Source organism: Pseudonocardia sp. (assembly GCF_025965585.1).
Classification (GTDB): Bacteria; Actinomycetota; Actinomycetes; order Mycobacteriales; family Pseudonocardiaceae; genus Pseudonocardia.
In genome coordinates this window covers 1-41,386 of sequence record NZ_JAOPWR010000166.1, presented here as the reverse complement: position 1 = coordinate 41,386, position 41,386 = coordinate 1, and the positions used below count along the sequence as shown (strand labels likewise).

Here is a 41,386-nt window from a genome sequence, read left to right as displayed (position 1 = left end):
CGGGATGCAGACGTCGAAGACGATCATCGCGGTGAACAAGGACGCCGAGGCGCCGATCTTCGAGATCGCCGACTTCGGTGTGGTGGGTGACCTGTTCAAGGTGGCCCCGCAGCTCAAGGACGAGATCGCCAAGCGCAAGAGCTGATCCCGTTCCACCACGGCGCCCCCGGACCCTTCGGTCCGGGGGCGCCGTCGTGCCCGGGGAGGAGTTCACCGGGGTTCCATCGACACGTCGGCGTGAGAGGGGACGGGTGTTGCCGGCGGCCCGTACACAGACGCGCGTGACCTCATCGCAGCTGCTGGTCCAGACTCCGGAGACGGCGACGTCGCGCTACTCGCTGCTCCTCACCACCGACCCCGACGAGGTGCTCGCCGCCCAGCGGCTGCGCCACCGCGTGTTCGCGGGCGAGCTCGGCGCCACACTGCACGGTGATGTCCCGGACGCCGACATCGACCGGTTCGACGCCTTCTGCGACCACCTCGTGGTCCGCGAGGACGCCACCGGCGAGATCGTCGGCACCTACCGGGTGCTCCCGCCCGAGCGGGCCCGCGCCGCCGGGTCGCTGTACTGCGAGGGCGAGTTCGCGATCGGCGCACTCGCGCCGCTGCGCTCCTCGCTGGTGGAGACCGGCCGCTCGTGCGTGCACCCTGACCACCGCGACGGAGCCGTCGTGAGCCTCGTCTGGGCCGGGCTGGCCCGGTACATGCTGCTCACCGGCAACCGCTGGCTCGTCGGTTGCGCGAGCGTCCCGCTGGCCGACGGTGGGCACGTCGCGGCCGGTGTCCGCGACCGGGTGCTGGCGCGGGACCTCTCGCCCGAGGCCTACCGCGTGCGCCCGCACCTGCTCTGGGACGCCACCGGCGTCGCGCGACCAGGCAGGGCCGTCCTGCCGCCGCTGCTGCGCGGCTACCTGCGCCTGGGGGCCTGGGTGTGCGGCGAGCCCGCGTTCGACCCCGACTTCGACTGCGCCGACTTCCTCGTCCTGCTGGGCCTGGACCACATGGACGCCCGCTACGCGCGCTTCTTCCTGGGGGAGCAGTGACGATCTCCGTCCCGCACGCCGCCCTGCACTCCGTCACACATCCCGTCCTGGACGCGCCGGGCCGGGCGCCGTCCTCGGCGTGCACGGCCGGCTGCCTCCTGTCCGACGACGTGCCGCGCTGCGGCTGGGCGCGCGTCGCGCTGCGGATGACCGGACTGGTGGCGGTGCTGCTCGCCACCGTCGCGGGTGCACCGCTGCTGCGGACGGCCCGGCGCGACCGGTGGCTGCGGGTCTGCAGCCGCGCGGCGCTGCGGGCCGCGGGCGTGCGCATGCGCGTCACGGGCGACACGCGCTACGGCGGCGCAGGTGCCCTCGTGGTGGCCAACCACCTCTCGTGGATCGACGTTCTCGCCCTCGACTCGGTGCAGCCGGTGCGCATGCTGGCCAAGCAGGAGGTGCGCGACTGGCCCGTGATCGGCGGGCTGGCCATTCGTACGGGTGTGCTGTTCGTCGACCGGGCCGGGTTGCACGACCTGCCCGCCACCGTGGCCGCCGCCGCCGAGGCGCTGCGCTCCGGTGCTGCGGTGGGGGTCTTCCCGGAAGGGACCACGTGGTGCGGGGCGGCGGCCGGGACGTTCCGGCGCGCCGCCTTCCAGGCCGCGATCGACGCCGGTGTCCCGGTGCGCCCGGTGGCCATCGCGTTCCGGCTGCCCGACGGCGCACCGGCGCGCTGCGCGGCGTTCGTGGGGGAGCAGACGCTGCTCGACTCGCTGCTACGGGTCCTGCGTCTGCCCGGGCTCGTGTGCGAGATGGCCGTGCTGCCGGCCATCCCGACGGCCGGGACGGACCGGCGTGCTCTCGCACTGCGTGCCGGCGAGGCCGTCGGTGCGGTCACCGGCGTGGCGCACCCGGCCGTGCGGCGGCCGGTGCAGCCGGAGGTGCTGACGACGGCCGGCGAGAGCCTGGTCGCCGCGGCCTGACGGTCCACCGGGGCCGGACGGCGCTGTTGCGGTGCTCCCGGAATGGCGCGACCGACGCGTTCTCTGCTCTCGCACGGACACGGTTCGCGGGATCGTCCGGACAGGAATCCGGGAATCGTGCGCAGGGGGGCTCCGGCGGACGGTCGCCCGCCGGGCCGCCGCGGCGGGTCTCGCGCTGACGGTGGCGCTCCATCTCGGCGGTGTTCGTCGACCGGTAGCGACCCACGCCTGCGTCATGACACGGCGCGCCCGGCGTGGAACCACACGGTGCGCGGCGACTACCCTCTTCCGGAGGAACACCGACCGGACGGGTACTCGATGTGATGGGCAGCGATGTGAGCTCCACCAGCGGCAGCGCCTCACCGGAAGGGACGCCGCCGGCCATCTATCTCGACCACGCCGCCACCACCCCGATGCTCCCTGAGGCCGTGGCTCGCATGGCCGAGGCCCTCTCGCGCACGGGCAACGCGTCGTCGCTGCACACCGCGGGGCGCCGGTCGCGGCGCGACGTGGAGGAGTCCCGCGAGCGGATCGCCGCCGCGGTGGGCGCGCGGCCGTCGGAGGTCGTGCTCACCACCGGCGGCACCGAGAGCGACAACCTCGCCGTCAAGGGCCTGTACTGGGCCCGCCGGGCCGCCGACGCCCGCCGCGTGCGCGTGCTGGTCTCCGCGATCGAGCACCACGCCGTCCTCGACTCCGCCGAGTGGCTCGCCGCGCACGAGGGCGCCGAGGTGGAGCTCCTCCCGGTCGACGCCGACGGCCGCGTGCAGCCCGACGTGCTGCGCGCCGTGATCGCCCGCGCGCCCGAGACCGTCGCGCTGGTCTCGGTCATGTGGGCCAACAACGAGGTCGGCACCGTCAACCCGATCCGGGAGCTCGCCGCCGCGGCCCACGAGTTCGACGTGCCACTGCACACCGACGCCGTGCAGGCGGTCGGGATCCTGCCCGTCGAGTTCGCCGCGTCCGGCGCCGACGCGCTGACCCTCACCGGCCACAAGCTCGGCGGCCCCTACGGCGCGGGTGCGCTGCTGCTGGGCCGTTCGGTCGAGCTCACGCCGCTGCTGCACGGCGGCGGCCAGGAGCGCGACGTCCGCTCCGGCACGCTCGACACCCCCGCGGTCGTCGGGCTGGCCACCGCCGTCGAGCTCGCGGTGGCCGACGCCCCGCGCCGCGCGGAGATGCTCGCCGGGCTGCGTGACGACCTCATCGGCAAGGTGCTCGCCACCGTCGGCGACGCCGCCCTCAACGGCGACCCGGGCACCGGCCTGATCGACGGCGGCCCGTCGCGGCTCCCCGGCAACGCCCACCTGTCGTTCCCCGGCTGCGAGGGCGACAGCCTGCTGATGCTGCTCGACGCGCAGGGCATCGAGTGCTCCACCGGCTCCGCGTGCACCGCGGGCGTCGCGCAGCCCAGCCACGTCCTGCTCGCGATGGGCGCCGACGAGGCCACCGCCCGCGGCTCGCTGCGCTTCTCGCTCGGCCACACCTCCACCCCGGCCGACGTCGACGCCGTCGCCGCCGTGATCGGGCAGGTGGTGGACCGCGCCCGCCGGGCGGGCCAGCAGTCGGTGGCGACCGGCCGATGAGGGTTCTCGCCGCGATGAGCGGGGGCGTCGACTCCGCCGTCGCCGCCGCCCGGGCCGTCGACGCAGGGCACGACGTCGTCGGGGTGCACCTGGCTCTGTCGGAGACCCCGGCCGCGCTGCGGGGCGGGTCGCGCGGCTGCTGCTCCAAGGAGGACGCGGGCGACGCCCGCCGCGCCGCCGACGTGCTCGACATCCCGTTCTACGTCTGGGACTTCGCCGCCCGCTTCACCGAGGACGTCGTCGACGACTTCGTCTCCTCCTACGCCGCCGGGCAGACCCCCAACCCGTGCCTGCGCTGCAACGAGAAGATCAAGTTCGCGGCCCTGCTGGACCGCGCGCTCGGGCTCGGCTTCGACGCGGTCTGCACGGGGCACTACGCGCAGCTCACCAGGAACGACGACGGGGCCGGGGAGCTGCGTCGCGCCGTCGACGGGGACAAGGACCAGTCCTACGTCCTCGCCGTGCTCACCCCGCACCAGCTCGCGCACGCGATGTTCCCGCTCGGCGACACCCCGAAGTCGCAGGTCCGGGCCGAGGCCGCGCGCCGCGGGCTGCGGGTGGCCGACAAGCCCGACAGCCACGACATCTGCTTCATCCCCTCCGGCGACACCCGCGCGTTCCTGACGTCGAAGCTCGGCACGCGACCGGGCGCGGTCGTCGACGACAGCACGGGGGAGGAGCTGGCCCGACACGACGGCGTGCACGGCTTCACGGTGGGGCAGCGCAAGGGCCTCGGCGTCGCCGCCCCCGCCGCCGACGGCCGCCCGCGCTACGTGCTGGGCATCGAGCCGGTCAGCGGCACGGTGCGGGTCGGGCCCGCCGCGGCGCTGGACGTCCGCACCATCGAGGCCGCCCGCCCCGTGTGGGGCGGCGGGCGCGCGCCGGGTGGGCGGTTCCGCTGCGTCGCGCAGGTGCGCGCGCACGGCGGCCTGGCCGACGCCACCGCCGAGCCCTCCGCCGAGGGTCTGCGCGTGGAGCTCCACGAACCGCTGCGCGGCGTGGCCCCGGGCCAGGCGGTGGCGCTGTACCGCCCCGACGCCCGCGGCGACGTGGTCCTCGGCAGCGCGACGATCACCGCGGCCCGCTGACCCCTGTGCGCGGAAACGTGGCCGGAGCCGCGTTGTCCGCGCCCGACCTCGAGCAGCACTGCGTTCCGCCGACAGTGCCGTTGGCCGGGTGCGCGGACCCGGCTGGTAGACAGGCCCCGTGAGCACCGACGATCCGCTGGCCGCCGCCCTCGCCGCCGCCGGGTTGGCCGGGGTCCGGCCGGGCGTGTCCGCCCCGCCGCCACCCGCGATCGAGGTCGTCACCCCCGAGGAGGCCGGCCCCGCCGAGCCCGCCCCGCGCTGGCCCGCAGGCGCGGCCACGGGGGTCGGCTCGATGCCCGGGGAGGACGTCCGCGAGGCCGCGGCCACCATCGTCGGCGAGCTGCCGCTGCTGCCCCACCTGCCCGAGCTGCCCGAGCGCGGCGTCGGAGCGGACATGATCGGCCGCACCGCCGCGCTGCTCGTGGACATCGCGGTGGAGGTGCGCCCGTCGGGCTACCGGGTCGCGGCCCGGCCCGGCCGCGACCACCGTCGCGCCGTCGACCTGCTGCGCGGCGACATCGACGCGTTCGACGAGGCCTGCGACCCCGTCCATCCGGGATGGGTCAAGGTGCAGGCGGCCGGGCCGTGGACGCTCGCCGCGTCCGTCGAGCTGAGCAACGGTCACAAGGTCCTCACCGACCGCGGCGCCGTGCGGGAGTTCGCGGCCAGCCTCACCGAGGGGTTGAAGGCGCACGTCGCGGAGGTCGCGGCGCGCACCGGCGCCAGCGTGCTGCTGCAGGTCGACGAGCCCTCGTTGAGCGCCGTCATCGGCGGGCAGGTGCCCACCCCGTCGGGCTACGGGACGGTGCGGGCGGTGTCGGAGGCCGCGGTGAAGGACGTGCTGCGCGAGCTGATCAGCGCGGTCGGGGTGCCCGTCGCACTGCACTGCTGCGCGTCGCGGCCGCCGATGGCGGTGCTGGCCGACGTCGGCGCCGCCGCGCTCGGGGTCGACGCCACGCGTCCCGAGATCGCCGGCAGCACCGCCGACCCTGCCGCGCTGGACCGCATCGGCGAGATCTGGGACGTCGGCACGCCACTGCTGCTGGGGCTGGTGCCCTCGACCGCCCCGCGTGGCCGCGTCACCAGCCGCGAGCTGGCGAGGCCCGCGTTCGACCTGGCCGACCGTCTCGGCTTCGACAGGGTGCGCCTGGGCGCCCTCGCGGTCCCGACCCCGACGTGCGGCCTCGCGGGAGCCGACCCGGCCTGGGCCCGCCGGGCCCTGGAGCTCGCCCGCGAGCTGGGCGAGGCCTTCGTCGACCCGCCCGACACGGACCCCCGCGACCCCGAGGACCGCGAGAACGCCTGACCCACCGCGAGCCGACACGTTCCGGTGCGCGAGTCGACACCATGCGTCCCGCGAGTCGACACCACACGGCCCCGCGTCGGTGTCGCGCCGTTCGCGGGGCGTTCCGGTACGGCTCGTCGCGATCACGGCGTCCATCGCGACGATGTCGCGGCCGTCCGCTCGGCCGGCACAGCCGGGCGCCGGGTGTCGCCGGTGAGGTTCCGCTGCGGCAGCACCCGCAGGACGGGGGCTCGGGCCCGCTCGATCCACGGTCGCGCGACGGTCGACCGGCCGTCACCGAGCACGTCGCGAACGAGGAGCGAGTGCTCACGGCATTGACCGACGACGAGCGCTCAACCCTCGACGACCTGCTGCGCAGGCTGCTGGCCGCCGTCGAGAACGAAGTGGCGGACCGGGCGTAGCCTCGGCCGCATGCACGGTGATCGCCTGCTCCTCGGACCCGGCCCGTCGATCCCCTACCCGGAGGCGATGGAGGCGCTGAGCCGCCCCGTCCTGGGGCACCTCGATCCCGAGTACCTCGGCGTCATCGCCGAGATCGGCGACCGGCTGCGCGCCGTGTTCCGCACCGCGAACGCGCTGACGCTGCCCGTGAGCGGCACCGGGTCGGCGGGCATGGAGGCGTGCCTCGCCTCGCTGCTGGAGCCGGGCGAGACCGTGATCGTCGGCATCAACGGCTACTTCGGCGAGCGGATCTGCCAGGTCGCCCAGCGCGGTGGCGCGCAGGTGGTGCGCGTCGAGGCGCCGTGGGGCACCGCGCTCGACCCCGCCGACCTGCTCGCCGCGCAGCGCGCGAACCCGCAGGCCGCGCTCGTGGCCGTGGTCGCCGCGGAGACGTCCACGGGCGTGCGCAACGACGTCGCCCCGCTCGGCCCGGAGCTGGCGAAGACCGACACGCTGCTGCTCGTCGACGCCGTCACGGCGCTGGGCGGCACCCGCCTCGAGGTCGACGCCTGGCAGATCGACGCGTGCTACTCGGCGTCGCAGAAGTGTCTCGGCGCTCCTCCCGGCCTCGCCCCGGTGACGCTCGGCCCGCGCGCCGTGGCCAAGGTGCGCGGCCGCTCCACGCCGATCCATTCGTTCTACCTGGACCTGGGCCTGCTGCAGGACTTCTTCCTCTCCAGCCCGCCCACCTACCACCACACGGCGTCCTCGACGCTGGCGTACTCGCTGCACGCCGGCCTGGGGCGGCTGCTGGAGGAGGGCGTCGAGGAGGTCTGGGACCGGCACGCTCGCATCGGTGCGCTGCTGCAGTCCGAGCTGCCGGAGCTGGGCTTCTCGATGGTGGCCGACGGCGCCGCCCGGCTCCCGCAGCTCACGGCCACCCTGCTGCCCGAGGGGATGGAGGAGGGGCCGGCGCGCAAGCGGTTGCTGACCGAGTACGGCATCGAGGTGGGCGGCGGGCTCGGTGAGTTCGCCGGGCGCGCGTGGCGCATCGGGATGATGGGCCACGCGGCCACCGAGCTGTCCGTGGTGACCCTGCTGGGCGCGGTCCGGGAGCTGCTCAAGGCGTGACCGGCAGCCCCGGCGTCGCGGGGTCCGGCAGCGCGAGCGGCGAGGGGTCCCGGACTAACAGCGGCGCCTGCTGCACCGGCGCCGCGACGGTGACGGTCGCGCCCCCGTTCGTGGGGGTCGGGCACCTCCGGATGTGGGTGCGGTGTCACCCGTCCGGAAATGTCGGTGTTCCTCGGTAACCTCGCCCTCGTGAGTCCAGACGCATCGGTTCGCGAGCGGTACGCCCGGCTGTCGGAGGAGGTCGCAGGCCACCAGTTCCGCTACTACGTGCTCGACGCCCCCGTCCTGTCCGACGGGCAGTTCGACGAGCTGTGGCGCGAGCTGCTGGCGCTGGAGGAGGCCCATCCGGAGCTGGTCACGCCCGAGTCGCCCACGCAGAAGGTCGGCAGCCGGTTCAACACCGACTTCGTGGCGTACGACCATCTGGAGCGCATGCTCAGCCTCGACAACGCCTTCAGCGACGACGAGCTGCGCGCCTGGGCGGAGCGGGCGGCGAAGGACGTCGGCACGGAGCAGCTCCACTACCTGTGCGAGCTCAAGATCGACGGGCTGGCGGTCAACCTGCTCTACGAGAACGGCAGGCTCACCCGGGCGCTCACCCGCGGCGACGGACGCACGGGCGAGGACATCACGCTCAACATGCGCACGTTGGAGGAGGTGCCCGAGCAGCTCACCGGCACCGACGAGTTCCCGGTGCCGGCGCTGGTCGAGGTGCGCGGCGAGGTCTACTTCCGGCTGGAGGACTTCCAGGCGCTCAACGCGCTGATGGTCGAGGCGGGCAAGCCCGTCTACGCCAACCCCCGCAACACCGCGGCCGGCTCGCTGCGCCAGAAGGATCCGCGCATCACGGCGTCGCGCCACCTGCGGCTGATCTGCCACGGCTTCGGCAAGCGCGAGGGGTTCGTGCTTGAGCGCCAGTCCCAGGGCTACGACGCGCTGCGCGCCTGGGGGCTGCCGGTCTCCGAGCGCACCACCATCCTCACCGGCGTCGACGAGGTGCTCGACCACATCCGGTACTGGGGCGAGCACCGCCACGACATCGAGCACGAGATCGACGGCATCGTCGTCAAGGTCGACGAGGTGGCGCTGCAGCGGCGGCTGGGGTCCACGTCGCGCGCGCCGCGCTGGGCCATCGCGTTCAAGTACCCCCCCGAGGAGGTAACCACCAAGCTCCTCGACATCCGCGTCAACGTCGGCCGCACCGGCCGCGTCACCCCGTTCGCGTTCATGGAGCCGGTGGTGGTGGCGCAGTCCACCGTCTCGCTGGCCACGCTGCACAACGCCAGCGAGGTCAAGCGCAAGGGCGTGCTGATCGGCGACCACGTCGTCATCCGCAAGGCGGGTGACGTCATCCCCGAGGTGCTCGGCCCGGTGGTCGACCTGCGCGACGGCACCGAGCGCGAGTTCGTCATGCCCACCCACTGCCCCGAGTGCGGCACCGAGCTCGCGCAGCAGAAGGCGGGCGACGTCGACCTGCGCTGCCCCAACTCCCGCTCCTGCCCCGCGCAGCTGCGTGAGCGGCTGTTCCACGTCGCGGGGCGGGGCGCGTTCGACATCGAGGGGCTGGGCTACGAGGCTGCCACAGCGCTGCTGACGTCGGGCGTCGTGCAGGACGAGGGCGACGTCTTCGCGCTCGACGAGGCCGATCTGCTGCAGGTGGAGCTGTTCCGCAAGAAGGACGGCGCGCTCTCGGCCAACGGCCGCAAGCTGCTCGACAACCTGGAGGCGGCCAAGGACCGCCCGCTGTGGCGGGTGCTGGTCGGGCTGTCGATCCGGCACGTCGGGCCCACCGCGGCGCAGGCGCTCGCCCGTGAGTTCGCCTCCATGGACGCGATCGAACAGGCGGCGGAGAACGCCGTCCGCGACACCGCGGCGGCGGGTATCGCCATCACCTCCGAAGGCGAGGCCGACGATCCGGCCGACGACAGCGGTGACGCCGTCGAGGCGCCGACCGCCGAACCCGCCGCCACGGGCGAGGACGCGGTGGCCGCTGTGGAGACGGCGGACGCCGTGCCCGGGGACGCACCGGACGAGCTCTCGGTGGAGGAGCGCGCGCTCGCCGCCGAGAAGGCCGCCCGCGCCGCCACGCGCGCGCAGGCCAAGGCCCTGGCCGCGGCGCTCGCCCCCATCGCGGGGGTCGAGGGCGTCGGGCCCACCATCGCGGCGGCGGTGCGCGACTGGTTCTCGGTCGACTGGCACCGCGAGGTCGTGCAGAAGTGGCGGGCGGCAGGGGTCCGCATGGTCGACGAGGTCGACGAGTCGATGCCCCGCACGCTCGACGGGCTGTCCGTCGTCGTCACCGGCTCCATGGACGGCTTCTCCCGCGACGAGGCCAAGGAGGCCATCACGGCACGGGGCGGCCGCGCCGCCGGCTCGGTGTCGAAGAAGACGGCGTTCGTGGTGGCCGGGGAGGCACCGGGGTCCAAGTACGACAAGGCCCTGGAGATCGGCGTCCCTGTGCTGGACGAGGCCGGGTTCCGGGTCCTGCTGGAGCGCGGTCCCGAGGCGGCGCGGGAGGTCGCCCAGGAGCCGTCCGCGGCGAAGACGTGATGCCGCCCACCCCGATCGTGGCCAGGCGCGACGCCCGTATGATCACGCGCGTCGGGTCTCCATCCGGAGGAGGCGCGGATCATGGTCCGCGCACGACTGTTCTTCCAGTGTTGGGGGTGTCGCAGTGCTGCAGGCGGTTCTGAACGGATCGCGGCCCGAGGACGCTCACCCGGCGCTGCCGGTCCTCGCCCGGCACCTCGCCCGTGACGCCCGTGCCGTCGCACGGCTGGGCATCCTGGCGGTGCACGTCCACCCCCGCGGGCCGGACGGGCAGGAGACGCTCGACCCGATGCACGTCGGCGACGCCGTGGCGGCCATCCGCCAGGAGGTGCCCGGCATGGAGATCGGGGTCACCACCGGCCGGTGGATCCAGCCCGATCCGATGAAGCGCATCGAGGCCGTCCAGGCCTGGGGCCACCTCGGGGTGGGCAAGCCCGACGTGTGCTCGGTCAACGTTCACGAGAAGGGCTGGATCGACGTGTGCCGCGCGGCGGCGTCGGTCGGCATCGGCGTAGAGCTCGGGGTCTGGACCAGCGGCGACGCCGTCACCCTGCGCCAGCAGGGCATGCCGCCGGGCATCACGCGCGTCCTCGTCGAGTCCACCGTGTCCGACCCCGAGACGGCCGTGGCCGAGGGCGCGCGCATCATGCGGGCGCTGGGCTCGGAGCTCGGCGCGCCGGTGCTGCTGCACGGCGAGGAGGACGGCGCCTGGCCGGTGCTGGAGTACGCCCTGCGCATGGGCGTCGACACCCGCATCGGCTTCGAGGACGTGCTCGTGCGCCCCGACGGATGGCTCGCCACCGGCAACGACGACCTCGCCAAGGCGGCGCTGGCCATCCGGGGCTGAGCACGCCCTCCACCACCTGCCCGCCGTGTCCGCGGAGGACCGCGCGGTCGCCGAGGTGCCACTCGCCGTGCTCGCTTTAGCCGCCTGTTTCCTCGCGCGTACCGGCCGTTAACCGGGCAACGGCCGTCCAACCATCAACTTTGGCTTCTGCAACAGTTATTGATCGTCGGACGTGGGCAGGCCCGTGGCCGGTTGTGCGAACCGCGCAATACCGTCGAGTTCATGGGAGCTCTCAGCTCGATCGGACGACTCGCGCGCGGCGCGGCGGGGTATCTGACCCAGCCGTTGCTGCCCGACGACCTGCTCGGCACGCTGAACCCGCTGTGGTCCGCGCGCGAGCCGCACGCCCGCGTCGTCGGGCTGCGTCGCGAGACCGTCGACACCACCACCCTGCTGCTGCGCCCGGGCGTCGGTGTCGTGAAGCACCGGCCGGGGCAGTTCGTCGGTGTCGGGCTGCGGGTCGACGGGGTGTGGCAGTGGCGCACGTACTCCGTCACCTCCCGCCCGTCCGACGACCTGCTCGCCGTCACTGTCACGGCGGTGCCGGGCGGGCTGCTCTCGGGCCGGCTCGCGCACCGCACGCCCGTGGGCACCCTGGTGCGCATCGGCCCACCCGCGGGCGAGTTCGTGCTGCCCGACCCGGTGCCGGAGAAGCTGCTGTTCCTGGCCGCGGGCAGCGGCGTCACCCCGATCATGGGGATGCTGCGCGAGCTCGTGGCAACCCGCCCCGAGGCGCTCGACGGCGCGATCGTCGTGCACTGCGACCGGACACCCGCCGACATGGTCTTCGGCCTCGAGCTGCGGGCCATGGCGGCGGCCACCGGGATGCGGTTCGTCGAGCGGCACACCGCGCTCGAGGGCCGGCTGACCGGCGACACGCTCACCGACGTCGTCCCCGACTGGGCGGCGCGGCAGGCGTGGGCGTGCGGCCCGGCCGGGCTGCTGGACTCCCTGACCGAGCACTGGGGGCGGGCGGGCGACGCCGACGCCCTGCACGTCGAGCGCTTCACCCCGCCCACCCTGGGCGGCGACGGCGCGACGGGTGGCCGCGTCACGTTCACCACCAGCGGCATCGACGCCGAGGCGGGGCCGGGCACGCCGCTCATGGCGGCCGGCGAGGCCGCCGGCGCCCTGCTGCCCAGCGGCTGCCGCATGGGCATCTGCCACACCTGCGTGGGGACGCTGCGCTCCGGCGCCGTCCGCGACCTGCGCACCGGTGACCTGTACGACACCCCCGGCGAATCCGTGCGCACCTGTGTCTCCGGTGCCGCGGGCGACGTCGAGATCGAGCTCTAGGAGAACCGCCATGACCGTGAGCACGATGCCCACCAAGCAGACCACCCGAGTTCCGAAGGCCCCGGTGAGGCGCACCGTCCCGTCCACGGTGCAGGTCTTCTCGCCGGACGTGCCCACCCCGCCCTCCGCGGCCGCGCACCTCACCGACGAGCAGGTCGACGCCCTGGGCGAGGAGCTCGACGCCATCCGCGCCGAGGTCGTCGCGAGCCTCGGTGAGAAGGACGCGCAGTACATCCACACGGTGATCGCCGTGCAGCGGGCGCTGGAGGTGGCGGGCCGCGGCTCGCTGCTGTTCTCGCTGTTCCCGCCCGCGTGGATCGCCGGCACCGCCGCGCTGACCGTGGCCAAGATCCTCGACAACATGGAGCTCGGCCACAACATCCTGCACGGCCAGTGGGACTGGATGCGCGACTCGAAGATCCACTCCACCACGTGGGAGTGGGACCACGCCTCGCCCAGCGCATCCTGGCAGAAGTCGCACAACTACGAGCACCACACGTTCACGAACGTCCGGGGCAAGGACCGCGACCTCGGCTACGCGGTCATGCGCATCACCCCCGAGCAGGAGTGGAAGCCCGCCGACCTGATCCAGCCGCTCACCAACGTGGTGCTGTCGCTGATCTTCGAGTGGGGCATCGCGATCTACGACGTGGAGCTGGAGAAGGTCCAGGCCGGCACCAAGCCGTGGTCGGAGGCCAAGGCCGAGCTCAAGACGTTGTGGCGCAAGACCCGCAAGCAGCTCGCGAAGGACTACGTGCTGTTCCCGCTGCTGTCGGGCCCCGGCTTCGTCCCGACGGCGCTGGCGAACCTGACGGCCAACACCCTGCGCAACGTCTGGTCCCACGCCGTGATCTTCTGCGGGCACTTCCCGGACGGCACGGAGACCTTCGAGGAGGAGCGGCTCGACGGTGAGACGCAGGGCCAGTGGTACGTCCGGCAGATGCTCGGCTCGGCGAACCTGACCGGCTCGAAGGTCTTCCACATCATGACGGGCAACCTGAGCCACCAGATCGAGCACCACCTGTTCCCGGACGTACCGAGCAACCGGTACGCCGAGATCGCCCCGAAGGTGCGGGAGATCTGCGAGCGCTACGGCCTGCCCTACACCGCGGGCTCGCTGCCCAAGCAGTACTCGAAGGTGGTCCGCAAGATCGTCCGCCTGGCGTTCCCCGGCGGTTCCTGACCCACCGACGCACGCGACCCCCGCCCGACGTCCGGGCGGGGGTCGCGTGCGTTACGGGCCGGGGTCAGATCCCGTATTGCCTCACCCAGTCGACCTGCATCTGCGTGGACTTCGGGTTCCCGCCGAAGTTGTCGAGCTGGATCGTCATGTGCATCGGGCCGGGCGGCAGGATGGAGGTGGTGGTGGTCTTCCACCACACCTTGCCGTCGAGGTAGGTGGTGACGCCCTGCGGGCTCCACTCGACCGCCCAGTTGTGCCACTGCGTGGCGTCGACGTCCACGCTGCCCTGCACCTGGTTGTTGTTCGCGCCGTAGTGCAGGAACGTGTCGGCGGTCCGGCGGAGGGGGTCGGAGATCTCCATCCAGTCGATCTCGCCGCCGATCGGCCAGTTCTCGGCGGTGGGCCAGAGCAGCATCACCGGGTGGTACGACCCGGCGGTCGACCGGACGCGGGCCTCCCAGCGCCCGTACTTCTGGCCGTCGCCCCAGGACATCCCGCCGCTGTTGCCGTTCTCGTCGCCGGTGATGGTGAGGATGCCGTCCGCGGCGGACACCGCGTCGGGGGTGCGGCGGCCGTTGCCACCGTGGCCGGCGCCGTCGTAGACGCCCCACTGGTCCAGCCCGGCGGAGAAGTCGTCACTCCTGGTGGGCGTGCCCCAGCCGAGCTGCTGCGCCGCGGTGGTGCCGGTGCCCGTGCCCGCCGCCGTGGGTGCCGGTGCCGCCTTCTTCGTCGGCGGGGCGGCGGTGGTGGTGGGGGCCTTCGTCGGGGCCGGGGTGGGCTTCGCCTTCGGCGCGGTGGTCGGCGCCGTCGTTCGCGGGGAGGGGTGCGGTACAGGCGGCTGCTGGACGACGGGCGCGGCGTCGTCCGGCCCGGCGCACTCGGCGGGCAGTTCCTTGCCGACTCCCGCCTGGGTCAGCGCCCGGCGCAGCTGCTCGGAGCGCTCGTCGGCCTGCCCGTCGAGGCTGACCAGCAGCTCGTGCGCGGCCACCTGCCAGTGGCACTGGTTCACGGCGGCCGATCCGGCGGTGGGCAGCGCGACGAGCGCGACCGCGGCCGTGAGCAGGATCGCTGCGGTGCGGCGGCTCCCGCCGAGGCCGGCGAGCACGCGTCCACGGCGCCGGCCACCGGGGCGGGACGTGTCTGCGGTGCGGCCGTGGCGGGTGCTCCCATGGCGGCGTCGCGACCCCTGCGGGGCGCGTCGGCGGGTGGCGCGGGTGGTGTCGTCCCCCGGGAGCGCGATGGTCTCCGGCGACCCGGACGTGCGCGGGCCGGGGATCGCGAGGCCGGCCACGAGAACAGTGCCGTCGAAAGCAGTGCCGTCGACAGCAGTGGCGGCGGTCGCGGTGTCGTCGGTGTTCACGGCCTCGCCGGGAGCGGCGTGGACGGCCGGGATCTCCGCGGTGGGCGGTCCGGCCTCGAGATCGAGCGCGCGGCGCGGCGCGGGGACGACGGGAGTGGCGGCGGTCTCGGACCGCACGATCGGCAGGCCGGCGGTCACGGGCTCGGCGACGGCGTCGGCCTCGGACGCGGCGTGGCGGCTCCTGCGACCCACGGCCGCGCCGTCGGAGAACGCGCCGTCGGAGAATGCGCTGCCGGAGAACGCGCCGTCGGACCGCTCGACCTGCTCGGCAGCGTGCCTGCTCGTGGGCTCGATCGCGTGCCGGCCGACCAGCTCCGCGGCGGTCGCGGCGGTGTGGCGTGCCGGGCCCTCGTCGAGGGCGCCGTGGCGGGCCCAACCGTCGCTGACCAGGGCGGATGCGCCGTCGTGCTGCTTCGCGTGCGGCGTGCGGGGACGGGGGATCGCGCCGCGGCCCCGGTCGTCCCCGGCGTCGGGGGTTTCGGGCAGGCCGTGCCGGGGCGCGCTGGATCGCGACGTGCTGTGTCTGGACATGGGGAGCGGTCCTCGTACCCGGGGCCCGCGCGTGACCGCGAACTCCTGCCCGGTGTGCCGTCGGGCGCCCGCGGGGAGCGTCGGCGGGCAGGATCCCGGAACCGACCAGGCGCACCGGGCGACACTGTCGAGGTCGCCCGGCGGGACCGAACGTAACCAAGCCGTGATCGTCGCGGCAGCGATCGGTCACGGATCTGCGGTGACCGGACTGTCCGGTTCCACGAACGGGTGGCGGTTGGTCAGGTTGCGCGATGAATGTGACTTTCAGTCGAGCGGTGCGCAACTGCCGACGAGCGGTCGGCGATGCTGATCACGTGCCCCCGTCCGCCGTGCCGCGGCCGGGTTCCGCACGGCCGGCCGTCCGCAGCGCGACGGCCAGCTCGAGCCGAGCAGCGGGGTCGTCGAGCGCGGAGCCGAACGTCTCGCGCAGCCCGGCGAGGCGGTAGCGGACGGTCTGTGGGTGCACGTGCAGGGTCGCGGCCGTGGCGGTGACGTCGCCGTGCGCGTCGAGCCAGGCCCGCAGCGTCTCCTCTGCGCGGGCGGCCGCGCCCTCCGGGAGCGTGCCGAGGGGACGCAGCGCGCGCTCGCACAGGTCGGCGGCCACCTCGGGCTCGGCGGCGAGCAGCAGGGCCAGCAGGTGCTCGTCGGCGCGGACGAGCGGGTCGTCGCCGCAGTCCCGTCCCAGCAGGCCCCCGACGTGCAGCGGCCACGCGGCCTGGGCGCGGGCGATCGACCGCGGGGCCTGGGCCGGCTCGACCACCGGCCCGAGGACGCCGGGTCGCCCGCGCAGCCCGGTGCGGACCTGGTCGAGCCAGCCGTCCCGCTCGGGCACCGCGAGGAGGACGATGCCGACCGGGTCGAGGTCCGCGCCGATCGCCGCGGGCAGGCGCGCGGCCACCTCCACGGCGTCCTCGGCGACGAGCGCGGCCAGCCGGGTGGGCGGCCGCCAGCCCGCCGCGGCGGCCACCCGTTCGACCTCGGCGGGCGTCGCGGGGGTGGAACGGGAGAGCAGCTCGACCAGCGCGTGGCGGCGGGTCTGCAGGGACCCGGCGCGGCTCGACTCCTCGGCCGCCCACCCCGCGACCGACGCCGCCGACAGCTCCTCGATGTAGGTGAACAGCGCCTCGGCCAGCCGGAAGATGACGTCGGGCGGCAGCTGACGGGCCGTCGTGCTCTCGCCGAGCCGGCGCCACAGCGTGCGGCTGCCCACCTGGTATGCCGACTGCAGGGCGGCGAGCGTTCGGCCCTCGCGGTGTTCCAGCTGACCGAGCGCGCGGTAGACGCGGACGTCCTCAAGCGGCTCGTCGCGCCCGAGCAGGTCGAGGAACTGACCCAGTGCCACCGAGACGCCCTCGGTGATCCGCGAGCCGAACCGCCCGGTCAACGGGCGGGCGTAGTCGGTGACGTCGGCGCGCACGGCGGCGATGATCTCGTCGGTGGACGACGCGAGCTCGGGTTTGAGCGCGGCGCCGACCCACGCCGGGACCCGCGCCCACGGCCGGTCCAGCCCGCCGGTCACCGCCGCTTCGCGGGCCGCGCGCGGACGACGCGGCCTGGGCCACGCCTTCCGCGCACGAGGGGAGAGGTGGTCATGACGCCAGCACTGTCGTGACGATGCCGGCGAGGTGCGCGAGCCGGGCCAGCTCCGACGGCCGGAAGACCGGCCCGCCGGGACGTCCCACCACCAGCGCCTGCGCGGCCGCCCCGAACGGCGCGGCCGCCAGCTCGGTGTCGAGGCTGCTCCACGGCTCGGGCACCCAGTTCACCTCGGGATCGACCACGATCGCCTTCGACAGCGGCAGCCACGGCAGGTCGCCCGCGATCGTGTCCGGTGCGGCCGGGCTCTCGGCGAGCCGGTAGGACCGTGCGCCCTCGCGCACGACGACCAGCGCCCAGCCGGCCCGGAAGATCCGCGGGACGCCCGCGGCGAGCAGCTCGAGGGCGTGCCCCGGGTCGCCGGTGATCTCCTCGATCAGCTCCAGCTCCCGGTGGGTCTCCAGCAGCCCGGAGTGCGGGCGCACCGACTCGACCTGGACGCCGGGCACCGACTCGGCCGCCGTGATGAGCACGTCCGGCGGCCTGCCCTGCGGGAGCTCGACGGCGAGGTCGTCCACCGCGTGGCCGGGTGATCTCTCGACGACCGTGACGCCGAGGATGTCGGCCCCCGCGTTGCCCAGCGCCGTGGCGACGGCACCCAGACTCCCGGGCTTGTCCGGTAGCACCACCCGGATCAGGAACGACACTCCACACGCCCTCTCGCCGACCGATCCCTCATCACCCATTGCGGACAGCACCGCGTGCCGGTGCCGCTCGGGCGGGCCGACGCGGCGCTCGACGCTGGATTGTGTCAGGCCGGGAGCCGAGAGGCACGCGATCACCACGCACCGTGGTCCTGGTGCGCCGCTCGGTGCCCGCGTGGGACCCCGGTCGTGGGCGCGGCCTAAACTTGACATGCCGGTCGATGACCGCGCCCGGGACCCGTCCGTCGTCCCGCGGAGCGCGGGTCGACACCCAAGCGAGTTCATGCCGACGCAGCCGATCAGCTCGTAGACCGCCCTGGAGGACGTGTTGAGTTCCACACCGGGGACGCCCGACACCGGGAGTCCCACCCACGGTCTGAGCCGTGACGAGGTCGCGCACCTCGCGCGCCTGTCCCGGCTCGCCGTCACCGACGCGGAGCTGGACCTGTTCGCCGGCCAGCTCGAAGTGATCCTCGGCGCCGTGGCGCGCGTCGGTGAGGTCGCCGCCGACGACATCCCGCCCACCTCGCACGCGGTGCCGCTGCAGAACGTGTTCCGGCCGGACGTCCGTCGTCCCGGCCTCACGCAGGAGCAGGCCCTGTCGGGTGCACCCGCCTCCGAGGAGGGCCGCTTCCGCGTCCCGCAGATCCTGGGGGAGGAGGCCTGATGTCGGATCTCACCCGCCTCACCGCGGCCGACCTGGCCGAGAAGATCCACTCCCGCGAGGTGTCGGCCGTCGAGGTCGCGCAGGCCCATCTGGACCGCATCGCCGCCGTCGACGGGGATGTGCACGCGTTCCTGCACGTCGCGTCCGAGGCAGCGCTGGAGTCCGCGTCGCTCGTCGACGCCTCGATCGCGGCGGGCACGGCGCCCGCATCGCCGCTGGCCGGCGTGCCGCTGGCGCTCAAGGACGTGTTCACCACGTCCGACATGCCCACCACGGCGGGCTCGAAGATCCTCCAGGGCTGGCGCCCGCCCTACGACGCCACGCTCACCGCCCGGCTGCGTGCCGCGGGCATCACGATCCTCGGCAAGACGAACATGGACGAGTTCGCGATGGGTTCGTCCACCGAGTACTCGGCCTACGGCGTCACCCACAACCCGTGGGACCTCGAGCGGGTCCCCGGCGGCTCGGGCGGCGGCTCGGCCGCCGCGCTCGCCGCGTTCGAGGCGCCGCTGTCGATCGGCACCGACACCGGTGGCTCGATCCGCCAGCCCGCCGCGTTCACCGGCACGGTCGGCGTCAAGCCCACCTACGGTGGCGTCTCCCGCTACGGCCTCATCGCCTGCGCGTCGTCCCTGGACCAGGGCGGGCCGTGCGCGCGCACCGTGCTCGACACCGCGCTGCTGCACGAGATCATCGCCGGGCACGATCCGCTGGACTCGACGTCCATCGACGCGCCGGTGCCGGCCGTCGTCGAGGCGGCGCGGCGGGGCGCGAACGGCGACCTGTCCGGCCTGCGCGTCGGCGTCGTCCGCGAGCTGGGCGGCGAGGGCTACCAGCCCGGCGTCCGGGCCTCGTTCGAGGCCGCGCTGCGCCAGCTGGAGAAGCTGGGCGCCGAGATCGTCGAGGTGAGCGCCCCGCACTTCGAGTACGGGCTCGCGGCCTACTACCTGATCCTGCCGAGCGAGGTCTCGTCCAACCTCGCCCGGTTCGACGCCATGCGCTACGGGCTGCGCGTCGACCAGGGCGCGTCGGCGGAGGAGGTCATGGCCGCCACCCGCGAGGCCGGGTTCGGCCCCGAGGTCAAGCGCCGCATCATCCTCGGCACCTACGCGCTGTCCTCGGGCTACTACGACGCCTACTACGGGCAGGCGCAGAAGGTGCGCACGCTCATCGCGCGCGACTTCGCCGCGGCGTTCACCCAGGCCGACGTGCTCGTCTCGCCGACCACGCCCACCACGGCGTTCCCGATCGGCGACAAGGTCGACGACCCGCTGGCCATGTACCTCAACGACCTGGCCACGATCCCGACCAACCTGGCCGGCACCGCCGCGATGTCCGTGCCGTCCGGGCTGTCGGACGACGGGCTCCCCGTCGGCCTGCAGATCATGGCGCCTGCGCTCGGCGAGGCCGTGATGTACCGGGTGGGTGCTGCCTACGAGTCCACGCGCGAACCCCTCGTCGCCCCGGAGGTTGCCCGATGACTGCTCCCACGCTGGTCGGCTTCGACGACGTCGTCGAGCGCTACGACCCGATGCTCGGGCTCGAGGTGCACGTCGAGCTCAACACCAACACCAAGATGTTCTGCGGCTGCCCCACCGAGTTCGGCGCGGAGCCCAACACCCAGGTCTGCCCGACCTGCCTGGGCATGCCGGGCGCGCTGCCGGTGGTGAACCGCACCGCGGTGGAGTCGGCGATCCGCATCGGGCTGGCCCTGAACTGCGACATCGCCCCGTGGGGCCGGTTCGCGCGGAAGAACTACTTCTACCCGGACATGCCGAAGAACTTCCAGACGTCCCAGTACGACGAGCCGATCGCCGTAAACGGGTACCTCGACGTCACCCTCGACGACGGGACGGTCTTCCGGGTGGAGATCGAGCGCGCGCACATGGAGGAGGACACCGGCAAGTCGCTGCACGTCGGCGGGGCCACCGGCCGTATCCACGGCGCCGAGTACTCGCTGCTCGACTACAACCGTGCCGGCGTCCCGCTGATCGAGATCGTCACGAAGATGATCCCGGGCACCCGCGAGCGGGCGCCGGAGGTGGCGCGCGCGTACGTCACGGCGCTGCGCGACCTGATCAAGTCCCTCGGCGTCTCCGACGTCCGGATGGACCAGGGCTCGATGCGCTGCGACGTCAACCTGTCGCTCTCGCCGCGCGGCTCCGGGATCCTCGGCACGCGCAGCGAGACCAAGAACGTCAACTCGCTGCGCTCGGTGGAGCGCGCCGTCCGCTACGAGATGTCGCGGCACGCGGGCATCCTCGACGCGGGCGGGAAGGTCGTCCAGGAGACACGGCACTTCCAGGAGGACACGGCCAGTACCCGGTCCGGGCGGATCAAGGAGACCTCGGAGGACTACCGGTACTTCCCGGAGCCCGACCTCGTCCCGATCGCGCCGCCCGCCGAGTGGGTCGAGGAGCTGCGCGGCACGCTGCCGGAGCTGCCCTGGGCCCGCCGCGCGCGGCTGCAGGCGGAGTGGTCGCTGTCGGACGAGGAGCTGCGTGACCTGGTCAACGCCGGCGCGCTCGACCTCATCGAGGCCACCGTCGCCGCCGGCGCGCCCGCAGGCGACGCCCGGTCCTGGTGGGTCGCGTACCTGGCGCAGCAGGCCAACACCCGCGGGGTCGCCCTCGACGCGCTGCCGATCACCCCGGAGGCCGTCGCCCGCGTCATCGAGCTCGTCGCGTCGGGAGAGCTGAACAACAAGCTCGCCCGCCAGGTCGTCGACGGCGTCCTCGACGGCGAGGGCACGCCCGACGAGGTGGTCGAGAAGCGCGGCCTCGAGGTCGTCTCCGACGACGGCGCCCTCGTCGCCGCGGTCGACGAGGCCCTCGCCGCCCAGCCCGACGTGGTGGAGAAGATCAGGGGCGGCAAGGTCCAGGCCGCCGGCGCGATCGTGGGCGCGGTGATGAAGGCGACGAAGGGGCAGGCCGACGCCAAGCGCGTCCGCGAGCTGATCATCGAACGCTGCGGCTGAGAGCGCTGCGGCTGAGAGCGCTGCGGCTGAGAGCGCTGCGGCTGAGCTCGGCTCTCAGTCCTCCGTGCCCACGTTCTTCTTCTGGTCGACGATGGTCTGGCGGTGCGGCGTGACCCAGATGATCACGCGCTCGGACTTGATGTTCTCATCCGGGTAGTCCTCACCGGTGTACTTGCGGGAGAGCTCGTTGATGTGCTCGCGAGCCTCCGGCCCGGTGGTGGTGCGGTCCACCTCGCCTCGGACCTCCGCGTACCGGTAGGGGTTGTCCTCGTCGCGGATCAGCACCGTGATGCGCGGGTCCTTCTGCACGTTGCGGTACTTGGCCCGGTGCACCTCGGTGTTGAGCACCACCTGACCGTCGCGCACGCCCACCCAGATCATGTGGGCCTGCAGGCGTCCGCTGGGGAACACGGTGGTGATGGTGGCGAAGTTCCTGCCGTTCGCCAGCTCCTCGGTGACGGGGTGCAGCTCGGGTCCGTTCCTGGTGTCAGCCATGCCCCGGGAGTTGACAGCAAAGCAGCCGGCCAAACGCGGTCCGCGGTCCGGACTCTGGCTCGGCCCACCGTCAACGGCGCTTCGCCGGGCGGAAGGTCCACGACAGCCCCAGCGCCACGAAGCCCAGCACCAGGCACACGACGGCCGCGGTCGACAGTTTCAGCACCACCAGCACCGACGTCCCGACGAACAGGAGGACGGCGGCGAGCCGCAGGGGGGTGGCGAGCTGGGCGCGGTCCTTCACGGGAGGCAATTCTAGGCGGCGCTGGCCCCGCCCCCCGCGGGCGGCTGGATCCGGATCACCCGGTCGTCGCTGGCCACCGGCTTCCCGCCCGCCTTGTTCACGGTGCCGAGCCACAGCAGGCCGTCGGGGGCGGGGGCGGCGGCCGACAGCCGGCCGTAGGTGTTGACCAGGATCGTCTCCGGGGCGCCGGTGAACCCGCCGTGCTGGCCGGGGTGCAGGACGTACAGCGCGGCCCCGCCCGCCTCCGCGATCGTGACGACGCCGGGCTGCGCCATGCACCCGGCGACGCCGGGACGGGTGGGCCAGGTCCAGGCCGGCGCGGGCAGCGGGCCGGGCACGAGCTCGTGCAGCACGTCCTCGGTGGGGGTGCGGTCGGTGATCCAGGTGATCGTCGACTGCGGGTCGATGCAGATGCCGCCGGGCGCGTGCAGCCCGGTGCTCAGGACGGGCGAGCCCGCCGTGGGGTTGCCGGTGCCGGGACGGCCCAGGGTGTCGATGCGCAGCACCTTGCCGGCCAGGGACCCGGGCGCGTTCGGGTCGCCGCCAGCGTCGCCGGTGGCCACGAGCAGCGATCCGTCGACGTCGACGCCGAGCGCCCCGCCGTTGTTCCTCGCACCGCGCGGGATGCCGGCCAGCACGGGCTTGACGGGCTCGCCCGGGGCGAGGCGGACGACGCGGTTGTCGGTGGGGGTGGTGATGTAGGCGTAGAGGAGCTGGTCCTCCGCGTACCCGGGGGAGAGGGCGAGGCCGGTGAGCCCGCCATCGCCCGTCGCGTCCACGGGCACGGTCGTGACGAGCACCGGGTCGCGGCCCTTGGTGACGCGCAGGATGCGGCCGGTCGTGCGCTCGCCCACGAGCGCGGTCCGGGCGTCGGGCAGCACGGCGATGGCACCCACCGGGTTGAGGCACGTGGCGATGACCTGCGGGTCGGGGTCGGCGCACGGCGACGGCGCCCCCGGCGCCCCGCTCGAGGCCGCTCCGCCGGACGGAGGCGTGTTCGGGGTGCTGGGTTCCTGGACGCTGGGCGGCCCGCCGAGCTCGCCCGCGCCCTCGATCTTCGGCTGCCAGTCGCGCGGGCCGTCGTCGGGGAAGGTGGCGCACCCGGCCAGGAGGAATCCGAGCAACCCGACGGCCAGGCCGCGCCTCACTCGACTCCCCACGGCGTCCAGGCTAGGTGGAGCCGGGTGAGCGGTCCGTGAGTACCGTCCATGTCATGGTCGACATCGCTGTTCTCGTTCCCCACGAGGAAGGCGTCGCGGCGCTTGCGGACGTCCCGGGCGTCACGGCAGTGCGCTACGACCCGTCCGGTGAGATGCCTCCCGAGGCGGCGACGGCGCAGGTGCTGGTGCCGCCGTTCCTCGCGAACGCCGAGGCCGTGGCGCTGGCGTCGCAGGTGCCCGGCCTGAAGCTGGTGCAGCTGCTCACCGCGGGTGCGGAGAACTGGGTGGGGCGGCTGCCCGACGGTGTCGCGCTGTCGGACTGCCGCGGTGCGCACGGCGGGGCCACCGCGGAGTGGATCGTCGCCGCGATGCTGGCGGTCTACCGCGAGCTGCCCCGTTTCGTCCGCCGCCAGGACGAGGCCCGCTGGGACCAGCGGCAGACCGGCGAGCTCGCCGGCAAGAAGGTGCTCATCGTCGGGGCCGGTGACGTCGCGGAGAACACGGTGCGCAGGCTCGCACCGTTCGGTGTGGAGACGACGCTGGTGGGCCGCCGCGCCCGCGACGGTGTCCACGGCATCGACGAGGTGCTCGACCTGCTCCCGCACCACGACGCCTGCGTGGTGATCGTGCCTCTCACCGAGGACACCCGGGGCCTGGTGGACGCGGCGTTCCTGGCCGCGATGCCCGACGGCGCGCTGCTGGTCAACGCTGCGCGCGGGCCCGTCGCCGACACCGACGCGCTCACCGCCGAGCTCGACAGCGGACGGCTGCTCGCGGCCGTCGACGTCACCGACCCGGAGCCGCTGCCCGCCGACCACCCGCTCTGGAAGTCCCCCGGCCTGCTGCTCACACCGCACGTCGGCGGTAGCGTGCCGGCGGCCATGCGTCGCGCGTACGGGATCGCCGTGGAGCAGATCGCCGCGTTCGCGCGCGGCGAGAAGCCGTCGAACCTCGTCGAGAACGGGTACTGAAGCGCCTACCGGGCTAGTCTCCCCGTCCATGAGCGACCTGCCGACGACGACCGTCCCGGGCCCGGGCGGCTACGGCGAGGAGCCGACGAAGACCCGGCCCACCCGCCGTCCCCTGAACTGGAACGGGGGCACGGACATCGGCCTGCTGCTTCTGCGGTTCGCGGTCGGCGGGGTGTTCTTCGCCCACGGGGTCCAGAAGATCTTCGGGCTGTGGGGCGGCGTCGGGGTCGGCGCCTTCTCCCGGATGCTCGCCGGCTACGGCTATCACCAGGCGGGCACGCTGGCGTGGGTCACCGGGATCGCGGAGCTGGTCGGCGGTGCGTTCGTCGTGCTCGGGGTGGTCACGCCGTTGGCAGCCGCAGGGTTGCTCGCCATCATGATCAACGCGGTGCTGGTGAAGCTGGGCAACGGCTTCTTCCTCACGGGGCCGTCGGGGTCCGACGCCGTCGAGTTCGACGTCGTGCTCGGCCTGGCCTCGGCGGCGCTCGTGTTCACCGGCCCCGGCCGGATCGCCCTGGACAACGGCCGTGCCTGGCACCGGCGCCCCGCGTCGTGGGGCGTGCTGGCGCTCGTCGTCGGCGTCGCGGCGGCGGTGCTGGTGCGCATCCTGCTGCGTCAGCCGGCGTCCTGACCCCCGATTCCGCCTGGCTCCCCGCGGTCGGCCGTGCGCTCGGCGGCACACCGCGGGTGGTCGGCCGCACACAGCTGACCGGCGGGTACGTCGCCGACGCCGTCGAGCGGGTCGACCTCGACCTCGACGGGCGCGCGGTCCCGGTGGTGCTCAAGGCGGCATCGCCGGTGGAGGTGGCCGCGATGCGCGCGGTCGCGGTGGTCCGCGAGACCGCCGTCGGCCGCCCGCTCGCCGTGGGCGCCGGGTGGGTCGTGCTGCCCTTCGTGGACGCGCCGCCGCTCGCGGACGGCGTCCCGGTGCCGGACGCGGTGTGGGACGGCCTCGCCCACATCCACGCGCACTGGTGGCGCAAGCGCCCTCGCGGCGTGCCGGTGGTGGACGGTCCGTGGTGGGCGTCGCTGTGTGACCGGACGCTCGTCGCCGTCCGCGGTGGCCTGTGCCGCACCGGCGACCCGGCCTACGCCGACGCCGAGCGCGCCCTCGTCGCGTGGCGGGAGGAGCCCCGCATCCGCCACGCTCTGGCGGTGCTGCCCCGCACGCTCGTCCACGGGGACGCCCACCGCGGCAACGTCCTCGGCGAGGTGCTCATCGACTGGGGCAACGCCCGTGTCGCCCCCGGGGGACTCGACCTCGCGGTCCTGCGCGCGCAGGGGGCGGTGGTGCCCGCGCGGTACGGGGACCTGGTGGCGGAGCTGGCCGGCGCCCGCGCCCCCGCGTGGGAGGCGCGCTGGGCCGACGTGCACGTCAATGTCCAGTACCTGGGCTTCGCCGCCGATCACCTGGGCCGGGACCGGGTGGCGGAGATGACGGCCGCGGCCGCGACGGCGCTGGAGGAGCTCGAGCCGTGATGCCGGTCCCGGCGCGGGACGCGGCTACGGATCGAGCGTGGCGACCGGGTTCAGCTGGTGTGATCGCCGAGGCTGCCGTGGTTCCGCCGGCGACCCGAACCGCTGCGCGCTGATCATGAGGCGGCGGACGACGAGTGCGCAGTGGGTGCGGCCGTCACCGCAACCAGTGCGCGTCGATCACGGTTCGTCGCCGGTCGCGCGGTGAGGTGCGCTGGTTCCGGCCGGGACCGGAACCAGCGCCCCCTCGGGCTCAGGGGACCCGGCGGACCGCTCCCGTGTGCGCGCTCGTGGCCAGGGCCGCGTACGCGCGCAGGGCCTTGGAGACGGGGCGCTCGCGGTCCTTCGGCTGCCACGGGCGCTCGCCGGCGTCCATCTTCTGGCGACGCTCGGCGAGCACGTCCTCAGGCACCTGCACCTCGAGCGTGCGGGTCCTGACGTCGATGAGGATCGTGTCGCCGTCCTCGATCAGGCCGATCACGCCACCGGCCGCGGCCTCGGGGGAGATGTGCCCGACCGAGATGCCGCTGGTGCCGCCGGAGAAGCGGCCGTCGGTGATGAGCGCGCAGACCTTGCCAAGGCCCGCGCCCTTGAGGAACGCGGTGGGGTGCAGCATCTCCTGCATCCCCGGCCCGCCGGACGGGCCCTCGTAGCGGATGACGATCACGTCGCCGGGCTGCACCTGCTTGGTGAGCACGAGCGACACGGCCTCCTCCTGGCTCTCCACCACGCGGGCGGGGCCGGAGAAGTTCCACAGCTCCTCGTCGATGCCGGCGGTCTTGATCACGGCGCCGTCGGGGGCGATGTTGCCGCGCAGCACCGCGAGGCCGCCCTCCGCGGTGTAGGCGTGCTCCTTGTCGCGGATGCAGCCGGACGCGGCGTCGGTGTCGAGCGAGGACCAGCGGTTCTCCGTGGAGAAGGCCTGCGTGGTGCGCACCCCGCCGGGGGCGGCGTGGAACAGCTCCACGGCCGTCTCCGACGGCGACTCCGCGCGGACGTCCCACTCCGAGAGCCACGCCTCCATCGACGGGGAGTGCACGGTGTGGACGTCGGTGTGCAGCAGCCCGGCGCGCCACAGCTCGCCGAGGATGGCGGGGATGCCACCGGCGCGGTGGACGTCCTCCATGTGGAAGTCGGAGTTGGGCGCCACCTTCGACAGGCACGGCACGCGGCGCGACACGGCGTCGATGGCGGCGAGGTCGAAGTCGATCTCGCCCTCCTGCGCGGCGGCGAGGATGTGCAGCACCGTGTTGGTGGAGCCGCCCATCGCGACGTCGAGCGCCATGGCGTTCTCGAAGGCGTCACGGGTGGCGATGTTGCGGGGCAGCGCGGACGCGTCGTCGTCGCGGTACCAGCGGGTGGCCAGGTCCATGACGGTGCGCCCGGCCTGCAGGAACAGCTCCCGGCGGGCGGCGTGCGTGGCCAGCGTGGAGCCGTTGCCGGGCAGGGCGAGTCCGAGGGCCTCGGTGAGGCAGTTCATCGAGTTGGCGGTGAACATCCCGGAGCACGAGCCGCACGTGGGGCACGCGGAGCGCTCGACGACATCGAGCCCTTCGTCGTCCACCTGCGGGGACGCCGACGCGGAGATCGCGGTGATGAGGTCGGTGGGCGCCTGTGCCACCCCACCGACGACCACGGCCTTGCCGGCCTCCATCGGACCGCCGGAGACGAACACGGTGGGGATGTTGAGGCGCATGGCGGCGTTGAGCATGCCGGGCGTGATCTTGTCGCAGTTGGAGATGCAGACCAGTGCGTCGGCGGCGTGGCCGTTGACCATGTACTCGACCGCGTCGGCGATGACCTCGCGGCTGGGCAGCGAGTAGAGCATCCCGCCGTGGCCCATCGCGATGCCGTCGTCGACGGCGATGGTGTGGAACTCCTTGGCGACGCCGCCGGCCTCGCGGATGGCGCCCGCGACGAGCTCGCCCATGTCCTTGAGGTGCACGTGGCCGGGCACGAACTGGGTGTAGGAGTTGGCGATGGCGACGATCGGCTTGCCGAAGTCGCTGTCGGTCATGCCGGTGGCGCGCCAGAGCGAACGCGCTCCGGCGGCGTTGCGACCATGGGTGGTGACGCGGGAACGCAGGGCGGGCATCAGGCTTCTCCGGCCGGGTCGGGCAGCCTGCCACCGCTGACGGCGGCGAGCTGGGGCAGGTCACGAACTCCGACGGCGGGGAGCGGTAGCTCGGCACCGTCGCTCAGCATCGCGCTGATCCGGTGCCCAGATCCCTTGGACGAGCCGAGTCGCAGCGAGCTGATCTCCGACCACGGTACGCGCCGCCCGCCGATGATCCTCCGAACGGTCAGCGCCTCGCCGTCGACGGTGGTGCGCACGCGCAGCACCCACACCGCCATCGCGATCGGCACCAGGTAGAGCAGCCACAGGAACGGTGCCGCGAACGCCACCGGCGTGAAGCAGAAGGCGATGGCCACCGCGCCGAGGACGGCGAGGGGGGACGTGCGGAAGACGGCGCTGGGGGCGGCGTCCTCGGGGAGAGAGGTCACCGCGCCATCGTCGCACTTGACCCCTGATGTGCGCCGTGTCACACTCCCTAATCGTGTTAGGAAAAACTACGGTCAGTTGGCAGGGCAAACGGCGTGAGGGAGCCCGCCGGGAGATCCTCGCCTCCGCGTGGGCGGTCGCCCGCGAGCACGGCGTCGCCGCGCTGACGCTGCGGCAGGTGGCCGAGCGCGTCGGCATGCGCGCGCCGTCGCTGTACTCCCACTTCGACTCCAAGCACGCGATCTACGACGCGATGTTCGGTGAGGCCTGGGCCGAGTTCGAACAGGTGATGGGCGCAGTGGTGCCGCCGTCGTCACCGCGGGCACTGGTCCGCCTGATGTGCCGCACGTTCTTCGAGTTCGCGACGTCCGACCTCGCACGCCACCAGCTGATGAACATCCGCACCGTCCCGGACTTCACCCCCAGCGAGGAGAACTACCGCCCGGCGGTCCGGGTCTACGAGCGGATGACGGAGCTCTTCGCGGGCGTCGGGGTGGCCGATCCCGCCGACCTGGATCTCTACACAGCGGTCGTCAGCGGCCTGGTCGACCAGCAGTGGGCCAACGACCCCGGAGGCACGCGTTGGGCCCGGCTCGTCGACCGCGCGAGCGACATGTACGCCGACGCCATCGGACTTCCGGAGGAACCGACATGACCACCACCGCAGCGCCGTCCGCGACGGGGATCCGACGGTCTGTCCTCGACCGCGCCACCGCCATGCGCCTCGCCGCCGACGAGTACGCGCGCTACCTCGACCAGTTGCGCTCCCTCGACGCGGGCGACTGGTCCCGGCCCACCGAGTGCCCCGGCTGGGACGTGCGTGCGATGGCCACCCACAACCTGGGGATGGCCGAGATGGTCTGCTCGATGCGGGAGTACGCACGGCAGAACGCCGGCGCCGCCCGAAAGGGCGGGAAGTTCATCGACGCGCTCACCTCGGCCCAGGTCGAGGAACGTGCGGCGCTGACCCCGCGGCAGATCATGGACCGCTATGCCGCCCTCGTCCCGCGAGCCGCACGCGGGCGCCGCCGCCGATCGGTGCAGATGGGGTGGCTGCCGATGCCGGTCATCCAGACGTACAACGGAATCGGCGAACGCTGGGCGTTCGGGTTCGTCTTCGACACGGTCCTGACCCGCGACACCTGGATGCACCGCGTCGACACCGCTCAGGCGGTCGGCCGCCCGGTGGTGCTCACCCCGGAGCACGACGGTGTCCTGGTGGCCGACGTCGTCGCCGAGTGGGCGCAGCGGCACGGCCGCCCCTACGCGCTCACGCTCACCGGCCCGGCCGGTGGCGCCTGGTCGCACGGGGCCGGGGGTCCCGTCCTCGAGCTCGACGCCGTCGAGTTCTGTCGCACGATCTCCCGCCGGATCCCCGGCGAGGGCCTGCTCGACTGCGAAGTCCCGTTCTGAGGAGAGTCGGACGATCACCACGAGCCGCGTCGCCGCCGACACCGTCGCCCTGTCCGAGGCCCTGCCGGGGCCGGGCGGGATGGTGCTGCCCGTCAACGCCTACTGCCTGCTCGGCTCCGAGCCGACGCTCGTCGACACCGGGATGTCACCGGACACCGAGGGGTTCCGCGCCGCGCTGTGGAACCTCGTCGACCCGGCCGACCTCCGCTGGATCGTCGTCACCCACGATGACCGCGACCACACCGGAAGCCTGCGCGCGATCCTGGACGAGGCCCCGCAGGCCACCGTCGTCACCCACTTCGTCAGCATGGCCAAGATCGGCGAGGACGGGCCGCTGCCGCTCGACCGGCTCCGGCTGGTCAAGCCCGGCGACCGCCTGGAGATCGGCGACGACGTGCTCGACGTCTTCCGCCCGCCGCTGTACGACAGCCCGGGCACGCTCGCCTTCCACGCGCAGCGCCGGGGCATGTGCTTCAGCTCCGACTGCCTCGGGGCCTTCCTGCCCGGCTCGGTCGACCTGGCCGCGAGCAGCGAGGACGTGCCGGCGGCGGAGTACGACGCCGGCGTCGCCGTGTTCGCTTCGGCGAACAGCCCGTGGATGCACGACGTGGCTCCCGACCGCTGGCAGGCGGGCGTCGCCGACCTGCGGCGCCGGGGCATCACGACGCTGCTGAGCACCCACGGGCTGCCGGTCGACCGGGGCCTCGACCGGCTCTACGGGACGGCGGCGGGGCTGCAGACGGGCCCGGCGTTCGAGGCTCCCGGCCAGGAGTTCGTCGACGCGATGCTGGTCATGTCCGGCGGCTGAGTCATGTCCGGCGGCTGGGGCCGTCCGGTCAGCTCCACGCGGCGACGACCGGCGCCGGCCCCGCGCCGAACAGGACGAGCCCGCCGAGCACCACCGTCGCGTAGAGGTGGCGGCGACCCCGACCCGGGAGACGGCGACGCGTCCGTCCACGAGATGGGGCACGAGGCACGTCCGCGGTTCCGCGTCCCACGTTCTGGTACTTGCGTCCCACTGGGTTGACGGTCCGACGCAGCGGCGGCTACCGTCCTCGCATGTCGTTCTCCCGGATGCTCGTACTTCGCAGGCGCGTCCACGCCTGATCGAGCATTCGGTCGTCGACGCGCCACCCTCGTACTGCCGTTCGGCGGTCGAGGGTTTTTTCATGCCCTGACCTTGATAGTCACGCAACACAGCGAGGCAGATCGCAGATGACCACCGCAACGCCCCGTCCCGCAGGGCCGCGCCCGGCACCGCCGCCCGGACGTGCTGCCCAGCAGGCCGCCCCGGCGGGACCCCGCGCCGACGGCCCCCGCTTCGACGCCGTGCCGATGACCGGCGCGCAGTCGCTCGTGCGCTCGCTGGAGGAGGTCGGCTGCGAGGTGGTGTTCGGCATCCCCGGCGGCACCATCCTCCCGGCCTACGACCCGCTGCTGGACTCCACGCGCGTGCGGCACGTCCTCGTCCGCCACGAGCAGGGCGGCGGCCACGCGGCCACCGGGTACGCGCAGGCCACAGGCAAGGTCGGCGTCTGCATGGCCACGTCCGGCCCGGGTGCGACGAACCTCGTCACCCCCATCGCCGACGCCCACATGGACTCGATCCCGATCGTCGCGATCACCGGGCAGCAATCCCGCCCGCTGATCGGCACGGACGCCTTCCAGGAAGCCGACATCACCGGCATCACGATGCCGATCACCAAGCACAACATGCTGGTGACCGACGCGAAGGACATCCCGCGGGCGATCACCGAGGCATTCCACCTGGCGAGCACCGGGCGTCCGGGGCCGGTCCTGGTGGACATCCCGAAGGACGTCCTGCAGGAGCAGACGACCTTCACCTGGCCCGCCGAGATGAAGCTGCCCGGCTACCGGCCGACGACCCGGCCGCACGGCAAGCAGATCCGCGAGGCCGCCAAGCTCATCTGCGCCGCCAAGCAGCCGGTGCTCTACGTCGGGGGCGGCGTGCTCAAGGCGTCGGCGTCGGCCGAGCTGCTGGAGCTCGCCGAGTCCACCGGCATCCCGGTCGTCACCACGCTGATGGCGCGCGGTGCGTTCCCCGACAGCCACCCGCAGCACGTCGGCATGCCCGGCATGCACGGCACCGTCACCGCGGTGGCCGCGATGCAGGAGGCCGACCTGCTGGTGGCGCTCGGCTCACGCTTCGACGACCGCGTCACCGGCGTGCTGTCGAGCTTCGCGCCGCACGCCCAGATCGTCCACGCCGACATCGACCCGGCCGAGATCTCGAAGAACCGCCGCGCGGACGTCCCGATCGTGGGCGACTGCAAGGAGGTCATCGTCGAGCTGATCGAGGCCGTCGCCGCCGAGCGCGCCGAGCACGGCCGCGCCGACCTGGCACCGTGGTGGGCTCGGCTGGACTCGCTCCGCGAGACCTACCCACTGGGCTACGACTGGCCGGCCGACGGCTCGCTGTCGCCCGAGTACGTGATCGAGCGGATCGGCCAGATCGCAGGCCCGGACGCGGTGTACGTCGCGGGGGTCGGGCAGCACCAGATGTGGGCCGCCCAGTTCATCAAGTACGAGAAGCCGCGCTCGTGGCTCAACTCCGGCGGCCTCGGCACGATGGGCTTCGCGGTGCCCGCCGCGATGGGCGCCAAGATGGCCCGCCCCGACGCCGTGGTGTGGGCCATCGACGGCGACGGCTGCTTCCAGATGACCAACCAGGAGCTCGCCACCTGCGCCATCGAGGGCATCCCGATCAAGGTCGCCGTCATCAACAACGGCAACCTCGGCATGGTGCGGCAGTGGCAGAACCTCTTCTACTCCGGGCGCTACTCGCAGACCGACCTCGGCACGCACAAGCACCGCATCCCCGACTTCAAGCTGCTCGCCGAGGCCATGGGCTGCGTCGGGCTGCGTGCGGAGTCGAAGGCGGACGTGGACCGCGTCATCCAGCAGGCGATGGAGATCAACGACCAGCCGGTGGTCATCGACTTCGTGGTCGGTGCCGACGCCCAGGTGTGGCCGATGGTCGCGGCGGGCACCGGCAACTCCGAGATCATGGCGGCGCGCAACATCCGCCCGCTGTTCGACGGCGACGAGCTGGCCGCAGGCGTCGACGAGGTCGCCGCGGCCACCGCTGAGGCCCAGACCGACTCAGCACAGGGAGACCACGAGTCATGATCGAGCGCCACACCCTGTCGGTGCTGGTGGAGGACAAGCCCGGTGTGCTCGCCCGCGTTTCGGGGCTGTTCTCCCGGCGCGGGTTCAACATCGAGTCCCTCGCCGTCGGCCCCACCGAGCACCCCGACGTCTCGCGCATGACGATCGTCGTGGCCGTCGACGACTTCCCGCTCGAGCAGGTCACCAAGCAGCTCAACAAGCTGGTCCACGTCATCAAGATCGTGGAGCTCGAGCCGGCCGCGTCGGTGCAGCGCGAGTTGCTGCTCGTCAAGGTGCGGGCGGACGCCGGCGTCCGCAGCCAGGTGCTGGAGATCGTCGGCCTGTTCCGTGCGAAGGCCGTGGACGTCTCCCCGGAGGCGGTCACGATCGAGGCCACCGGCACCGCTGAGAAGATCTCCGCGCTGCTCAAGAACCTGGAGCCCTACGGCATCCGCGAGATGGTGCAGTCCGGCACGATCGCGGTGGGCCGTGGTCCCCGGTCGATCACCGCCGCCACCATCCGCTAGACCCACTCCTGTTACGACCCCACTCCTGTTACGACCCCACTTCGGAAGGAACCTTCCACCCGTCATGAGTGTGAACATCTACTACGACGACGACGCCGATCTGTCGATCATCCAGGGCCGCAAGGTCGCCGTGATCGGTTACGGCAGCCAGGGTCACGCGCACTCGCTGTCGCTGCGCGATTCCGGCGTCGACGTGCGCATCGGTCTGCCCGAGGGCTCGAAGAGCCGCCAGAAGGCGCAGGACGAGGGCCTGACGGTGGGCACCCCGGCCGAGGTCTCGGCGTGGGCGGACCTGATCATGATCCTGGCGCCGGACACGAAGCAGCGCTTCATCTACGCCGACGACATCGCCCCCAACCTGAAGTCCGGCGACGCGATCTTCTTCGGTCACGGCTTCAACATCCGCTACGACCTCATCAAGCCCCCGGCCGACGTCGACGTCGCGATGGTCGCCCCGAAGGGCCCCGGCCACCTCGTGCGCCGCCAGTTCGTCGACGGTAAGGGCGTCCCGGCCCTCATCGCCGTCGAGCAGGACCCCTCCGGTGGCGCCAAGGCGCTCGCCCTCTCCTACGCCGCGGCCATCGGCGGCGCCCGGGCGGGCGTCATCGAGACCACGTTCAAGGAGGAGACCGAGACCGACCTCTTCGGCGAGCAGGCCGTGCTCTGCGGCGGTGCCGCGGCGCTGGTCCAGACCGGTTTCGAGGTGCTCACCGAGGCCGGCTACGCCCCGGAGATCGCCTACTTTGAGTGCCTCCACGAGCTCAAGCTGATCGTCGACCTCATGTACGAGGGCGGCATCGCCAACGAGCGCTTCTCCATCTCCGACACCGCCGAGTACGGCGACCTCACCCGCGGCCCGCGCATCGTCAACGCGCAGACCAAGGAGGAGATGAAGAGGATCCTCGCCGAGATCCAGGACGGCCGCTTCGCCGCCGAGTGGGTGGCCGAGGACGAGGCCGGGCGCCCGAACTTCACCAAGCTCCAGCAGGAGGGTGCAGCGCACCCGATCGAGGAGGTCGGGGAGAAGCTCCGCGGCCTGATGAGCTGGGTGGGCAGCAAGGCCACCTGAGCCTGACGTCCCCATCTGCGCGCCGTTTTGCGTCTTCGCACCCTCCACGGAGGGTGCGAAGACGACAAACGGCGCGCAGATCCGTTTCCGGGTATCGCCCCGCTCACGCCGCCGGGACCCCGCCCGATCAGCGCCACTACCATCAGAGATCTAACCGCCGTCTATCCAGGAGCCCTGCAGCCGCCGTGAGCATCGCCGCCACCCGCCCTGTCGTCCTGCTCGCCGAGAAGCTCGCGCCGTCCGCGGTGGAGATGCTCGGCGACGACGTCGAGATCCGCCACGTGGACGGCACCGACCGCCCTGCGCTGCTGGCCGCGATCGCCGACGCCGACGCCATCCTCGTCCGCTCCGCCACCCAGGTCGACGCGGAGGCCATCGCCGCCTCCACGCGCCTCAAGGTCGTGGCCCGGGCCGGCGTGGGCCTCGACAACGTCGACGTCCCCGCCGCCACCGCCCGCGGCGTGATGGTCGTCAACGCGCCGACGTCCAACATCGTCTCCGCCGCCGAGCACGCCGTCGCGCTGATGCTCGCCGCCGCCCGCCACATCCCGGCCGCCGATGCCTCCCTGCGCGCGGGCAAGTGGGCGCGCAGCTCGCTGACCGGCGTCGAGATCAACGGCAAGGTCGCCGGCATCGTCGGCCTCGGCAAGATCGGCCAGCTCGTCGCGCAGCGCCTCTCCGCGTTCGGCGTCGAGCTCATCGCCTACGACCCGTACGTCGCACCGGCCCGCGCCGCCCAGCTCGGCATCGAGCTCGTGTCGCTCGAGGACCTGCTCCGCCGTGCCGAGCTGATCTCCATCCACCTGCCGAAGACTCCCGAGACCCTCGGCCTCATCGGCAAGGACCAGCTCGCCCTCACCAAGCCCGGCGTGATCATCGTCAACGCCGCGCGCGGTGGCCTGGTCGACGAGGACGCGCTGGCCGAGGCCGTGCGCAGCGGCCATGTCGGCGGCGCGGGCGTCGACGTGTACGTCAAGGAGCCCACCACCTCCAGCCCGTTGTTCGAGATCCCGCAGATCGTCGTCACGCCGCACCTCGGCGCGTCCACCGACGAGGCGCAGGACCGCGCGGGCACCGACGTCGCGAAGTCGGTGCAGCTGGCGCTGGCCGGCGAGTTCGTGCCGGACGCGGTGAACGTGCAGGTCGGCGGGGCCGTCGGCGAGGAGGTCTCGCCGTGGCTGCCGCTCGTGCAGAAGCTCGGCATCGTGCTGCAGGCCGTCGCGGGCCGTGTGCCCAGCTCGGTCACGGTCGACGTCGCCGGTGAGCTCGCCTCCGAGGACGTCTCGGTGCTGCAGCTCGCGGCCCTGCGCGGCGTGTTCACGCACGTCGTGGAGGACCAGGTCACGTTCGTCAACGTGCCGAGCCTGGCCGCGGAGCGCGGCGTCTCGGTGGAGCTGACCACCGCCCCCGAGAGCGAGAACCACCGCAGCGTCGTCCAGCTGCGCGCCGCGATGCCCGACGGCCAGTCGGTCACCGTCTCCGGCACGCTGACCGGCCGCGCGCAGGTCGAGAAGCTCGTCGAGGTCAACGGCCGCCACTTCGACCTGCGCGCCGAGGGCGAGGTGGTGCTCCTCGAGTACGCCGACCGTCCCGGTGTGATGGGCCGCGTCGGCTCGCTGCTCGGCGAGGCCGCGGTCAACATCGAGGCCGCCCAGATCAGCCAGACCACCGACGGCTCCGACGCGATCATGCTGCTGCGCGTGGACCGTCCGGTCGACCCGGGTGTGCTGGAGCCGATCGGCGCGTCGGTGGGTGCCAGCACCACGCGGCTGATCTCGTTCGACGACTAGTCCCCCGATAGGCGGGTGGTCCTGGGTCACCTGATCGGTTGTCGGCCCGTCCGGCAACTGATCACCCGCCGCCTCCCGTCCTAGGTTCCCTCCGCGACGCCGGACCCGTCGGCGCGCGGAGGGGGTGAACGGTGGCACTGTGCGTAGCGAACGCGCGGCGCTCGTCAGCGCAGTGCCGGTGGCGCACGGTGATCGCGGCGGTCGGGCTGGCGGTGATCACCATCGTCGGCCTGGCCGTCCCCGCAGCCGCGCAACCCGCCGCCGACGGGCCGCCGTCGCCGGTGTTCGTCGAGTTCGACCAGCCCTCCGCGCTGCAGGAGTACGACGTCCGGCGCGGCCAGGGCGCGGCGCTCGCCCAGGGCGCGGCCAGGGCGGCGCGGGCCCTCATCACCGAGACCACCGACTCGCTCCTCGCAGCCTTCCGCGGCGCCGAGGGCACGAGCGAGATCTTCCGGACGAGCAACGCGATCGCCGGCGTCGCGCTCGAGGCCACCCCGCAGACCATGCGGGCGCTCGCGTCGCGGCCGGGCGTGAAGTCGGTCCGTCGTATCACGCCGGCGCGGATCTCGGACGCGAGCGGCGACCAGCTCGGCCGTGTGGCGCAGGCCTGGCAGCAGACCGGGCGTCTCGGCACCGGCGTCCGCATCGGCGTCATCGACACCGGCATCGACTACACCCACGCCGACTTCGGCGGGTCCGGCACGGCCGCGGCGTACAAGGCGGTGAACCCGACGCGCGTGGACCCCGCGACGTTCCCGACGGCGAAGGTCGGCGGCGTCGACCTCGCAGGCGACGACTACGACGCCGACTCGACGGACCCCGCCCGCACCGTCCCGGTGCCGGACGCGAACCCGATCGACTGCGAGGGCCACGGCTCCCACGTCGCCGGCATAGCGGCGGGCTATGGCGTCACGGCCGACGGCGCGACGTTCCGCGGTGACTACTCCCGGCTCACGCCCGCTGCGCTGGACCGCATGCGCATCGGGCCCGGCGCGGCCCCCGGAGCCTCGCTCTACGCGATCCGGGTGTTCGGCTGCTCCGGCTCGACGGCGCTCACGCCGCTCGGCCTCGACCGGGCCCTCGACCCGAACGACGACGGCGACTTCTCCGACCGCCTCGACGTCGTCAACCTCTCGCTCGGCTCGTCCTTCGGCGCCGTCGACGACCCGGTGAACGACTTCGTCCACGTCCTCACCGCCAACGGCGTGCTCGTGGTGGCCGCGGCGGGCAACGGCGGCGACGTCTACGACGCGGGCGGCTCGCCCGGCAACAGCCCCGACGCGATCGGCGTGGCGAGTGTCCGCGACGCCGGCACGCTGCTCGACGGCGTCGAGGTGCAGGCACCGTCGTCGCTGGTGGGAGCGCTGGCCGGGCAGTACAGCCAGGCCTACGGCGGCTACGCCACGCTCGACGTCTCCGGTCCGGTGGTCGCGCCCGCCGCGACCGACGCCGAGGGCTGTGACCCCTACGAGGGCGCCGACGCGCCCCGGGTGCGTGGCGCCGTCGTCTGGCTGGAGTGGGACGACGACCCCGCGAAACGGGCGTGCGGGTCGGCCACCCGTGCCGACAACGCGCTCGCGGCCGGGGCGGTCGGCGTGCTGCTCACGTCCGCGATGACCGACTTCGGCGCAGGAGAGATCGAGGGCGACGCCGGCATCCCCGTCGTCCGGCTGACGGCTCCCGCGACGGCCGCGCTGCGCCCGCACGTGGGGGAGGCCCGCGTGCGGCTGGCGGGTGCGTTGCGGAAGACCCAGCAGGTCAGCGTGTCCTCGATCGAGGACAGCATCAGCGACTTCAGCTCCCGCGGTATGCGCGGTCCCACCGTGAAGCCCGACGTCGCGGCCCCGGGGGAGTCGATCACGTCGGCCGAGTCGGGGTCGGGCAACGACCGCGTCAGCGAGTCGGGGACGTCGATGGCGAGCCCGTTCGTGGCCGGCGTCGCCGCGCTGCTGCTCGAGGGGCACCCCGGCTGGACGCCCGCCGAGGTCAAGACGGCGATCATGAACACCGCCGACCCCGGCGTCTGGACCGGCGAGAACCACACCGGTCTGCGGCTCGCGCCGATGCGCGTCGGTGCCGGGCGGATCGACGCCGCGGCGGCGCTGGCCACGTCCGTCCTCGCGGGCAACGCCGACCAGCCCGGCGCCGTGAGCGTCACGTTCGGGACGGTCGAGGTGCCGCCCGGGCAGCCGTACGAGGCCCGGCAGCGGATCCGTGTGCGCAGCTCCGCGCTGATGCCGGCCCGGCTCGCGGTCGCCTACGAGCCCGTGACACGGATGCCGGGCGTGAGCATCGACGTGACGCCGTCGGAGGTGACGGCGATGCCGGGCCGCGACGCGACCGTCGAGGTCACCCTGCGCATCGACGACCCCACGGCGCTGCGCCGCACCGCCGACCCGACGCTCGCGATCGAGCAGGAGGGCCAGGCCCGCGACTACCTCGCCGACGCGTCCGGCCGCGTCATCCTCACCCCCGACGACGGGCACCGCGCGCCCGTGCGCGTGCCGGTGTCGGCGTCGCCCAAGCCGGTGTCGGCGCTGACCGCCACCCTCGCCGGTGACGCCGTGACGCTGCACGGCACCGGCGTGGACCAGGGCACCGGACGCGAGGCCTACCGCTCCCGTGTGGGGGTGTTCGCGCTCGCGACCACCAGCCCCGAGCTGCCCGTCTGCCTGTCGGCGACGGCCGTGTCGGGATGCGTCGCGAACGCCACCGGTCGCGGCGGCGACGTGCGCGAGGTGGGGCTCACGTCCACCGTCGCGGCGGCGCGGGCCGCCGGAAGTCCGGGCGCCGCGATGCTCGGGATCGCCGTCGCGACATGGGCCGACCTCTACAACGTCGGCTCGCTGACGCTGCCCGAGGCCCAGATCGACACCGACGGCGACGGCCGGGCCGACTTCTCCACGACGCTCGTCACGATCCCCGACACCGACGACCTCGTGGCCCGCACGGTCGACCTTCACGCGCTGCCCGAGCGCACGGTCGACATCGAGCCCGTCAACGGCTTCGACGGCGCCACCGACACCAACGTCTTCGACACCAATGCGTGGGTGTTGCCGGTGCACCTGGCCGCGCTGCGGATCGACCCCTCCGCGGCGTCGGCGCCGCTGCACGTGCGCGTGGTGGTGCACGGCGAGTACGGGCCGCCCGGCGGTCGGAAGGGCCTGGTCGACACGACGGCGGTCTCGGCCCCGTTCGACCCGATGGCGCCGCTCGTCACGCCCGCCGCAGGCGCGGACCCGTCGACGCTGCTGCTGCCGGCCGACGACGGCACGACGCTGACGGTCCCCGGTGCCGCCACCACGCCCCTCCTCGTGCTGCTCGGGCAGAACGGGACGGGGAAGCGGGTCAGCGTCCTCGGCGGCCCGCCACCCCTCCTCCCGACCCTCGGTGTGACGTCGACCCCCGAGGGCGGCGCGAGCCCGGGAGGGACGGTGCCCGTCCCGCCCGCGGCCCCGTCCCGGCCCGCGTCCTCGTCCCCGCTCCCGCCGACGTCACCGCCCACGTCACCGCCGACGCCGCCGCTGTCGTCCGGGGGAGGGCGGCCGTCGTCGGCGGTGGCGCCGGCGGGGGATCCGGCAGGGGCCCCACCCACCGCGCGGCCCACCACCACGGAGCCACCACCCTCCGCCGAGTAGACGACCACCCCGGCGCCGGACGGCAACGGCCGGCCCGGCGGCCATGATCACCACGTGTGCGCGGTCGGCGCCGGGTCCCGCCGGTCCTGCCACATGCGGTGATCTTCGTACGGCCGTGGCGGGGCGACCTCCCGCTCCGGCTCGGCCCCGTGGTGACCGGCCGAGCAGGGAGCGCCCCGACCGTGGTCGCCACTTTGGACCGGGGGGCGCCAGATCTGGCCGGTCTCGCCCACACCCGGTGATCACGGCCACCGCCCCGCCCGCCCGACGAGCCCTCGAACCACACCGACCTCCGCCCGCCCGCGAGCCCCAGGCGAGCCGCCGTCCCCCATCGCGAGTCGGCACGCCCGCACCTCGAGTCGACACGTCCGGGCACGCGAGTCGGCGAACCCCGCCCCACGGGTCGACACGCAGCGGCGCGTGATCCGGGTACTCCACGTACCACCGACCACCCATCGCGCGCCCACACGGCTCGTCGTGCCGACTCGCGCGCCACCTGGTGTCGACGCGCGGGGTGGGCCACCCGCGTGCCGTCGGGGCGCGCCCGGCGGGCACAATGCACCACTCGGGGCCTGTCGTGTCCGGCCACGGCCCATCGCTGCCGCCCGTAAGCCCGGGTTTCACCCGACAGGGCGACCACGATCGGGTGACGGGCGAACGGACGGCGCTGTGGCAGCCGGTAGCGTTCGGCGCGGCTCGTTCGGGTCGTGGTTGAAGAGTGGCAAGAGAGGACGAGAGGCATGCGCCTTGCGGTCATACCCGGCGACGGCATCGGGCCGGAGGTCATCGACGAGGCGCTGAAGGTCCTCAACGAGGTCTCCCCGGGCGCGGAGACCACGGAGTACGACCTCGGCGCCGCGCGCTGGCACTCCACCGGTGAGCTCCTCCCGGAGTCGGTCCTGACGGAGCTCCAGCAGCACGACGCGATCCTGCTCGGCGCGGTCGGTGACCCGTCGGTGCCCAGCGGGATCCTGGAGCGCGGGCTGCTGCTGCGCCTTCGCTTCGAGCTGGACCACCACGTCAACCTGCGGCCGGCCCGGCTGTACCCGGGTGTCCGCGGCCCGCTCTCGGGCAACGCCGAGATCGACATGGTGGTGGTCCGCGAGGGCACCGAGGGTCCGTACGCGGGCACCGGCGGCCTGCTCCGCAAGGACACCCCGCACGAGATCGCCACCGAGGTCAGCGTCAACACGGCCTTCGGCGTGGAGCGCGTGGTGCGCGACGCGTTCGGCCGCGCCGAGCGCCGTCCCCGCAAGCACCTCACGCTCGTCCACAAGACGAACGTGCTGACGTTCTCCGGGCGGCTGTGGTCGCGCATCGTCGAGGAGGTGTCGCTGGAGCACCCTGACGTGTCGGTGGCCTACCAGCACATCGACGCCACGATGATCCACCTGGTCAACGACCCGAGCAGGTTCGACGTGATCGTCACCGACAACCTGTTCGGCGACATCATCACCGACCTCGCGGGCGCCGTCACCGGTGGAATCGGGCTCGCGGCCAGCGGCAACCTCGACGTCAGCCGTCGCAACCCGAGCATGTTCGAGCCGGTGCACGGCAGCGCGCCCGACATCGCCGGGCAGGGCATCGCCGACCCGACCGCCACGGTGCTGTCCGTGGGACTGCTGCTGGAGCACCTCGGCCGCAGCGACCAGGCGAAGAAGGTCAACGCCGCCGTCGCCTTCGACCTCTCGACCCGCGCCCCCCAGGGGCCGGTCCGCACGACCGACGTCGGCGACCGGCTCGCGGCCCTCGCCTCCGGCTGAGAACCGGCAAGCCCGCGGGACCGACGGGGCTCACATCGACGGGGAGAGACCTCGACCGGCACCACGGGGTGCCAGCGCCAGCCGGGCTGCGGTGGAGGGCGG

At 73.5% G+C, this 41,386-nt stretch carries 33 protein-coding genes and 1 pseudogene; 26 read left to right on the top strand and 8 right to left on the bottom strand.

Features of this window, described 5'->3' with window-relative positions:
- The 11 genes and pseudogenes from JWR81_RS10475 to JWR81_RS10425 form a co-directional block, all read left to right on the top strand.
- A pseudogene (locus tag JWR81_RS10475) lies at positions 1-145 on the top strand (electron transfer flavoprotein subunit alpha/FixB family protein); the annotation flags it as partial.
- A 136-nt stretch (positions 146-281) separates the two neighbouring features.
- Positions 282-1,043 (top strand): GNAT family N-acyltransferase, encoded by a 762-nt coding sequence (locus JWR81_RS10470; protein ID WP_297649954.1) that lies wholly within the window; start codon positions 282-284, stop codon positions 1,041-1,043.
- Positions 1,040-1,963 (top strand): 1-acyl-sn-glycerol-3-phosphate acyltransferase, encoded by a 924-nt coding sequence (locus JWR81_RS10465; protein ID WP_297649952.1) that lies wholly within the window; start codon positions 1,040-1,042, stop codon positions 1,961-1,963. The genes JWR81_RS10470 and JWR81_RS10465 overlap by 4 nt, the downstream gene beginning before the upstream one ends.
- Before the next feature lie 323 nt (positions 1,964-2,286).
- Positions 2,287-3,549: a cysteine desulfurase family protein gene (locus JWR81_RS10460; RefSeq protein ID WP_297649950.1), complete on the top strand. Its 1,263-nt coding sequence runs from the start codon at positions 2,287-2,289 to the stop codon at positions 3,547-3,549.
- Complete coding sequence (mnmA, locus tag JWR81_RS10455; protein ID WP_297649948.1) at positions 3,546-4,637, top strand: tRNA 2-thiouridine(34) synthase MnmA; 1,092 nt, start codon at positions 3,546-3,548, stop codon at positions 4,635-4,637. Before JWR81_RS10460 ends, mnmA begins: the two co-directional genes overlap by 4 nt.
- A gap of 118 nt (positions 4,638-4,755) precedes the next feature.
- The gene (locus JWR81_RS10450; protein ID WP_297649946.1) at positions 4,756-5,943 is read left to right on the top strand and encodes a methionine synthase; all 1,188 of its coding nucleotides are present in this window, start codon (positions 4,756-4,758) and stop codon (positions 5,941-5,943) included.
- Between the two features lie 411 nt (positions 5,944-6,354).
- Positions 6,355-7,455, top strand: coding sequence for an alanine--glyoxylate aminotransferase family protein (locus JWR81_RS10445; protein WP_297649944.1), 1,101 nt, complete (start codon positions 6,355-6,357; stop codon positions 7,453-7,455).
- 189 nt (positions 7,456-7,644) lie between these two features.
- On the top strand, positions 7,645-10,005 hold the full coding sequence (gene ligA, locus JWR81_RS10440) for an NAD-dependent DNA ligase LigA (RefSeq protein WP_297649942.1): 2,361 nt from the start codon (positions 7,645-7,647) through the stop codon (positions 10,003-10,005).
- Between the two features lie 124 nt (positions 10,006-10,129).
- Positions 10,130-10,852 carry a 3-keto-5-aminohexanoate cleavage protein gene (locus JWR81_RS10435; RefSeq protein WP_297649940.1) on the top strand — a complete coding sequence of 241 codons (723 nt, stop codon included), beginning with the start codon at positions 10,130-10,132 and terminating at the stop codon, positions 10,850-10,852.
- Between the two features lie 222 nt (positions 10,853-11,074).
- Positions 11,075-12,148 carry a ferredoxin reductase gene (locus tag JWR81_RS10430; RefSeq protein WP_297649931.1) on the top strand — a complete coding sequence of 358 codons (1,074 nt, stop codon included), beginning with the start codon at positions 11,075-11,077 and terminating at the stop codon, positions 12,146-12,148.
- Positions 12,149-12,158: 10 nt separating this feature from the next.
- A complete protein-coding gene (locus JWR81_RS10425) occupies positions 12,159-13,331 on the top strand; it encodes an acyl-CoA desaturase (protein WP_297649929.1) in 1,173 nt (390 codons plus the stop codon).
- A gap of 64 nt (positions 13,332-13,395) precedes the next feature.
- On the opposite strand, the gene JWR81_RS10420 is transcribed toward JWR81_RS10425, so the two are convergent.
- The 3 genes from JWR81_RS10420 to JWR81_RS10410 all read right to left on the bottom strand — a co-directional run bounded on the left by JWR81_RS10420 (position 13,396) and on the right by JWR81_RS10410 (position 17,465).
- Positions 13,396-15,222: a glycoside hydrolase family 16 protein gene (locus JWR81_RS10420; protein ID WP_297649922.1), complete on the bottom strand. Its 1,827-nt coding sequence runs from the start codon at positions 15,220-15,222 to the stop codon at positions 13,396-13,398.
- A 310-nt stretch (positions 15,223-15,532) separates the two neighbouring features.
- The gene (locus JWR81_RS10415; protein ID WP_297649920.1) at positions 15,533-16,741 is read right to left on the bottom strand and encodes a CdaR family transcriptional regulator; all 1,209 of its coding nucleotides are present in this window, start codon (positions 16,739-16,741) and stop codon (positions 15,533-15,535) included.
- Positions 16,742-16,811: 70 nt separating this feature from the next.
- A complete protein-coding gene (locus tag JWR81_RS10410; RefSeq protein ID WP_297649917.1) occupies positions 16,812-17,465 on the bottom strand; it encodes an ACT domain-containing protein in 654 nt (217 codons plus the stop codon).
- A 373-nt stretch (positions 17,466-17,838) separates the two neighbouring features.
- On the opposite strand from JWR81_RS10410, the gene gatC reads away from it, so the two are divergent.
- Genes gatC through gatB form a run of 3 tightly spaced genes read left to right on the top strand, consistent with a single transcriptional unit; the run spans position 17,839 to position 21,106 of the window.
- Complete coding sequence (gene gatC / locus JWR81_RS10405; RefSeq protein ID WP_297649958.1) at positions 17,839-18,129, top strand: Asp-tRNA(Asn)/Glu-tRNA(Gln) amidotransferase subunit GatC; 291 nt, start codon at positions 17,839-17,841, stop codon at positions 18,127-18,129.
- Positions 18,129-19,610 (top strand): Asp-tRNA(Asn)/Glu-tRNA(Gln) amidotransferase subunit GatA, encoded by a 1,482-nt coding sequence (gene gatA / locus JWR81_RS10400; RefSeq protein ID WP_297649915.1) that lies wholly within the window; start codon positions 18,129-18,131, stop codon positions 19,608-19,610. The genes gatC and gatA overlap by 1 nt, the downstream gene beginning before the upstream one ends.
- Positions 19,607-21,106: an Asp-tRNA(Asn)/Glu-tRNA(Gln) amidotransferase subunit GatB gene (gene gatB, locus JWR81_RS10395; RefSeq protein ID WP_297649913.1), complete on the top strand. Its 1,500-nt coding sequence runs from the start codon at positions 19,607-19,609 to the stop codon at positions 21,104-21,106. The genes gatA and gatB overlap by 4 nt, the downstream gene beginning before the upstream one ends.
- Before the next feature lie 54 nt (positions 21,107-21,160).
- Here gatB and JWR81_RS10390 read toward each other — a convergent pair whose 3' ends face one another.
- The 3 genes from JWR81_RS10390 to JWR81_RS10380 all read right to left on the bottom strand — a co-directional run bounded on the left by JWR81_RS10390 (position 21,161) and on the right by JWR81_RS10380 (position 23,005).
- Positions 21,161-21,601 carry a PPOX class F420-dependent oxidoreductase gene (locus JWR81_RS10390; protein WP_297649911.1) on the bottom strand — a complete coding sequence of 147 codons (441 nt, stop codon included), beginning with the start codon at positions 21,599-21,601 and terminating at the stop codon, positions 21,161-21,163.
- Between the two features lie 70 nt (positions 21,602-21,671).
- Positions 21,672-21,845 carry a hypothetical protein gene (locus JWR81_RS10385; protein ID WP_297649909.1) on the bottom strand — a complete coding sequence of 58 codons (174 nt, stop codon included), beginning with the start codon at positions 21,843-21,845 and terminating at the stop codon, positions 21,672-21,674.
- 11 nt (positions 21,846-21,856) lie between these two features.
- Positions 21,857-23,005, bottom strand: coding sequence for a PQQ-dependent sugar dehydrogenase (locus JWR81_RS10380; protein ID WP_297649907.1), 1,149 nt, complete (start codon positions 23,003-23,005; stop codon positions 21,857-21,859).
- Between the two features lie 53 nt (positions 23,006-23,058).
- On the opposite strand from JWR81_RS10380, the gene JWR81_RS10375 reads away from it, so the two are divergent.
- From JWR81_RS10375 to JWR81_RS10365, 3 genes are read left to right on the top strand one after another with little or no spacing between them, the layout of a single operon-like run.
- Entirely contained in the window at positions 23,059-23,976 is a 918-nt protein-coding gene (locus JWR81_RS10375; protein WP_297649905.1) for a 2-hydroxyacid dehydrogenase, read from the top strand.
- Between the two features lie 28 nt (positions 23,977-24,004).
- The gene (locus JWR81_RS10370) at positions 24,005-24,607 is read left to right on the top strand and encodes a DoxX family protein (RefSeq protein ID WP_297649903.1); all 603 of its coding nucleotides are present in this window, start codon (positions 24,005-24,007) and stop codon (positions 24,605-24,607) included.
- Positions 24,608-24,663: 56 nt separating this feature from the next.
- Complete coding sequence (locus tag JWR81_RS10365; RefSeq protein ID WP_297649901.1) at positions 24,664-25,455, top strand: phosphotransferase; 792 nt, start codon at positions 24,664-24,666, stop codon at positions 25,453-25,455.
- A gap of 250 nt (positions 25,456-25,705) precedes the next feature.
- Here JWR81_RS10365 and ilvD read toward each other — a convergent pair whose 3' ends face one another.
- Together ilvD and JWR81_RS10355 are read right to left on the bottom strand one after the other, a co-directional pair.
- Entirely contained in the window at positions 25,706-27,547 is a 1,842-nt protein-coding gene (ilvD, locus tag JWR81_RS10360; protein WP_297649899.1) for a dihydroxy-acid dehydratase, read from the bottom strand.
- Positions 27,547-27,957 (bottom strand): PH domain-containing protein, encoded by a 411-nt coding sequence (locus JWR81_RS10355; RefSeq protein WP_297649897.1) that lies wholly within the window; start codon positions 27,955-27,957, stop codon positions 27,547-27,549. The genes ilvD and JWR81_RS10355 overlap by 1 nt, the downstream gene beginning before the upstream one ends.
- A gap of 53 nt (positions 27,958-28,010) precedes the next feature.
- Here JWR81_RS10355 and JWR81_RS10350 point away from each other — a divergent pair, with 53 nt between their 5' ends.
- The 9 genes from JWR81_RS10350 (at position 28,011) to JWR81_RS10310 (ending at position 41,284) form a co-directional block, all read left to right on the top strand.
- Positions 28,011-28,610, top strand: a complete 600-nt coding sequence (locus JWR81_RS10350; protein WP_297649895.1) for a TetR/AcrR family transcriptional regulator — start codon at positions 28,011-28,013, stop codon at positions 28,608-28,610.
- Complete coding sequence (locus JWR81_RS10345; RefSeq protein WP_297649893.1) at positions 28,607-29,368, top strand: maleylpyruvate isomerase family mycothiol-dependent enzyme; 762 nt, start codon at positions 28,607-28,609, stop codon at positions 29,366-29,368. The genes JWR81_RS10350 and JWR81_RS10345 overlap by 4 nt, the downstream gene beginning before the upstream one ends.
- A gap of 79 nt (positions 29,369-29,447) precedes the next feature.
- Positions 29,448-30,176 carry an MBL fold metallo-hydrolase gene (locus tag JWR81_RS10340; RefSeq protein WP_297649891.1) on the top strand — a complete coding sequence of 243 codons (729 nt, stop codon included), beginning with the start codon at positions 29,448-29,450 and terminating at the stop codon, positions 30,174-30,176.
- Between the two features lie 407 nt (positions 30,177-30,583).
- A complete protein-coding gene (locus tag JWR81_RS10335) occupies positions 30,584-32,518 on the top strand; it encodes an acetolactate synthase large subunit (RefSeq protein ID WP_297649889.1) in 1,935 nt (644 codons plus the stop codon).
- On the top strand, positions 32,518-33,024 hold the full coding sequence (ilvN, locus tag JWR81_RS10330) for an acetolactate synthase small subunit (protein WP_297649956.1): 507 nt from the start codon (positions 32,518-32,520) through the stop codon (positions 33,022-33,024). Before JWR81_RS10335 ends, ilvN begins: the two co-directional genes overlap by 1 nt.
- Positions 33,025-33,088: 64 nt before the next feature.
- Positions 33,089-34,093, top strand: coding sequence for a ketol-acid reductoisomerase (gene ilvC, locus JWR81_RS10325; protein WP_297649887.1), 1,005 nt, complete (start codon positions 33,089-33,091; stop codon positions 34,091-34,093).
- Between the two features lie 185 nt (positions 34,094-34,278).
- Positions 34,279-35,883 carry a phosphoglycerate dehydrogenase gene (serA, locus tag JWR81_RS10320; RefSeq protein ID WP_297649885.1) on the top strand — a complete coding sequence of 535 codons (1,605 nt, stop codon included), beginning with the start codon at positions 34,279-34,281 and terminating at the stop codon, positions 35,881-35,883.
- Positions 35,884-36,071: 188 nt separating this feature from the next.
- A complete protein-coding gene (locus JWR81_RS10315; protein WP_297649882.1) occupies positions 36,072-39,521 on the top strand; it encodes a S8 family serine peptidase in 3,450 nt (1,149 codons plus the stop codon).
- 740 nt (positions 39,522-40,261) lie between these two features.
- A complete protein-coding gene (locus tag JWR81_RS10310) occupies positions 40,262-41,284 on the top strand; it encodes a 3-isopropylmalate dehydrogenase (protein ID WP_297649880.1) in 1,023 nt (340 codons plus the stop codon).
- Positions 41,285-41,386: the final 102 nt, after the last annotated feature.

What these genes read in the sequence shown, in the direction of transcription:
- JWR81_RS10460 (WP_297649950.1), top strand. Translation starts at nt 2,287, where the DNA reads ATGGGCAGCGATGTGAGCTCCACCAGCGGCAGCGCCTCACCGGAAGGG.
- mnmA (WP_297649948.1), top strand. Translation starts at nt 3,546, where the DNA reads ATGAGGGTTCTCGCCGCGATGAGCGGGGGCGTCGACTCCGCCGTCGCC.
- JWR81_RS10445 (WP_297649944.1), top strand. Translation starts at nt 6,355, where the DNA reads ATGCACGGTGATCGCCTGCTCCTCGGACCCGGCCCGTCGATCCCCTAC.
- JWR81_RS10430 (WP_297649931.1), top strand. Translation starts at nt 11,075, where the DNA reads ATGGGAGCTCTCAGCTCGATCGGACGACTCGCGCGCGGCGCGGCGGGG.
- JWR81_RS10425 (WP_297649929.1), top strand. Translation starts at nt 12,159, where the DNA reads ATGACCGTGAGCACGATGCCCACCAAGCAGACCACCCGAGTTCCGAAG.
- JWR81_RS10420 (WP_297649922.1), bottom strand. Translation starts at nt 15,222, where the DNA reads ATGTCCAGACACAGCACGTCGCGATCCAGCGCGCCCCGGCACGGCCTG.
- gatA (WP_297649915.1), top strand. Translation starts at nt 18,129, where the DNA reads ATGTCGGATCTCACCCGCCTCACCGCGGCCGACCTGGCCGAGAAGATC.
- gatB (WP_297649913.1), top strand. Translation starts at nt 19,607, where the DNA reads ATGACTGCTCCCACGCTGGTCGGCTTCGACGACGTCGTCGAGCGCTAC.
- JWR81_RS10390 (WP_297649911.1), bottom strand. Translation starts at nt 21,601, where the DNA reads ATGGCTGACACCAGGAACGGACCCGAGCTGCACCCCGTCACCGAGGAG.
- JWR81_RS10375 (WP_297649905.1), top strand. Translation starts at nt 23,059, where the DNA reads ATGGTCGACATCGCTGTTCTCGTTCCCCACGAGGAAGGCGTCGCGGCG.
- JWR81_RS10370 (WP_297649903.1), top strand. Translation starts at nt 24,005, where the DNA reads ATGAGCGACCTGCCGACGACGACCGTCCCGGGCCCGGGCGGCTACGGC.
- ilvD (WP_297649899.1), bottom strand. Translation starts at nt 27,547, where the DNA reads ATGCCCGCCCTGCGTTCCCGCGTCACCACCCATGGTCGCAACGCCGCC.
- JWR81_RS10345 (WP_297649893.1), top strand. Translation starts at nt 28,607, where the DNA reads ATGACCACCACCGCAGCGCCGTCCGCGACGGGGATCCGACGGTCTGTC.
- JWR81_RS10340 (WP_297649891.1), top strand. Translation starts at nt 29,448, where the DNA reads ATGGTGCTGCCCGTCAACGCCTACTGCCTGCTCGGCTCCGAGCCGACG.
- JWR81_RS10335 (WP_297649889.1), top strand. Translation starts at nt 30,584, where the DNA reads ATGACCACCGCAACGCCCCGTCCCGCAGGGCCGCGCCCGGCACCGCCG.
- ilvC (WP_297649887.1), top strand. Translation starts at nt 33,089, where the DNA reads ATGAGTGTGAACATCTACTACGACGACGACGCCGATCTGTCGATCATC.
- JWR81_RS10310 (WP_297649880.1), top strand. Translation starts at nt 40,262, where the DNA reads ATGCGCCTTGCGGTCATACCCGGCGACGGCATCGGGCCGGAGGTCATC.